Annotated in this window: 48 protein-coding genes and 1 other RNA gene (2 of these 49 running past the window's edge); 31 read left to right on the top strand and 18 right to left on the bottom strand. The window is 62.2% G+C overall.

Annotation, left to right across the window (positions count from 1 at the left end; translation table 11 throughout):
- Positions 1–178, top strand: partial view of a transglycosylase SLT domain-containing protein gene (locus tag AD659_RS10045; RefSeq protein WP_053120708.1) — the final stretch only. 1,751 nt of this gene lie to the left of the window's left edge; only the last 178 of its 1,929 coding nucleotides appear in the window; its start codon lies beyond the left edge, outside the window; it ends in the stop codon at positions 176–178.
- A gap of 209 nt (positions 179–387) precedes the next feature.
- Here the strand turns inward: AD659_RS10045 and AD659_RS10040 are convergent, their stop codons facing one another.
- The gene (locus AD659_RS10040; protein WP_053120707.1) at positions 388–2,160 is read right to left on the bottom strand and encodes an ABC transporter transmembrane domain-containing protein; all 1,773 of its coding nucleotides are present in this window, start codon (positions 2,158–2,160) and stop codon (positions 388–390) included.
- Between the two features lie 258 nt (positions 2,161–2,418).
- Here AD659_RS10040 and AD659_RS10035 point away from each other — a divergent pair, with 258 nt between their 5' ends.
- Positions 2,419–2,598, top strand: a complete 180-nt coding sequence (locus AD659_RS10035; protein WP_053120705.1) for a PA1571 family protein — start codon at positions 2,419–2,421, stop codon at positions 2,596–2,598.
- Positions 2,599–2,805: 207 nt separating this feature from the next.
- Here the strand turns inward: AD659_RS10035 and pdxB are convergent, their stop codons facing one another.
- Entirely contained in the window at positions 2,806–3,948 is a 1,143-nt protein-coding gene (gene pdxB, locus AD659_RS10030; protein WP_053120703.1) for a 4-phosphoerythronate dehydrogenase PdxB, read from the bottom strand.
- 292 nt (positions 3,949–4,240) lie between these two features.
- On the opposite strand from pdxB, the gene AD659_RS10025 reads away from it, so the two are divergent.
- Complete coding sequence (locus AD659_RS10025) at positions 4,241–5,644, top strand: MATE family efflux transporter (RefSeq protein ID WP_053120701.1); 1,404 nt, start codon at positions 4,241–4,243, stop codon at positions 5,642–5,644.
- Here AD659_RS10025 and tusA read toward each other — a convergent pair.
- Together tusA and rlmM are read right to left on the bottom strand one after the other, a co-directional pair.
- Entirely contained in the window at positions 5,641–5,892 is a 252-nt protein-coding gene (gene tusA / locus AD659_RS10020; RefSeq protein WP_003183455.1) for a sulfurtransferase TusA, read from the bottom strand. The two genes, AD659_RS10025 and tusA, sit on opposite strands and share 4 nt — an antisense overlap.
- A 248-nt stretch (positions 5,893–6,140) precedes the next feature.
- Positions 6,141–7,214 carry a 23S rRNA (cytidine(2498)-2'-O)-methyltransferase RlmM gene (rlmM, locus tag AD659_RS10015; protein WP_053120699.1) on the bottom strand — a complete coding sequence of 358 codons (1,074 nt, stop codon included), beginning with the start codon at positions 7,212–7,214 and terminating at the stop codon, positions 6,141–6,143.
- Between the two features lie 172 nt (positions 7,215–7,386).
- Here rlmM and acnA point away from each other — a divergent pair, with 172 nt between their 5' ends.
- From acnA to AD659_RS10000, 3 genes are all read left to right on the top strand, one after another.
- Positions 7,387–10,128, top strand: a complete 2,742-nt coding sequence (gene acnA / locus AD659_RS10010) for an aconitate hydratase AcnA (RefSeq protein ID WP_053120697.1) — start codon at positions 7,387–7,389, stop codon at positions 10,126–10,128.
- Between the two features lie 337 nt (positions 10,129–10,465).
- Positions 10,466–11,254, top strand: coding sequence for a CPBP family intramembrane glutamic endopeptidase (locus AD659_RS10005; RefSeq protein ID WP_053120695.1), 789 nt, complete (start codon positions 10,466–10,468; stop codon positions 11,252–11,254).
- A gap of 77 nt (positions 11,255–11,331) precedes the next feature.
- Positions 11,332–12,897, top strand: a complete 1,566-nt coding sequence (locus AD659_RS10000; RefSeq protein ID WP_053120693.1) for a methyl-accepting chemotaxis protein — start codon at positions 11,332–11,334, stop codon at positions 12,895–12,897.
- Positions 12,898–13,068: 171 nt separating this feature from the next.
- Here the strand turns inward: AD659_RS10000 and AD659_RS09995 are convergent, their stop codons facing one another.
- On the bottom strand, positions 13,069–13,761 hold the full coding sequence (locus AD659_RS09995; protein WP_053120690.1) for an alpha/beta family hydrolase: 693 nt from the start codon (positions 13,759–13,761) through the stop codon (positions 13,069–13,071).
- Between the two features lie 96 nt (positions 13,762–13,857).
- Here AD659_RS09995 and ccoN (AD659_RS09990) point away from each other — a divergent pair, with 96 nt between their 5' ends.
- The 18 genes from ccoN (AD659_RS09990) (at position 13,858) to AD659_RS09905 (ending at position 30,656) form a co-directional block, all read left to right on the top strand.
- Complete coding sequence (gene ccoN, locus AD659_RS09990) at positions 13,858–15,282, top strand: cytochrome-c oxidase, cbb3-type subunit I (RefSeq protein WP_053120688.1); 1,425 nt, start codon at positions 13,858–13,860, stop codon at positions 15,280–15,282.
- Between the two features lie 10 nt (positions 15,283–15,292).
- The gene (ccoO, locus tag AD659_RS09985) at positions 15,293–15,901 is read left to right on the top strand and encodes a cytochrome-c oxidase, cbb3-type subunit II (protein ID WP_053120686.1); all 609 of its coding nucleotides are present in this window, start codon (positions 15,293–15,295) and stop codon (positions 15,899–15,901) included.
- Positions 15,902–15,906: 5 nt separating this feature from the next.
- On the top strand, positions 15,907–16,107 hold the full coding sequence (locus tag AD659_RS09980; protein ID WP_053121358.1) for a cbb3-type cytochrome oxidase subunit 3: 201 nt from the start codon (positions 15,907–15,909) through the stop codon (positions 16,105–16,107).
- Positions 16,104–17,057: a cytochrome-c oxidase, cbb3-type subunit III gene (gene ccoP, locus AD659_RS09975; RefSeq protein ID WP_053120684.1), complete on the top strand. Its 954-nt coding sequence runs from the start codon at positions 16,104–16,106 to the stop codon at positions 17,055–17,057. The genes AD659_RS09980 and ccoP (AD659_RS09975) overlap by 4 nt, the downstream gene beginning before the upstream one ends.
- Positions 17,058–17,538: 481 nt before the next feature.
- Positions 17,539–18,981 carry a cytochrome-c oxidase, cbb3-type subunit I gene (gene ccoN / locus AD659_RS09970; protein WP_053120682.1) on the top strand — a complete coding sequence of 481 codons (1,443 nt, stop codon included), beginning with the start codon at positions 17,539–17,541 and terminating at the stop codon, positions 18,979–18,981.
- On the top strand, positions 18,981–19,589 hold the full coding sequence (gene ccoO / locus AD659_RS09965) for a cytochrome-c oxidase, cbb3-type subunit II (RefSeq protein WP_053120680.1): 609 nt from the start codon (positions 18,981–18,983) through the stop codon (positions 19,587–19,589). The genes ccoN (AD659_RS09970) and ccoO (AD659_RS09965) overlap by 1 nt, the downstream gene beginning before the upstream one ends.
- Positions 19,590–19,595: 6 nt before the next feature.
- Positions 19,596–19,781, top strand: a complete 186-nt coding sequence (locus AD659_RS09960; RefSeq protein ID WP_003183474.1) for a CcoQ/FixQ family Cbb3-type cytochrome c oxidase assembly chaperone — start codon at positions 19,596–19,598, stop codon at positions 19,779–19,781.
- Positions 19,778–20,761 carry a cytochrome-c oxidase, cbb3-type subunit III gene (gene ccoP, locus AD659_RS09955; RefSeq protein ID WP_053120678.1) on the top strand — a complete coding sequence of 328 codons (984 nt, stop codon included), beginning with the start codon at positions 19,778–19,780 and terminating at the stop codon, positions 20,759–20,761. The genes AD659_RS09960 and ccoP (AD659_RS09955) overlap by 4 nt, the downstream gene beginning before the upstream one ends.
- A 152-nt stretch (positions 20,762–20,913) precedes the next feature.
- Positions 20,914–21,168 carry a type II toxin-antitoxin system Phd/YefM family antitoxin gene (locus AD659_RS09950; protein ID WP_053120676.1) on the top strand — a complete coding sequence of 85 codons (255 nt, stop codon included), beginning with the start codon at positions 20,914–20,916 and terminating at the stop codon, positions 21,166–21,168.
- The gene (locus tag AD659_RS09945; protein WP_053120671.1) at positions 21,169–21,579 is read left to right on the top strand and encodes a type II toxin-antitoxin system VapC family toxin; all 411 of its coding nucleotides are present in this window, start codon (positions 21,169–21,171) and stop codon (positions 21,577–21,579) included.
- Between the two features lie 442 nt (positions 21,580–22,021).
- On the top strand, positions 22,022–23,437 hold the full coding sequence (gene ccoG / locus AD659_RS09940; protein ID WP_053120669.1) for a cytochrome c oxidase accessory protein CcoG: 1,416 nt from the start codon (positions 22,022–22,024) through the stop codon (positions 23,435–23,437).
- Positions 23,438–23,448: 11 nt separating this feature from the next.
- Positions 23,449–23,988 carry a FixH family protein gene (locus AD659_RS09935; protein ID WP_053121357.1) on the top strand — a complete coding sequence of 180 codons (540 nt, stop codon included), beginning with the start codon at positions 23,449–23,451 and terminating at the stop codon, positions 23,986–23,988.
- 160 nt (positions 23,989–24,148) lie between these two features.
- Positions 24,149–26,599, top strand: a complete 2,451-nt coding sequence (locus AD659_RS09930; RefSeq protein ID WP_053120667.1) for a heavy metal translocating P-type ATPase — start codon at positions 24,149–24,151, stop codon at positions 26,597–26,599.
- Between the two features lie 25 nt (positions 26,600–26,624).
- Positions 26,625–26,843, top strand: coding sequence for a cbb3-type cytochrome oxidase assembly protein CcoS (ccoS, locus tag AD659_RS09925; protein WP_053120665.1), 219 nt, complete (start codon positions 26,625–26,627; stop codon positions 26,841–26,843).
- Entirely contained in the window at positions 26,836–27,519 is a 684-nt protein-coding gene (locus AD659_RS09920) for a sulfite exporter TauE/SafE family protein (protein ID WP_053120663.1), read from the top strand. Before ccoS ends, AD659_RS09920 begins: the two co-directional genes overlap by 8 nt.
- A 300-nt stretch (positions 27,520–27,819) precedes the next feature.
- On the top strand, positions 27,820–29,202 hold the full coding sequence (hemN, locus tag AD659_RS09915; protein WP_053120661.1) for an oxygen-independent coproporphyrinogen III oxidase: 1,383 nt from the start codon (positions 27,820–27,822) through the stop codon (positions 29,200–29,202).
- A 94-nt stretch (positions 29,203–29,296) separates the two neighbouring features.
- Positions 29,297–30,031, top strand: a complete 735-nt coding sequence (gene fnr / locus AD659_RS09910; RefSeq protein ID WP_053120659.1) for a fumarate/nitrate reduction transcriptional regulator Fnr — start codon at positions 29,297–29,299, stop codon at positions 30,029–30,031.
- 76 nt (positions 30,032–30,107) lie between these two features.
- Positions 30,108–30,656 (top strand): adenine phosphoribosyltransferase, encoded by a 549-nt coding sequence (locus AD659_RS09905; protein ID WP_003199587.1) that lies wholly within the window; start codon positions 30,108–30,110, stop codon positions 30,654–30,656.
- Positions 30,657–30,788: 132 nt separating this feature from the next.
- Here the strand turns inward: AD659_RS09905 and recR are convergent, their stop codons facing one another.
- From recR to dnaX, 4 genes are all read right to left on the bottom strand, one after another.
- Complete coding sequence (gene recR / locus AD659_RS09900) at positions 30,789–31,391, bottom strand: recombination mediator RecR (RefSeq protein WP_003199585.1); 603 nt, start codon at positions 31,389–31,391, stop codon at positions 30,789–30,791.
- 66 nt (positions 31,392–31,457) lie between these two features.
- Positions 31,458–32,492, bottom strand: coding sequence for an NADP-dependent oxidoreductase (locus AD659_RS09895; RefSeq protein WP_053120658.1), 1,035 nt, complete (start codon positions 32,490–32,492; stop codon positions 31,458–31,460).
- Positions 32,493–32,667: 175 nt separating this feature from the next.
- A complete protein-coding gene (locus tag AD659_RS09890; protein WP_003183512.1) occupies positions 32,668–33,006 on the bottom strand; it encodes a YbaB/EbfC family nucleoid-associated protein in 339 nt (112 codons plus the stop codon).
- Positions 33,007–33,070: 64 nt separating this feature from the next.
- Positions 33,071–35,152 (bottom strand): DNA polymerase III subunit gamma/tau, encoded by a 2,082-nt coding sequence (gene dnaX, locus AD659_RS09885; protein WP_053120657.1) that lies wholly within the window; start codon positions 35,150–35,152, stop codon positions 33,071–33,073.
- A gap of 144 nt (positions 35,153–35,296) precedes the next feature.
- Between dnaX and AD659_RS09880 the strand changes: the two genes are divergently transcribed.
- Positions 35,297–36,067, top strand: a complete 771-nt coding sequence (locus tag AD659_RS09880) for a substrate-binding periplasmic protein (protein WP_053120656.1) — start codon at positions 35,297–35,299, stop codon at positions 36,065–36,067.
- Here AD659_RS09880 and AD659_RS09875 read toward each other — a convergent pair.
- Complete coding sequence (locus tag AD659_RS09875) at positions 36,013–37,761, bottom strand: putative bifunctional diguanylate cyclase/phosphodiesterase (protein WP_053120654.1); 1,749 nt, start codon at positions 37,759–37,761, stop codon at positions 36,013–36,015. The genes AD659_RS09880 and AD659_RS09875 overlap by 55 nt on opposite strands.
- 337 nt (positions 37,762–38,098) lie before the next feature.
- Between AD659_RS09875 and AD659_RS09870 the strand changes: the two genes are divergently transcribed.
- Entirely contained in the window at positions 38,099–38,413 is a 315-nt protein-coding gene (locus AD659_RS09870; RefSeq protein WP_053120652.1) for a helix-turn-helix domain-containing protein, read from the top strand.
- Between the two features lie 188 nt (positions 38,414–38,601).
- Here the strand turns inward: AD659_RS09870 and ffs are convergent.
- From ffs to AD659_RS09845, 6 genes are all read right to left on the bottom strand, one after another.
- Positions 38,602–38,698: signal recognition particle sRNA small type (ffs, locus tag AD659_RS29180), an RNA gene on the bottom strand.
- A 316-nt stretch (positions 38,699–39,014) separates the two neighbouring features.
- The gene (locus AD659_RS09865; protein WP_053120650.1) at positions 39,015–40,175 is read right to left on the bottom strand and encodes a zinc-binding metallopeptidase family protein; all 1,161 of its coding nucleotides are present in this window, start codon (positions 40,173–40,175) and stop codon (positions 39,015–39,017) included.
- A gap of 230 nt (positions 40,176–40,405) precedes the next feature.
- Positions 40,406–42,763: an NAD-dependent DNA ligase LigA gene (ligA, locus tag AD659_RS09860; RefSeq protein WP_053120648.1), complete on the bottom strand. Its 2,358-nt coding sequence runs from the start codon at positions 42,761–42,763 to the stop codon at positions 40,406–40,408.
- 195 nt (positions 42,764–42,958) lie between these two features.
- Positions 42,959–43,804, bottom strand: coding sequence for a cell division protein ZipA (zipA, locus tag AD659_RS09855; protein ID WP_053120646.1), 846 nt, complete (start codon positions 43,802–43,804; stop codon positions 42,959–42,961).
- Positions 43,805–44,062: 258 nt separating this feature from the next.
- The gene (gene smc / locus AD659_RS09850) at positions 44,063–47,551 is read right to left on the bottom strand and encodes a chromosome segregation protein SMC (protein ID WP_053120644.1); all 3,489 of its coding nucleotides are present in this window, start codon (positions 47,549–47,551) and stop codon (positions 44,063–44,065) included.
- A 1-nt stretch (position 47,552) separates the two neighbouring features.
- Positions 47,553–48,212 (bottom strand): GntR family transcriptional regulator, encoded by a 660-nt coding sequence (locus AD659_RS09845; RefSeq protein WP_053120642.1) that lies wholly within the window; start codon positions 48,210–48,212, stop codon positions 47,553–47,555.
- Between the two features lie 382 nt (positions 48,213–48,594).
- Here AD659_RS09845 and xdhA point away from each other — a divergent pair, with 382 nt between their 5' ends.
- The 4 genes from xdhA (at position 48,595) to guaD (ending at position 54,725) form a co-directional block, all read left to right on the top strand.
- The gene (gene xdhA, locus AD659_RS09840; protein WP_053120640.1) at positions 48,595–50,049 is read left to right on the top strand and encodes a xanthine dehydrogenase small subunit; all 1,455 of its coding nucleotides are present in this window, start codon (positions 48,595–48,597) and stop codon (positions 50,047–50,049) included.
- Positions 50,042–52,435, top strand: coding sequence for a xanthine dehydrogenase molybdopterin binding subunit (gene xdhB, locus AD659_RS09835; RefSeq protein WP_053120638.1), 2,394 nt, complete (start codon positions 50,042–50,044; stop codon positions 52,433–52,435). Before xdhA ends, xdhB begins: the two co-directional genes overlap by 8 nt.
- A 128-nt stretch (positions 52,436–52,563) precedes the next feature.
- Positions 52,564–53,421 (top strand): xanthine dehydrogenase accessory protein XdhC, encoded by an 858-nt coding sequence (gene xdhC / locus AD659_RS09830; protein WP_053120636.1) that lies wholly within the window; start codon positions 52,564–52,566, stop codon positions 53,419–53,421.
- Positions 53,421–54,725 carry a guanine deaminase gene (guaD, locus tag AD659_RS09825; protein ID WP_053120634.1) on the top strand — a complete coding sequence of 435 codons (1,305 nt, stop codon included), beginning with the start codon at positions 53,421–53,423 and terminating at the stop codon, positions 54,723–54,725. Before xdhC ends, guaD begins: the two co-directional genes overlap by 1 nt.
- A 134-nt stretch (positions 54,726–54,859) precedes the next feature.
- Here guaD and AD659_RS09820 read toward each other — a convergent pair whose 3' ends face one another.
- Entirely contained in the window at positions 54,860–55,624 is a 765-nt protein-coding gene (locus AD659_RS09820) for a GntR family transcriptional regulator (protein ID WP_003183531.1), read from the bottom strand.
- Between the two features lie 368 nt (positions 55,625–55,992).
- Between AD659_RS09820 and AD659_RS09815 the strand changes: the two genes are divergently transcribed.
- Positions 55,993–57,183 (top strand): benzoate/H(+) symporter BenE family transporter, encoded by a 1,191-nt coding sequence (locus AD659_RS09815; protein WP_053120632.1) that lies wholly within the window; start codon positions 55,993–55,995, stop codon positions 57,181–57,183.
- A gap of 153 nt (positions 57,184–57,336) precedes the next feature.
- Here AD659_RS09815 and AD659_RS09810 read toward each other — a convergent pair whose 3' ends face one another.
- Positions 57,337–57,671, bottom strand: partial view of a YggL family protein gene (locus AD659_RS09810; RefSeq protein ID WP_053120629.1) — the 3' portion only. 7 nt of this gene lie beyond the right edge of the window; 335 of the gene's 342 nt are visible here — the last part of the coding sequence; the start codon falls outside the window, past its right edge; it ends in the stop codon at positions 57,337–57,339.

Here is a 57,671-nt window from a genome sequence, read left to right as displayed (position 1 = left end):
CCAGTGGCTGCGCGGCGCCGACCACTTGAGCTTCGACGTCTGGGTCGAAAGCATTCCTTTCGACGAAACCCGCCAATACGTGCAGAACGTGTTGTCTTACTCGGTGATCTACGGCCAGAAACTCAACTCGCCGCAACCGCTGGTGGACTGGCATGAGCGGTATTTCGATGATCAGTGAGTATTAGCGAGGCGCTGTTCCTGAGAAGAAAAAAATGCCCGCATCGAAGGATGCGGGCATTTTTTTTGGTCGGTTACTTGGTCGGTTGCTGGACCTTGTGGGAGCGAGCTTGCTCGCGATGGCGTCGGCACCTTCAACGTGGATGCAAACTGACCCACCGCTATCGCGAGCAAGCTCGCTCCCACAGGGGATTCGTGTGGACGCTGCGCTCAGTCGGCTGCCGACTCCAAGCCAACGTTGAACTGCAACGCCGCCAACCGCGCATACAGCGCATTGCTGGCGACCAGCTCCTGGTGAGTACCTACGGCAACCACCTGGCCCTGGTCCATCACCGCGATCCGGTCGGCATTTTTCACCGTGGCCAAACGGTGGGCAATGACCAGGGTGGTGCGATTTTTCATCAGACTGGGCAAGGCTTGCTGGATCAGGTGTTCGCTTTGCGCGTCCAGGGCACTGGTAGCCTCGTCCAGCAGCAGGATCGGGGCATCCACCAGCAACGCTCGGGCGATGGCCAAGCGTTGGCGCTGGCCGCCGGATAACCCCAGGCCGCCGTCGCCCAAGTGAGTCTGGTAGCCGTCGGGCATTTTCTCGATGAAGTCGTGGGCATGGGCGATCTGCGCAGCCTCGCGCACCTGTTCGGACGTCGCTTGCGGATTGCCGTAGCGGATGTTCTCTTCGACCGTGCCAAAAAACAGCGCGGGGTTTTGGGAAACCAGGGCGAAGTGACGGCGCAGGTCCAGCGGATCGAGATGAGTCAACGGCACGTCGTCGATCAGGATCTGCCCTTGCACCGGATCATAGAAACGCAGCAGTAAATCGTAGACCGTCGACTTGCCCGCACCGGAAGGCCCGACCAGGGCCAGGGTCTCGCCGGCCTTGACGCTCAGGTCGAGACCGTCGACCGCGTAACTGTCCGGCCGGGACGGATAGGAAAACCGCACGCCGTCGAGGCGCAAATCACCGCGAACCCGCTCAGGCAAGGTCACAAGGCCCGAAGCCGGCGGCTGGATGATATTTTCCGAACGCAGCAACTCGGCAATGCGCTCTGCCGCACCGGCCGCCCGTTGCAGCTCGCCGATCACCTCGCTCAGGGTCCCGAAGGCACTGCCGACGATCAGGCTGTAGAACACGAACGCCGCCAGCTCGCCGCCGGAAATCCGCCCGGCGATCACATCCATGCCACCGACCCAGAGCATCACCCCCACCGCCCCCAGCACCAGCACGATCACCAGGGTAATCAGCCAGGCCCGCTGGGCGATGCGCTTGCGCGCGGTGTCGAAAGCCTGCTCCACCGTCACGGAAAAACGCTGTTCGTCCTGGACCTGGTGGTTGTAGGCCTGCACGGTCTTGATCTGGCCGAGGGTTTCGGAGACGTAGCTGCCAACGTCAGCAACACGGTCCTGGCTCTCACGCGACAAGCTGCGCACTCGCCGACCAAAGATCAGGATCGGCGCCAATACCAACGGCAAGGCAATTACCACGATGCTGGTCAGCTTGGGATTGGTGATGAACAGCAGCACGATGCCGCCCACCACCATCAAGGCGTTGCGCAAAAACAACGACAGCGACGAACCGATCACCGATTGCAGCAAGGTCGTGTCAGTGGTCAGCCGTGACTGGATTTCCGAACTGCGGTTGTTTTCGTAGAAGCCTGGGTGCAAGTACACCAGATGGTTGAAGACCTGCCGCCGGATATCGGCTACCACCCGCTCGCCGATCCAGGACACCAGGTAAAAACGCGCAAACGTGCCGATCGCCAGCCCCACCACCAGCACCATGAACAGGCCAATGGACTGATTGAGCAGATGCGGTGAACGGGTCATGAAGCCCTGGTCCACCAGCAAGCGAATGCCTTGGCCCATGGACAAGGTAATGCCGGCAGTGACAATCAAGGCCAGCAAAGCGCCGGCGACTTGTTTGCGATAAGGGGCGATGAAGCCGCTGGCCAGGCGCATGGCACGGCGATGTCGGGAAGAAAGCATCAAAGGCGTCCGATAATGCAGCAGGAAAAGGCCGGCCCCGCGCCGTCGAAACGCAGCGGAACCAAGTTGAATCAGAATGAGTCAGGTTAAATATGACCACTACGACTAGCGGCTAGATGTTATCGGTCTAAAGTCTGGCTGGAAACGCAACTGTGTTTCTGATTGAGTGGTGGTGTCGCCATGAACCTACAAGGAGTGTCATGGCTCGGTCACCTGGCGGCATTAAAGTAGGCACACAACCTGATGAGGAGACAGGCCATGTCCTTGCTACACAGCAGCGACGACAAGATTCAAGTAATCCGCACGCAACCGGACCAGTCTCTGGGCTGCTCGTTCATCGATGAACAAGGGCGCGAAGTACCGATCACCGAAGACATGATCCGCAAAGCCTGCAGCGAGCTGGAAAAACGACTGGTCAAGCCTGCCGAACAAAAGTGATACAGCCCGTCTCGATTGGACCCGACCTTGATGTCGGGTTTTTTATGCCTGCTGATTTTGCAGGCTCTTGTGGTGAGGCTCTTGTGGCGAGGGAGCTTGCTCCCGCTCGGCTGCGAAGCAGTCGTCGCTTTTTGGAATCCAAAAGGCATTAGGGTCGCTTCGCAACCCAGCGGGAGCAAGCTCCCTCGCCACAAGAGCACTCCACGCTCAAGTGGTAGTGGCGCCCAGCGCCGTCACGATCTGTTGCAGGGCCGCTGATTGCCCTTCGATACGCACCTTCAAGCTGTCGATTTCCCGTCGTGGCGGATAATGCTTGCGCAAGGCATCGAACGCGCGGCGTTGCTCGTCGACGGTGCCCACCAGGCTGCGGCGGAAATTCGCGTCGTCGCCACGGGGGTCGTACACGCTCCGGCACAGCGCCGCCAAGGCCCAAGCCGGGTCGGTTTCGGCGTCCAGGGTGACGCCACCCAGCCACGGCCGAGGCAACAGGTCGCTGAGGCTGACTTCAGCCGGCTGTTCCAGGAACGCGCACAAAGCCTGGTAGATCTGGGCCGTGCCACGCTGGCGGCCATCGAGGCTGTAGCCGGCGATGTGCGGCGTGGCGATCACGCATAAGTCGGCCAGGTCCACATCCACGGTAGGCTCTTGTTCCCAGACATCCAGCACCGCCTGCAGGTCTTCACGCTCCAGCAACACCTCGCGCAGCGCGGCGTTATCGATCACCGGGCCGCGGGCCGCATTGATCAGCCAGGTGCCGGGCTTGAGCTGGTTCAAGCGTGCTTCGTCGAACAGGTGCCAGGTCGGTTGCTCGCCGTCGCGGGTCAACGGGGTGTGCAGGCTGATCACATCGCACTGCTCGATGATCTGCTCCAGGCTCACATAATCGCCGCCCTCGGCGGTCTGGCGCGGCGGATCGCAGACCTTCACGGCCCAGCCCAGCCCCTTGAGCACCTCGATCAACCGCCCACCCACCTGGCCCGCGCCGACCACGCCGAAGGTTCGCTGCTCCAGCGCCGCACCTTCGATTTCCGCCAGGGTCATCAGGCTGCCCAGCACGTAGTCCACCACGCCACGGGCGTTGCAGCCAGGTGCACTGGCCCAGCGGATGCCGGCCTCGGCCAGATAGTCCAGGTCCAGGTGATCGGTACCGATGGTACACGTGCCGACGAAGCGTACCTTGCTGCCCTCCAGCAGGGCCCGATTGACCTGGCTGACCGAACGCACCAGCAGCACATCGGCGTGCTCGACCATCGTCCGGTCGATCCCCCGGCCCGGCACCCGGCGGATTTCGCCGAACCCTTGGAAAAACGCATCAAGCAGGGGAATGTTTTCGTCGGCGACGATCAGCATGGCAGAGCTCCTTTGGCGGGAGGGGCAGTGTAGGCGTTCCTCGCCTCGATGGGCCAGCCCATTGCTTCAGTGAACGCGTTTGTGGCGAGGGAGCTTGCTCCCGCTCGGGTGCGAAGCAGCCGCCAGCTTTTTGGGCCTGCTTCGCAGTCCAGCGGGAGCAAGCTTCCTCGCCACAGAAACTGCCCGGGCAAACGTTGACGATTACAAATCCACAACACAGGTTTTTTCCTGACCACTGCGTCAAGGCGTAGAATTCGCCGCCTTGCGCTAATTTTTCTCGGACGCTTCGCCTGTGAATCCTGTCATCGACTCTCCTGCCACCCTCTCCCGCCCGGCCCGGGTTCGCCTGGAATTGAAAACCTTGCTGGCCCTGGCCTTGCCGATCATGGTGGCGCAACTCGCGACCACCGCCATGGGCTTTGTCGACGCGGTGATGGCCGGCCGGGTCGGCCCACGGGACTTGGCGGCAGTGGCCCTGGGCAACTCGATCTGGGTGCCGGTGTTCCTGTTGATGACCGGCACGCTGCTGGCGACCACGCCAAAAGTGGCCCAGCGCTTCGGTGCCAGTACGTTCGATGAAATCGGGCCGTTGGTGCGCCAGGCGCTGTGGCTGGCGTTGGTGGTGGGGTTGCTCGCGACCTTGGCGCTGTTCAGCGCCGAGCCGATCCTGCACATCATGAAGGTCGATCCCGAATTGATTGGCCCGTGCATGGAATACCTGCGGGGCATCGGCACGGGCCTGCCGGCCGTGGCGCTGTATCACGTGCTGCGCTGCTTCAGCGACGGCCTGGGTCGCACGCGACCGGCGATGGTGCTCGGGCTGTGCGGACTGGCGCTGAACATTCCACTCAATTACATCTTCATCTATGGGCACCTGGGGGTACCCGCCATGGGTGGCGTCGGGTGCGGCTGGGCCACGGCCATCGTAATGTGGGTCATGGCCCTGGGCATGGCCGGTTGGGCCCGTTGGGCGCCGGCCTATCAGTCGAGTCGGTTGTTCAGCCGTTTCGACTGGCCGCAATGGACCGTGATCAAGCGCCTGCTGGGCATCGGTCTGCCGATTGGCATCGCGGTGTTCGCCGAGTCGAGTATTTTCGCGGTGATTGCGCTGCTGATCGGCAGCCTCGGTGCCACGGTGGTGGCCGGGCACCAGATCGCGCTGAACTTCAGCTCCCTGGTGTTCATGATTCCCTACTCCCTGGGCATGGCCGTCACAGTACGGGTCGGCCAGGCCCTGGGCCGTCGCCAGCCCCGTGAAGCGCGTTTCGCCGCCGGGGTGGGCATGGGCACGGCACTGGCCTACGCCTGCCTCTCGGCAAGCTTGATGTTCGCACTGCGCGGGCCTATCGCGGCAATCTATACCGCCGACCCGGTGGTGATCGAAGTGGCGTCGATGCTGATCGTCTACGCGGCGCTGTTCCAGTTTTCCGATGCGATCCAGGTCACGGCGGCAGGCGCATTGCGCGGCTACCAGGACACCCGGGTGACGATGATCCTGACCCTGTTCGCCTATTGGGGCATCGGCCTGCCGGTGGGCTACGCCCTGGGCCTGACCGACTGGCTCGGCGCAGCCAGCGGCCCGAGCGGATTGTGGCAAGGCCTGATCGTGGGCTTGAGCTGCGCGGCGCTGATGCTGTCGATCCGCCTGGCACGCAGCGCGCGCAAGCAGATCCGCCTCAGCCGTTCGACGGATTAAGCGAGTTTCTTGCGGATCCAGTAGAGGTAAGTGCCGGCCTCTTCCTGCTGGGCCACCAGTTCGTGGTCCAGGAACACGCAGAACTTGGGGATGTCGCGGCGAGTCGAAGGGTCGGTGGCGATGACTTTCAGCAGGCCACCGGGGGCCAGGTCGCGGATGTGCTGGTGCAGCATCATCACCGGTTCCGGGCAATTGAGGCCCGTGGCATCCAGCGTGCCATCGACCGGCGTGTCGTTCATTTCACTCATGTTCTACTCCTGAAACTGGCCGGCATTGTCGCGCAATGTCGGCGCGCTTAACAGAGGTGCATCACCCCCCTGTGGCGAGGGAGCTTGCTCCCGCTCGGCTGCGCTGTAGGAGCTGTCGAGCGAAGCGAGGCTGCGATCTTTCCATTGGCGCTTGAGTTCCAAGTAAAAAATCAAAAGATCGCAGGCTTCGCCAGCTCCTACACCGCCCAGCGGGAGCAATCTCTGGCCACAAAAGCTCGCTACATGCTTCAGCGGGACTTCGGCTTCTTGGTGTCCAGCCGCCGCAGATGGCACGTCACTTCCTCGCGGTCGTGGTACAGCTGCTTGCAACCGATCTCGACCTTGATACCTCGATCCTTGAAACCCTCGGCGATGCGTTCGAGCAGGCGTTTCACCTCGGCGTAGCGCTGCTTCATCGGCAGTTTGAGGTTGACCACGGCCTCGCGGCAATGCCCTTCGCCAATCCACTCTTCCAGCATCGCCGCGTTGCGCGCGGGCTTTTCGACGATGTCGCAGACCATCCAGTCCACCGGCTGCTTGGGCTTGAACGTGAAGCCGTCCGCCATCAGGTGTTGCACCAGGCCGGTGTCCATCAGGCTTTCAGCCATCGGGCCGTTGTCGATCGCCGTCACCAGCATGCCGCGGTTGACCAGTTGCCAGGTCCAACCGCCCGGCGCGGCGCCGAGATCGACGCCGGTCATGTCACTGTGCAGGCGCTCGTCCCATTGGTCCCGGGGGATGAAATGGTGCCAGGCTTCCTCGAGCTTGAGAGTCGAGCGGCTCGGCGCCTCCCGGGGGAACTTCAGACGGGGGATACCCATCGGCCACATCGCCGAATTATCCGCATCCGCCAGGCCCAGGAACACCTCGCGGCCACTCTTGAAGGTCAGCAGCAGGCGTGGCTTGCGCGGATCGTCCACGAGCTTGCCGGCTCCGCTCAACGCCTTGCGCAGCGGGCCTTCGAATTTCTTGCAGAAATTCGACAGTTCCTTGCCGTCATTGGTATCGACCACCTCCAGCCACAGGCTGCCGCAGGTCGGGAAAGCCGACATGTGGGCCAGGATGACGCTGATACGGTCGGTTTCCGGCAACTCGATGAACGTGCCACGGGCCCACTGGCGCGGAAAAATCAGCTCGGCAAAACGCTGCCCACGCATCAGCCGCTCGGCGCCGTCCTCTTCCGTGCAGACAAATTCGGCGCAGGCACTGGCCGGTTTGGCCTTGGCGTAGCCGGCTACGTTGAGCCGAGCCGCATGTTCGGCGACCTCGGAACAGACCTCGCCTTCGAAGCCCGGCCGGCAGTGCATAAAAAGCGTGTTCATTGAAACTCCGTAGCAAAGCCTGTCACGAAAACCGCCGCATGATAGCGGAGTTCGGAACCGCGAACCTTGCAATAGAGTCCAGTGATTAGTCATACGCTTAAAACAGGGCTAGGTTAAAGGCTCTGTCCGTTCCGTCAGTCCGTAGCCGTGCGGACTCAAAGGAGTGATTTCAATGCCGTCCCTCGATAGCCTGAAAACCCTTAAAACACTGCAAGTCGACGCCAGGACCTACCATTACTTCAGCCTGCCGGACGCCGCCCGAAGCCTGGGCGACCTCGACAAGCTGCCCATGTCCCTGAAGGTGCTGCTGGAAAACCTGCTGCGCTGGGAAGATGAAAAAACCGTCACCGGCACCGACCTCAAGGCCCTGGCCGCTTGGCTCAAGGAGCGTCGCTCCGACCGCGAGATCCAATACCGCCCGGCACGGGTGTTGATGCAGGATTTCACCGGCGTCCCCGCCGTGGTCGATCTGGCCGCCATGCGCGCCGCCGTGGAAAAGGCCGGCGGCGATCCCCAGCGGATCAACCCGTTGTCACCAGTGGACCTGGTGATCGACCATTCGGTGATGGTGGACAAGTTCGCCAGCAGCCAGGCGTTCGAACAGAACGTCGACATCGAAATGCAGCGCAACGGCGAACGCTATGCCTTCCTGCGCTGGGGCCAGAGTGCCTTCGACAACTTCAGCGTGGTACCGCCAGGCACTGGCATCTGTCACCAAGTCAACCTTGAATACCTGGGCCGCACGGTGTGGACCAAAGAAGAGGACGGCCGCACCTACGCCTTCCCGGACACCCTGGTGGGCACCGACTCCCACACCACCATGATCAACGGCCTCGGCGTACTGGGCTGGGGCGTCGGTGGGATCGAGGCGGAAGCGGCCATGCTCGGCCAACCGGTGTCGATGCTGATTCCCGAAGTCGTCGGCTTCAAACTCGTCGGCAAGCTGCGCGAAGGCATCACCGCCACCGACCTGGTGCTGACTGTCACGCAGATGCTGCGCAAGAAAGGCGTGGTGGGCAAATTCGTCGAGTTCTATGGCGACGGCCTGGCCGACCTGCCCCTGGCCGACCGCGCAACCATCGCCAATATGGCTCCGGAATACGGCGCCACCTGCGGATTCTTCCCGGTGGACGACGTGACCCTGGACTATCTGCGCCTGTCCGGGCGTCCGGCGGAAACCGTAAAACTGGTAGAGGCCTATTGCAAGGCCCAGGGCCTGTGGCGCCTGCCCGGCCAGGAACCGGTGTTCACCGACACCCTGGAGCTGGACATGGGCAGCGTCGAGGCCAGTCTCGCCGGGCCCAAACGCCCTCAGGACCGCGTTTCGCTGCCGAATGTCGGCCAGGCCTTCAGCGACTTCCTGGGATTGCAGGTCAAACCCACCAGTAAAGAAGAAGGCCGCCTGGAAAGTGAAGGCGGCGGTGGCGTCGCGGTGGGCAACGCCGATCAGGTGGGCGAAGCCGAGTATGAATACGAAGGCCACACCCATCGCCTGAAAAACGGTGCGGTGGTGATTGCCGCGATCACCTCGTGCACCAACACCTCCAACCCCAGCGTGATGATGGCCGCCGGGCTGCTGGCGAAAAAAGCCGTGGAAAAGGGCCTGGTCCGCAAGCCTTGGGTCAAGAGCTCCCTGGCGCCGGGCTCCAAGGTGGTCACCGACTACTACAAGGCGGCGGGACTGACCGAGTACCTGGACAAACTCGGTTTCGACTTGGTGGGCTATGGTTGCACCACTTGCATCGGCAACTCCGGGCCGTTGCCGGACCCCATCGAAAAAGCCATCCAGAAAGCCGACCTCACCGTGGCCTCCGTCTTGTCGGGCAACCGCAACTTCGAAGGCCGGGTGCATCCACTGGTGAAGACCAACTGGCTGGCTTCGCCGCCATTGGTGGTGGCCTATGCCCTGGCCGGCACGGTGCGCATCGACATCAGCAGCGAGCCGCTGGGCAACGACCGGGACGGCAAGCCGGTGTACCTGCGGGACATCTGGCCCAGCAGCCAGGAAGTGGCCGCCGCCGTGGCCCAGGTCAACACCAGCATGTTCCACAAGGAATACGCCGCCGTGTTTGCCGGTGACGAGCAATGGCAGGCCATCGAGGTGCCGCAAGCGGCGACTTACGTCTGGCAGGACGACTCGACCTACATCCAGCACCCGCCGTTCTTCGACGACATCGGCGGGCCACCACCGGCGGTCAGGAACGTCGAGGGCGCCCGGGTCCTGGCCCTGCTGGGAGACTCGGTGACCACCGACCACATCTCGCCGGCCGGTAACATCAAGGCCGACAGCCCGGCCGGTCGTTACCTGCGCGAACAGGGCGTGGAACCACGGGACTTCAACTCCTACGGCTCCAGACGCGGCAACCATCAGGTGATGATGCGCGGCACCTTCGCCAATATCCGCATCCGCAACGAAATGCTCGACGGCGAAGAAGGCGGCAACACGATCTACATCCCCAGCGGCGAACGCATGTCCATCTACGATGCCGCCATGCTGTACCAGGCCACGGGCACGCCGCTGGTGGTGATCGCCGGCCAGGAATATGGCACCGGCTCGAGCCGGGACTGGGCGGCCAAAGGCACCAACCTGCTAGGGGTCAAGGCGGTGATCGCCGAGAGCTTCGAGCGCATCCATCGCTCCAACCTGGTGGGCATGGGTGTGCTGCCGTTGCAGTTCAAGCTCGACCAGAATCGCAAGAGCCTGAACCTCACGGGCAAGGAAACCCTCGACATCCTGGGGCTTAACGACGTCGAACTGACGCCGCGCATGAACCTGCCCCTGGTCATCACCCGGGAGGATGGCAGCCAGGAGCGAATCGAAGTGCTATGTCGGATCGACACCTTGAATGAAGTGGAATATTTCAAGGCCGGCGGGATCCTTCACTATGTCTTGCGGCAGTTGATTGCCGCTTGAAAAAACCTTTGGATGAAACGATCCTCGTGGCGAGGGAGCTTGCTCCCGCTTGAGTGCGAAGCGCTCACAAAAAGGGGCTGCTACGCAGCCCAGCGGGAGCAAGCTCCCTCGCCACGGGTTTAATCCATCCTAATGAACAGTATTGTTCTTACTAAGCGCTGTTTTTGTATCAGCCCGCCTATAATCCCACCGGCACTCACGGAACAGAGTCCGCCAACTGCTTGCCCCTCCCGCGCATGAACCTGCATGGACACAAATGTGCTCTTTGCGCGACACGGAGGCGTCGAAGACCCGACGGCCGCCCTCGCCCAGAGTTCTCCCGCTAAAAGGATGTTGTATGCCCGCTTTACCCTGGCTTCACCTGGCCCTTCTTTCCACAGGCTATGGCTTGGCGCTGCTCAACGGCCAGTTGGCCTGGACCGCGATCATCTCGGTCGCGCTGTTGCTGTTCGCCGGGTATGCGGTTCGCCAGCAACAGACGCCGGTTGGCCAGTTTCTCGGGCATGCCCTGTTCATTGTCATGGCCCTGGCATTGGCCCTGCACTGGATGCCTGGCTTTTTCAACGGACGGGTAATCGCGCCGCAACGCTTGACCGACGACGCCGTGCCGTTTGCCATGTACCTGAACCAGGACAAACCGCTGATCGGCTTCTGGTTATTGCTGGCCTGCCCCTGGATCGTCGGCCGGCGGTCATTGCGCCTGTCGGTCCAGGCCACAGCGCTGGGTCTGGCGCTGAGCGCGGTGCTGGCCCTCGGCGGGGCCGTGCTGCTGGGCATGGTCGACTGGGCACCGAAATGGCCGGATCACGCCTGGTTATGGGCCTTTAATAATCTTTTATTGGTCACGATCGTGGAGGAAGCGCTGTTTCGTGGCTACATTCAGGGGGGCTTGAGCCGGCGCTTCAAACATTTGGCCCAAGGCGACACCCTGGCGCTGCTCCTGGCCTCGCTGCTGTTCGGCCTGGTGCATGCCGGCGCCGGTTGGCAATGGGTGCTGCTGTCGGGCCTGGCGGGGGTCGGTTATGGCCTGGCGTATCGTTTTGGCGGCCTGGGCGCGGCGATTGCTACACACTTTCTGCTTAACCTGCTTCATTTCGCCCTATTTACCTACCCGATGCTGGCGTGATAGCGACAGGCAAAAATAACTTCAACTAAAACCTGACAACGCCGACAACCTTTCAAAGCCTTGCGGATCTACACACCATGCGTAACAACCAACCCGTCACACAACGCGAAAGGACCTTCCCGGCCCAGCAACGATTGATTTCCACGACCGACACCAAGGGCGTCATCACCTACTGCAACGACGCATTCGTTGAGGTCAGCGGGTATTCCAAGGAAGAACTGATCCATGCGCCGCACAACCTTGTGCGCCATCCCGATGTCCCATCCGCCGTGTTCGCGCACATGTGGGGCACGCTGAAACAAGGCTTGCCATGGATGGGCATCGTCAAGAATCGCTGCAAGAACGGTGACCATTACTGGGTCAACGCCTATGTCACGCCCGTGTTCGAAGGCAATCAGGTGGTCGGCTACGAATCGGTGCGAGTCAAACCCTCCGCCGAGCAGATCGCCCGCGCCGAAGCCCTGTATCAACGCATCAACCAAGGCAAGTCCGCAGTGCCAGGCAGCGACAAATGGGTGCCGATACTGCAGGACTGGCTGCCGTTCATCCTGGTCAGCCAACTGGGCTTCGTCGTCGGAGCGTTTCTGAATTCCTCCTGGGGCTTTGCCCTGGCCGCCCTGCTGTCGGTGCCCTTGGGGCTGATGGGGCTGCAATGGCAGCAACGCGGGATCAAGCGCCTGCTGCGCCTGGCCGAGCAAACCACCTCCGACCCGCTGATCGCGCGGATGTACACCGATAGCCGCGGCGTCCAGGCACGCCTGGAGATGTCGATCCTCAGCCAGCAAGCACGCCTGAAAACCTGCCTGACCCGCCTGCAGGACACCGCCGAACACCTTAACGACCAGGCTCGCCAGTCCAATACCCTGGCCCATGACAGCTCCAGCGGCCTGGAGCGCCAGCGCGTGGAAACCGAACAGGTCGCCACAGCCGTCAACCAGATGGCGGCAACGACCCAGGAAGTCGCCAGCCACGTGCAGCGCACCGCCGATGCCACCCAGGAAGCCAATCGCCTGACCAGTCGCGGCCGCGACATCGCCGGGGAAACCCGCGAAGCCATCGAGCGGCTGTCGGTGGTGGTCGGTGAGACCGGTCAAACCGTGACCCAGTTGGCCAAGGACAGCGACGAGATCGGTGGCGTGGTCGATGTGATCAAAGGCATCGCCGACCAGACCAACCTGCTGGCCCTCAACGCCGCCATCGAAGCGGCCCGTGCCGGCGAGATGGGTCGCGGCTTTGCCGTGGTGGCCGACGAAGTGCGGCAACTGGCCCAACGCACCAGCGAATCCACCGGGCAGATCCACGCCCTGATCGCCAAGCTCCAGCAGACCGCCACCAACGCCGTGCAAACCATGGACGCCGGCCATCGTCAGGCCGAAGAAGGCGTGGCCCGGGTCATGGAAGCGGATCAGGCACTGGTGGGCATCAGCGAAGCGGTGGCGCATATCACGGACATGACCACCCAGATCGCCGCCGCCACCGAGGAGCAAAGTTCGGTGGCCGAGGAAATCAGCCGCAACATCAGCAACATCTCGGAACTGGCCGACCAGACCTCCGGCCAGGCCCACAGCTCGGCGCTGCTCAGCGAAGAACTGACCCGCACGGCCAATACGCAGTATTCGTTGGTGGAGCGGTTTAACCGCTGATAGGTGTCGGCTTGATCAAAAAACCCGGGCAGCGAAAGCTTCCGGGTTTTTTGTTGCCTGATAGACCGCTATCGCGAGCAAGCTCGCTCCCACAGGGGTTGTGGGTCGCTCATTCAAATGCATTCCAATGTGGGAGCGAGCTTGCTCGCGATGAGGCCATGACTGGCAGCATCAGTCTTGAGACACAAACCCGGCCACCGCCTGCGCCGCCGCCTGCAGATGGTGCTCATGACTAAATCCCGAAGCCTTCAACGGCTTCAAATCATGATCCCCCGCCACCAACCACAACAGCTCGATGTTCGGTGACAAGGTGTAGCCCTGCACCGCCTCCCGATTACCCAACGCATCCCGCTCGCCCTGGACGATCAAGGTCCGGGTCTTCAATCCTGCCAGGTGCTCGACCCGCGGTTTCTCCGGCTTGCCCACCGCATAGAACGGATACCCCAGGCACACCAGCGCATCGGCACCCAACTCATCGGCCAGCAAGCTCGCCATGCGTCCGCCCATGGACTTGCCGCCAATGGCCAGCCGCCCAGCGACATAAGGCCGCACCGTGGCGTACACCTCACGCCAGCATTCGAGCAGCTTGGGGGCAGGGTTCGGGGGCCGCTTGCCACCATCCAGGCGCCGCTGGGCCATGTAGGGAAACTCGAAGCGCAATACGTTGACGCCCTGTGCGGCAAGGCGCGCGGCCATTTCCTCCATGAAGCCGCTGTCCATCGGCGCACCGGCACCGTGGGCCAGGATCAGGGTCGCAGGCTCGGCGCCCGCGCCCGGTTGCGCGCCCGTCCACAGCCAGCCGTGTCGCGCCACGCACCGCGCCCATTGATCCCCGTCAATACTGGCCTTGTGCTGTTTGTCCATGCTTGCCTCGCTTTTAGTCTGCCTATAACTCCAGGCGAAGAACGCCGCACTGCCTTGCGCAGGCGCTCACTTCGGCTGAACCGTGGATGGGGAACCATGAACACTTCTATCAGTACCGCCTACAACTACAAGGTGGTCCGCCAATTCGCCATTATGACGGTGGTGTGGGGCATCGTCGGCATGGGGCTCGGGGTTTTTCTCGCGGCCCAATTGGTCTGGCCGCAGCTCAACTTCGATTTGCCCTGGACCAGCTTCGGTCGCCTGCGCCCGTTGCACACCAACGCGGTGATCTTCGCCTTCGGCGGCTGCGCGTTGTTTGCCAGTTCGTTCTACTCGGTGCAACGCACCTGCCAGACCCAGCTGTTTGCGCCGAAAATCGCCGCGTTCTGCTTCTGGGGCTGGCAGTTGGTGATCCTGCTGGCGGCCATCAGCCTGCCGCTGGGCTACACCAGTTCCAAGGAGTACGCCGAACTGGAATGGCCGATCGACATCCTGATCACCATCGTCTGGGTCGCCTACGCCATCGTGTTCTTCGGCACCGTGGCCAAGCGCAACACCAAGCACATCTACGTCGGTAACTGGTTCTTCGGCGGGTTCATCCTGACCGTGGCGATCCTGCACATCGTCAACAATCTGGAACTGCCAGTGAGCTTCACCAAATCCTACTCGGTGTACGCCGGGGCCACGGATGCGATGGTGCAATGGTGGTACGGCCACAACGCCGTAGGCTTTTTCCTCACCGCAGGCTTCCTGGGGATGATGTACTACTTCGTGCCGAAGCAGGCCGAACGTCCGGTGTATTCCTATCGCTTGTCCATCGTCCACTTCTGGGCGCTGATCACCCTGTACATCTGGGCCGGCCCGCACCACTTGCACTACACCGCGCTGCCGGACTGGGCGCAGTCGCTGGGCATGGTGATGTCGCTGATCCTGCTCGCACCGAGCTGGGGCGGCATGATCAACGGCATGATGACCCTGTCAGGTGCCTGGCATAAGTTGCGCAGCGACCCGATCCTGCGCTTCCTGGTGGTGTCCCTGGCGTTCTACGGCATGTCGACCTTCGAAGGTCCGATGATGGCGATCAAGACCGTCAACGCCCTCTCCCACTACACCGACTGGACCATCGGCCACGTGCATGCCGGCGCGCTCGGCTGGGTGGCGATGATTTCCATCGGCGCGCTGTACCACATGATCCCGAAAGTCTTCGGTCGGCCACAGATGCACAGCATCGGCCTGATCAACGCGCACTTCTGGCTCGCGACTATCGGCACCGTGCTCTACATCGCCTCGATGTGGGTCAACGGCATCGCCCAGGGCCTGATGTGGCGTGCGGTGAACGAGGACGGCACCCTCACCTACTCCTTCGTCGAAACCCTGGTGGCCAGCCACCCCGGCTTCGTCGTGCGGCTGGCGGGCGGGGCGATCTTCCTCATCGGCATGCTGCTGATGGCCTACAACACCTGGCGCACCGTGCGGGCCTACCAGCCTGCCGAAGCCGCCGCTGCCGCGCAGATGGCCTGAGGAGTCCGCCATGAAACACGAAACAATCGAAAAAAACGTCGGCCTGCTGATGCTGCTGATGGTTCTGGCCGTGAGCATCGGTGGCCTGACCCAGATCGTGCCGCTGTTCTTCCAGGACGTGACCAACAAGCCGGTGGACGGCATGAAGCCCTACACCGCCCTGCAACTGGAAGGCCGCGACATCTACATCCGTGAAGGCTGCGTCGGCTGCCACTCGCAGATGATCCGTCCGTTCCGCGCCGAGACCGAGCGCTATGGCCACTACTCCGTCGCCGGCGAAAGCGTCTGGGACCACCCGTTCCTGTGGGGCTCCAAGCGCACCGGGCCGGACCTGGCACGGGTCGGCGCACGCTACTCCGATGACTGGCACCGCGCCCACTTGTACAACCCGCGCAACGTCGTGCCGGAGTCGAAAATGCCGGCCTACCCATGGCTGGTAGCCCAGGCGGTGGACAGCAGCCACACCGAAGGCAAGCTGCGCGCCATGCGCACCCTCGGCGTGCCGTACACCGACGACGACATCGCAGGTAGCGTGGCCTCGCTCAAGGGCAAGACCGAGATGGACGCGCTGGTGGCCTACCTGCAAGTGCTCGGCACTGCCATCAAGAGCAAGAGGTGAGCCTGATGTTTTTTGAAATGAGCACTGGAATGATCCGCGGCCTGGGCACCGTCGTGGTGTTCGTGGCTTTCATCGGCCTGACCCTGTGGGTGTTCAGCAGCAAGCGCGGACCGGAGTTCGCCCAGGCGCGCCTGCTACCGTTCGCCGACGAACCGCCCGCCGACCTTACCCCCCAAGACCCTGCAACAAGGAGTACCCGGCCATGACCACCTTCTGGAGTACGTGGATCTGCGTACTGACCATCGGCAGCCTCATCGGCCTGACCTGGCTGCTGATCGGCACCCGCAAGGGCGAGACCAAGGGCAGCGTCGACCAGACCATGGGCCACAGCTTCGACGGCATCGAGGAGTACGACAACCCGCTGCCGCAGTGGTGGTTCCTGCTGTTCGCCGGCACCCTGGTGTTTTCCGTTGGCTATCTGGTCCTCTACCCGGGCCTGGGCAACTGGAAAGGCATCCTGCCCGGCTACGAGAACGGCTGGACCGGCGCCCATGAATGGGAAAAGGAAATGGCCAAGGCCGACGCCAAATTCGGGCCGATCTTCGCCAAATTCGCCGCCATGCCCGTGGAGGACGTGGCCAAGGACCCACAGGCCTTGAAGATGGGCGGTCGCCTGTTCGCCTCCAACTGCTCGGTCTGCCACGGTTCGGACGCCAAGGGTGCCTTCGGCTTCCCGAACCTGGCCGACAGCAACTGGCGCTGGGGCGGCGCTGCCGAGACCATCAAGGCGACCATCATGGGCGGCCGCATGGCGGCGATGCCGGCCTGGGGCGAAGTGTTGGGGGAAGCCGGCGTCAAGAACGTGGCCGCCTATGTGCGCCACGACCTGGCGGGCCTGCCTTTGCCGGCGGACAGCAGTGCCGACCTGCAAGCCGGCCAGCAGGCCTTCAATACCACCTGCGTCGCCTGCCACGGCGCCAACGGCCAGGGCACCGAAGCCATGGGCGCGCCGAACCTGACGCAACCGGCCGGCTTCATCTACGGCACCAGCCTGACCCAGTTGCAGCAGACCATTCGCCATGGTCGCCAAGGCCACATGCCGGCGCAGAATGAGCTGCTGGGCAACGACAAGGTGCAACTGCTAGCGGCTTACGTCTACAGCCTGTCCCAGGGCGTCGGCACCGAGCGCCTGCAAGCGGAACACAAAAGCGAATAAATCCTGACCACACGAACAGCCGCATTCATCGGATGCGGCTGTTCCGTGCCCCTGCGCGACGCATTGTCGCACCCTCCCATAGTCTTTCTTTCGGTTCCCCGGAATCAGGTCTAAGCTTGCCTTTGCGTGCGCTGGCGACTGCCGGTTTCAGGTCGATCCGACCCGATGCGTTCGACAATCCGTTCGTCAAAAAGGCCGCAAAGGCAGGTGAATACCGGCTGTTGCGACAGTTGCCTGGTATCACCCGAACGCCGTGTTCGAACACACCCAGTCACAACCGACCTGACCCCCTCGCCTCTTTCCTTCGTTGCGACATTTTGCCGAGGGCCAATTTTGTCCCTACACCGAACATGGAAAGGCCGCAGAATCAGCGTTGGAAAGCATTGACCCAGGTCATGGCGCGTTGCAATGACCCCCCGCTTTCTCCATACTTGCGACCGATTTTTATCCTAATAAAACACCCAAACCGTGGAACCTTAGAATGAGCACAGCAATCAGTCCGACTGCTTATAACTATAAGGTAGTCCGCCAGTTCGCCATCATGACGGTGGTCTGGGGGATCCTTGGCATGGGGCTCGGTGTCTTCATCGCCTCGCAACTGGTCTGGCCGGAGTTGAACTTCGATCTGCCATGGACGACATTTGGACGCCTGCGCCCGCTGCACACCAACCTGGTGATCTTCGCCTTCGGTGGTTGTGCGTTGTTTGCCACTTCTTACTACGTCGTGCAGCGAACCTGCCAAACGCGACTGATTTCCGACAGCCTCGCCGCCTTCACCTTCTGGGGCTGGCAAGCGGTGATCGTCGGCGCGATCGTGACCTTGCCAATGGGTTTCACGACCACCAAGGAATACGCGGAACTGGAATGGCCCCTGGCTATCCTGCTGGCGATCGTCTGGGTGACCTACGGTTTGGTGTTCTTCGGCACCATCGTCAAGCGCAAGACCAAACACATCTACGTTGGTAACTGGTTCTACGGTGCCTTCATCGTCGTGACCGCCATGCTGCACATCGTCAACCACGCCTCCCTGCCGGTCAGCTTCTTCAAGTCGTATTCGGCCTACTCGGGCGCGACCGACGCGATGATCCAGTGGTGGTACGGCCACAACGCCGTGGGTTTCTTCCTGACCACCGGCTTCCTGGGGATGATGTACTACTTCGTGCCAAAACAGGCCGAGCGTCCGATCTATTCCTATCGCCTGTCCATCGTCCACTTCTGGGCGCTGATCACCCTGTACATCTGGGCCGGTCCGCACCACCTGCACTACACCGCACTGCCGGACTGGGCACAATCCCTGGGCATGGCAATGTCGATCATCCTGCTGGCGCCAAGCTGGGGCGGCATGATCAACGGCATGATGACCCTGTCGGGTGCCTGGCATAAGCTGCGCACCGACCCGATCCTGCGGTTCCTGGTCGTCTCGCTGGCGTTCTACGGCATGTCGACCTTCGAAGGCCCGATGATGGCCATCAAGACCGTCAACTCCCTGAGCCACTACACCGACTGGACCATCGGCCACGTACACGCCGGTGCGCTGGGCTGGGTCGCGATGATTTCCATCGGCGCCATCTACCACATGATCCCGAAACTGTTCGGTCGCGCGCAGATGCACAGCACCGGCCTGATCAACGCGCACTTCTGGCTCGCGACCATCGGCACCGTGCTCTACATCGCCTCGATGTGGGTCAACGGCATCACCCAAGGCCTGATGTGGCGTGCGATCAACGACGACGGCACCCTGACCTACTCGTTCGTCGAGGCGCTGCAAGCCAGCCACCCTGGCTTCATCGTGCGCGCCCTGGGCGGCGCGTTCTTCGCCAGCGGCATGCTGTTCATGGCCTACAACGTGTACCGCACCGTTCGTGCCTCTGACCCGGCTGAAGCTGAAGCCGCCGCCAAGATCGCCGTAGTTGGAGCTCACTGATGAAGCACGAAGCAGTAGAGAAGAATATCGGCCTGCTGGCCTTCTTCATGGTCATCGCCGTGAGCATCGGCGGCCTGACCCAGATCGTTCCGTTGTTCTTCCAGGACGTGACCAACAAGCCGGTCGAAGGCATGAAGCCGCGTACCGCCCTTGAACTGGAAGGCCGCGACATCTACATCGCCAACGGCTGTGTCGGCTGCCACTCGCAGATGATCCGTCCGTTCCGTGCCGAGACCGAACGCTATGGCCACTACTCCGTTGCCGGCGAAAGCGTCTGGGACCACCCGTTCCTGTGGGGTTCCAAGCGTACCGGTCCGGACCTGGCCCGCGTTGGCGGCCGCTACTCCGACGACTGGCAGCGTGCGCACTTGTACAACCCGCGCAACGTCGTGCCTGAGTCGAAAATGCCGGCCTACCCGTTCCTCGTAGAAAACAAGCTCGACGGCAAAGACACCGCCAAGAAAATGGAAGTCCTGCGCGCCTTGGGCGTGCCTTACACCGACGAAGACATCGCCGGTGCCAAGGATGCCGTCAAGGGCAAGACTGAAATGGACGCGCTGGTGGCCTATCTGCAAGGCCTGGGCACCATCATCAAAAGCAAACGGTGATTCTTCATGGATATCGGGATGATTCGCGGCCTGGGCACCGTCGTCGTGATGGTGGCCTTCATCGGTCTGGCCCTGTGGGTGTTCAGCCCCAAGCGCAAGTCGGAGTTTGACGACGCGACCTTGCTGCCGTTCGCGGATGATCCCGAAGCCATCAAGCACGTCGAGCAAGCTTCTAGGAGTAACAAAGAATGACTACATTCTGGAGTCTGTACGTCACAGTCCTCAGCCTGGGAACGATCTTCGCCCTGACCTGGCTGTTGCTGTCGACCCGCAAGGGCCAGCGCAGCGAAGCCACCGAAGAGACGGTTGGCCACTCCTTCGACGGGATCGAGGAGTACGACAACCCACTGCCGAAATGGTGGTTCATGCTGTTCGTGGGCACCATCGTGTTCGCCCTCGGCTACCTGGTGCTCTACCCTGGCCTGGGCAACTGGAAAGGCCTGCTGCCAGGCTATAACTACCTGGACAACGAAAAGCAGACCGCCTTCGCCAATGGCCAGAGCGGCTGGACAGGCGTGCACGAGTGGGAAAAGGAAATGGCGCGCTCGGACGCCAAGTTCGGTCCCATCTTCGCCAAGTTCGCCTCCATGCCGATCGAAGAAGTCGCCAAGGACCCGCAAGCCCTGAAGATGGGTGGCCGCCTGTTCGCCTCCAACTGCTCGGTCTGCCACGGTTCCGACGCCAAAGGGGCCTATGGCTTCCCCAACCTGACCGACGCCGACTGGCGCTGGGGCGGTGAGCCGGAAACCATCAAGACCACCATCATGGGCGGCCGTCACGCCGTGATGCCGGGCTGGGCTGCAGTGGTGGGCGAACAAGGCGTGGCCGACGTGGCTTCCTACTTGGTGACCGGCCTGCACGGCCGCAAGCTGCCGGAAGGCGCCAAGGCCGATCCGGCCAACGGCCAGAAACTGTTCGCGGCCAACTGCGTGGCCTGCCACGGTCCTGCCGGCAAAGGCACGCCCGCCATGGGCGCCCCTGACCTGACGCACCCGGCCGGCTTCATCTACGGTTCGAGTTTCGCTCAACTGCAGCAGACCATCCGCTACGGTCGCCAGGGCCAGATGCCGGCCCAGGCCGACCTGCAAGGCAACGACAAGGTCCACCTGCTGGCCGCCTATGTCTATAGCCTGTCTCACGGTGAAAAGGCTCCGGCCGCTGACGCCCAGTAAGACAAGTAGCTGATACACGAAAGGCCCCGCCAATCCGATTGGCGGGGCCTTTTTGTTACCGACAGAAAAACCTGGGCAAACCCGTTGCGCTTGCGGCCCCTCCATACCAGTAGTAACGTGCCTACATTCAAACTGAAAACGAGGGCACGCCCATGTCCATCACCACCCTCTCCAGCCGTGAATTCAACCACGACACAAGTGGTGCCAAAAAAGCCACCCGTGAAGGGCCGGTGATCATCACCGACCGTGGCAAGCCGGCCCATGTACTGCTAAGCATTGAGGAGTACCAGAAACTGACCGGCCTCGGCACCAGCATTGTCGAGTTGCTGGTCATGCCCGATGCGCCGGACATCGACTTCGAGACCGAGCGCGCCGTCATCACGCCCCGCCCGGTGGACCTTTCCTGAATGTTTCTACTCGATACCAACGTCATTTCCGAACTGCGCAAATCCCAGGCAGACAAGCACGTCCAGGCCTGGGCGCGCAGCGTTCCCGCTCCCAGCCTGTACGTCTCGGCAATTACCGTACTGGAATTGGAAACCGGCGTGCTGCGCTTCGAACGCAAGGACCCGACGCAAGGGAGCCGCTTGCGGGCCTGGCTGGATAATCATGTGCTGCCGGCCTTTGCTGGCAGGATCCTGGCGGTCGACCGCGCCGTCGCACTGCGCTGCGCTCGCCTGCACGTCCCCGACCGCAGCAATGAGTGCGATGCATTGATCGCCGCCACCGCGCTGGTCCATGGCCTGACCGTGGTGACCCGCAACGTGAGTGATTTCCAGAGCAGCGGCGTGGCGGTGCTCAACCCATGGGTTGGCTGATACATATTCGGCAGCCATCATAAGGTGGCCTTTTGTGGCGAGGGAGCTTGCTCCCGCTGGGTGGCGGTGTAGGAGCTGTCGAGTGCAACGAGGCTGCGATCTTGTTCCAGACAATTGAGTCCTGAGCGAAAGATCAAAAGATCGCAGCCTTCGGCAGCTCCTACGCGCAGCCGAGCGGGAGCAAGCTCCCTCGCCACAAAGCGGAGCGGCCTTCAGAGCGCGGTCTTCGTTTCGCCAACGCCATCGACTGTCTATAGTCAATTGATCTGGATCATGACTTGTTACATCCGCTACACCATTCGACCCAGACGCCCAACGCGACCAAAGGTCGCACCCTTGAGCCAGAGCGACAGGCGTATCATTGCGCCACTGCAATACCCTTTCTGACCGAGGTCGGCACGTACTGGCCCCGGCACTTTTCCACTGCCGTGGGATGCAATTGATGAGTAACCAGATTCCGGTACATGACGTTACCCCGCCTGCCAAGGACGCGAACAACAGCGTCGACCTGTACGCCTCTCGGGAAAAAATCTACACCCGCGCCTTCACCGGCCTGTTCCGTAACCTGCGGATGGTTGGCGGAGCGTTCCTGTTCCTGCTGTATTTCGGTACGGTCTGGTTGAATTGGGGCGGCCACCAAGCCGTCTGGTGGAACCTGCCAGAGCGTAAATTCTTTATTTTTGGTGCAACCTTCTGGCCCCAGGACTTCATCCTGCTGTCGGGGATGCTGATCATTGCCGCGTTTGGCCTGTTCTTCATCACGGTCTATGCCGGGCGGGTGTGGTGCGGCTACACCTGCCCACAAAGCGTGTGGACCTGGATCTTCATGTGGTGCGAAAAAGTCACCGAAGGCGACCGCAACCAGCGCATCAAGCTCGACAAGGCCCCCATGGGCGCCAACAAATTCCTGCGCAAGTTCGCCAAGCACAGCCTGTGGCTGCTGATCGGCTTCGTCACCGGCGTGACCTTTGTCGGTTACTTCACGCCGATCCGCGAACTGGTGTTCGAGTTTTTTACCGGCCAGGCCGATGGCTGGTCGTATTTCTGGATCGGCTTCTTCACCCTCGCCACCTACGGCAACGCCGGCTGGCTGCGTGAGCAGGTGTGCATCTACATGTGCCCTTATGCACGCTTCCAGAGCGTGATGTTCGACAAGGACACCTTGATCGTGTCCTACGACCCGCGTCGTGGCGAGAGCCGTGGCCCGCGCAAGAAAGGCGTCGACTACAAGGCCTTGGGCCTTGGGGACTGCATCGACTGCACCATGTGCGTCCAGGTCTGCCCTACCGGCATCGACATCCGTGACGGCCTGCAGATCGAGTGCATCGGCTGCGCGGCCTGCATCGATGCCTGCGACAACATCATGGACAAGATGGATTATCCACGCGGCCTGATCAGCTACACCACCGAACACAACCTCTCGGGGCAGAAAACCCATAAACTGCGCCCACGCCTGATCGGTTATGCGCTGGTGTTGCTGACGATGATCAGCCTGCTGGCGGCAGCGTTCTTCATGCGCTCGCTGGTGGGTTTCGATGTCAGCAAGGACCGCGTGCTGTACCGCGAAAACGCCGAAGGCCGGATCGAGAACGTCTACAGCCTGAAGATCATGAACAAGGACCAACGCGACCATACGTACATCCTGGACGCTGCCGGCCTGCCTGACCTCAAGCTGCAAGGCCGTCGGGAAATCAAGGTCGCGGCCGGCGAGATCTACAGCCAGCCGGTTGAACTGTCCAGCGCACCGGAACAATTGCCATCGAGCACCAACGAGGTGACGTTCATCCTCAAGGACGCCGATGACGAAAGCGTACATGTCGAAGCCAAGAGCCGGTTCATCGGCCCACAAACTCGTTGAGAGAAATGAACATGCCTGCAGCAACCGCCACCAGCCCTTGGTACAAGCACCTCTGGCCGTGGATCATCATTGCGATCCTGAGCTGCTCGGTGACACTGAGCCTGACGATGGTGACCATTGCGGTGAACAACCCCGACAACCTGGTCAATGACAACTATTACGAAGCCGGCAAGGGCATCAACCGCTCGCTGGAGCGCGAATTGCTGGCCCAGACCCTGCAACTGCATGCCAACGTGCAATTGGATGACGTGACCGGCGAAGTGAACCTGCGCCTGAACGGCGACAGCCGTCCCCAGACCCTGGAACTGAGCCTGATCTCGCCAACCCAGCCGGAGAAGGACCGCAAGGTCGTCCTGACCCGCAACGATAGCGAACCGGGGCGCTACGTCGGTCAGTTGACGGACAAGATCGAAGGCCGGCGCTTTGTCGAATTGCTGGGGGTGGAAAACGACAAGACCTGGCGCCTGTTCGAAGAAGAGCAGATCAACCACGACCAGGCCATCCTGCTTGGTGATGAGCCGCTGCAAGGTGCTGAGGACCTGAAAAAATAAGCTGCTCACAGCCCTGTAGGAGCTGCCGAAGGCTGCGATCTTTTTTTTTGATCTTTCGCTTGAGACTCAAGTGCCAGGGGAAAGATCGCAGCCTTCGGCAGCTCCTACAGTTCGTGTACCTCCTTGCAAGCCCACTATGCCAGGCCTTCATGCGATACCCATGACCACTCCACAGCCCTGCTACCACTGCGCCCTGCCCGTCCCCCCGGGCAGTCGCTTCACCGCCGTTGTCCTCGGTGAAACCCGCGAGCTGTGCTGCCCGGGCTGCCAGGCGGTGGCCGAAGCCATTGTCGCCGGTGGCCTGGAAAGTTATTACCAGCATCGCAGTGAAGCGTCGGCCAATCCAGAGACCCTGCCCGTCCAGTTGACCGATGAACTGGCGCTGTATGATCGCCCTGACGTGCAGCAGTCGTTCGTGCGTCATGAGGGCGAATTGGCCGAAACCACCCTGTTGATGGAAGGTATCAGTTGCGCCGCCTGCGGCTGGCTGATCGAAAAACAGCTGCGCAGCCTGCCGGCCGTGGCCGAGGCGCGATTGAACCTGTCCAACCATCGCCTGCATGTGCGCTGGGCCGACGCCCAGTTGCCGCTGAGCACGCTGCTCGCCGAGTTGCGCCAGATCGGCTACGTCGCCCATCCGTACCAGGCCGACCAGGCCTGCGAGCAACTCGCCGCACAAAACCGCCTGGCCCTGCGCCAGTTGGGCGTAGCCGGCCTGTTGTGGTTCCAGGCGATGATGGCAACCATGGCCACCTGGCCGGAATTCAACATCGACCTGAGCCCGGAGATGCACACCATCCTGCGCTGGGTCGCCCTGTTCCTCACCACGCCCATCGTGTTCTATAGCTGCGCGCCATTCTTCAAAGGCGCCATGCGCGACCTGCGCACCCGGCACCTGACCATGGACGTGTCGGTGTCCCTGGCCATTGGCAGCGCCTACATTGCCGGAATCTGGACGTCGATCACGGGTGTCGGCGAGTTGTACTTCGATGCCGTGGGCATGTTCGCCCTGTTCCTGCTGGCCGGCCGCTACCTGGAACGCCGGGCCCGGGAGCGCACGGCGGCCGCCACCGCCCAACTGGTCAATCTGTTGCCGGCCTCGTGCCTGCGCCTGTCGAATGACGGCCAGAGTGAACGCATCCTGCTCAGCGAATTGCGCACCGGCGACCGGGTGTTGGTGCATCCCGGGGCGGTCCTGCCAGCGGATGGCAAGATCCTCGAGGGTCAGTCCAGCATCGACGAATCGCTGCTGACCGGTGAATACCTGCCACAACCTCGGCACGTGGGTGATGCGGTCACCGCGGGCACGCTGAATGTCGAAGGCGCCTTGACCGTCGAGGTGCTGGCCCTCGGACAAGACACTCGGCTGTCGGCGATCGTGCGCCTGCTGGAGCGGGCCCAGGCCGAAAAACCGCGACTGGCGGAAATCGCTGATCGCGCCGCCCAATGGTTCCTGCTGTTCTCCCTGGTCGCCGCGGCGGCCATCGGCCTGTTGTGGTGGCAGCTGGATGCCTCGCGGGCCTTTTGGATCGTATTGGCAATGCTTGTCGCCACCTGCCCCTGCGCGTTGTCCCTCGCCACGCCCACCGCCCTCACCGCCGCCACCGGCACCTTGCACAAACTTGGCCTGCTGCTGACGCGCGGCCATGTGCTGGAGGGCCTGAACCAGATCGACACAGTCATTTTCGACAAGACCGGCACCCTCACCGAAGGCCGCCTGGCGTTGCGCGCCATTCGGCCATTGGCGGGCCTCGACAGCGATCAGTGCCTGGGCTTGGCCGCCGCCCTCGAAAACCGCTCGGAACACCCCATCGCCCGGGCGTTCGGCCGTGCGCCATTGGCTGCCGAGCACGTGCAAAGCACCCCGGGGTTGGGGCTCGAAGGTCTGGTGGCGGAGCAGCGCCTGCGCATCGGCCAGCCCGGTTTTGTTTGCGAACTGAGTGACGCTCCCGTACCGCAGATGCCAGACGAAGCCGGACAATGGCTGTTGCTGGGCGATGAGATCGGACCACTGGCCTGGTTCGTCCTCGATGACCGTTTGCGCGACGATGCCCCGGCCCTGCTGGCCGCCTGCAAGGCGCGGGGCTGGCGGACGCTGCTGCTGTCGGGCGACAGCTCACCGATGGTCGTCAGTGTCGCCGCCGAGCTGGGCATCGATGAGGCCCGGGGCGGCCTGCGCCCGGATGACAAGCTGGCCGTGTTGCAACAGCTGCACCAACAAGGTCGCAAGGTGCTGATGCTCGGCGATGGCGTGAACGACGTACCGGTACTGGCAGCCGCGGACATCAGTGTCGCCATGGGCTCGGCCACCGACCTGGCCAAGACCAGTGCCGACGCGGTGCTACTGTCCAACCGCCTCGAGGCCCTGATCCACGCCTTCAGCCTGGCCCGACGCACCCGCCGGGTGATCGTCGAGAACCTGGTGTGGGCAGGGCTGTACAATGGCCTCATGTTGCCGTTCGCTGCCCTCGGCTGGATCACGCCGGTGTGGGCCGCGGTCGGCATGTCCATCAGTTCGTTGACCGTGGTGTTGAATGCCCTGAGGTTGACCCGCCAACCCAAGGCGCAGGTTTTCGCCGCCACGCCCGATACCCGCCCGCTGCCGGCCTGAGCCGCGCGGGCATGGAGTTCCGACAATGCCAGCTCTTTACGTGATGATCCCGGCCGCGCTGCTGATCGTGGCCGTCGCCGTGTACATTTTCTTCTGGGCCGTGGACAGCGGGCAGTACGACGACCTCGACGGTCCGGCCCACAGCATTCTGTTCGACGACCAGGACCCGAACCACAAGGCGGCGGTGGACGAAGCCAGTGGCGAGGCCCGCAAGCCGGACGACAAGGCCCCGCCCCATGCTTGACCTGGCACCGCTGCTGGTTTCAGCCGTCATCCTTGGCCTGTTGGGCGGCGGCCATTGCCTGGGCATGTGCGGCGGCCTGATGGGCGCCCTGACCCTGGCGATTCCCAAGGAACAGCGCAGCCGCCGTTTTTGGTTACTGCTGGCGTACAACCTGGGGCGGATCCTGAGCTATGCCACCGCCGGGTTGTTGATCGGCCTGGCCGGATGGGCCGTGTCCAACAGCCCGGCGGCGATGATCATGCGGGTATTGGCCGGCTTGCTGTTGATCGCCATGGGCCTGTACCTGGCGGGTTGGTGGAGCGGGCTGACCCGCATCGAAAGCGTGGGGCGTGGCTTGTGGCGGCACATCCAGCCCGTCGCCAACCGCTTGCTGCCGGTGTCGAGCCTGCCCCGGGCCTTGCTGCTCGGCGCCCTGTGGGGCTGGCTGCCGTGCGGGCTGGTCTACAGCACCCTGCTCTGGTCCGCCAGCCAGGGCAATGCCCTGGACAGTGCGCTGCTGATGCTCGCCTTCGGCCTGGGTACCTGGCCGGTGCTGCTCGCCACCGGCCTGGCCGCCGAACGCATCACCGCCCTGCTGCGCAAACGCAGCGTGCGCATGGCCGGCGGGTTGTTGGTGATGGTCTTCGGGATCTGGACACTGCCAGGACCGCATCAGCATTGGCTCATGGGGCATTAATGATGTGTAGGAGCTGGCGAAGCCTGCGATCTTTTGATCTTTGATCTTTGATCTTTGATCTTTTGATCTTTCGCTTGAGACTCAAGTGGCTGGGGAAAGATCGCAGCCTCGTTGCACTCGACAGCTCCTACGCAGCTCCTACGGACGCAGCCGAGCGGGAGCAAGCTCCCTCGCCACGAGTTTTGAGTTGCTTGGACTAACATCATCGACAGCTCCGATGCGCCGTTGACGCAAATCAAAACCGCCCCGCCCCTATCGCCCTAGACTCGCCCTATGCCAGCCTATCCGGGGAACACCCGCATGCTCGACGCCATCCGTTGGGACTCAGACCTGATCCGCCGCTACGACCTGGCGGGACCACGCTACACCTCGTACCCGACTGCGGCGCAGTTCGGCGGCCAGGTGGGCACCTTCGACCTGCTCCATGCCCTGCGTGACAGCCGCAAGGCCCGGCGACCACTGTCGCTGTATGTGCACGTGCCGTTCTGCGCGAACATTTGCTACTACTGCGCCTGCAACAAGGTCATTACCAAGGACCGCGGCCGCGCCCACGCCTATCTGCAGCGCCTGGAACAGGAAATCCAGCTCATCGGCTGCCACCTGGACCCCACCCAGCGCGTCGAACAGTTGCACTTTGGCGGCGGCACCCCGACGTTCCTCAGCCATGACGAACTCCGGCAACTGATGGCCTCGTTGCGCAAGCACCTGAACCTGCTGGACGACGATTCCGGCGACTACGGCATCGAGATCGATCCCCGGGAAGCCGATTGGTCGACCATGGGCCTGTTGCGTGAACTGGGGTTCAATCGGGTCAGCATCGGCCTGCAAGACCTCGACCCGGCGGTGCAACGCGCCGTCAATCGCCTGCAGAGCCTGGAAGAAACCCGCGCCGTGGTCGAGGCTGCCCGGACCTTGCAGTTCCGTTCGATCAACATCGACCTGATCTACGGGCTACCCAAGCAGACCCCGGACAATTTCGCCCGCACCGTCGAGGAAGTCATCCACCTGCAACCGGACCGGCTCTCGGTATTCAACTATGCCCACCTGCCGGAACGCTTCATGCCCCAACGGCGCATCAACAGCCAGGACTTGCCGAACCCGGAGCAGAAACTGGCGATGCTGCAACGCACCATCGAACAACTGACCGCCGCCGGCTACCGCTACGTCGGCATGGACCACTTCGCCCTGCCCGACGACGAGCTGGCCATCGCCCAGGAAGAGGCCACGTTGCAGCGCAACTTCCAGGGCTACACCACCCATGGTCATTGCGACCTGATCGGCCTCGGGGTGTCAGCCATCAGCCAGATCGGTGATCTGTACTGCCAGAACAGCAGCGACCTGAACCATTACCAGAACACCCTCGCCGACGGGCAACTGGCAACCAGTCGCGGACTGATCTGCAATGCCGACGATCGGTTGCGACGCGCGGTGATCCAGCAATTGATCTGCCATTTCCACCTGGCCTTCGCTGACATCGAACAGCGTTTCAATGTCGATTTGCGCAGTTACTTCGCGCCGCTGTGGCCGCAATTACAGGCGATGGCCGAGGATGGACTGATCGAATTGGATGATGTCCACCTCCAGGTACTGCCCGCAGGACGCCTGCTGGTGCGATCTGTGTGTATGGTGTTCGATGCCTATTTGGAGCGGCACAATCGCCAACGCTTCTCCCGCGTCATTTGAGCGCGACAATTTGACGAGGCAAGCGCACTGGCCGGAGTCCCTGAGCTGGGGTACCCTTACGCCTTATGTGTGATTTCCCACAAGGATTTAAGAAATGTCCGAGCCAGTCAAACTGCGCGCCCACAACCAGGCCCATTGCAAGGATTGCAGCCTGGCCCCCCTCTGCCTGCCACTTTCGTTGAATCTGGAGGACATGGACGCGCTGGACGACATCGTCAAACGGGGCCGCCCGTTGAAAAAAGGTGAATTCCTGTTTCGCCAGGGCGACGCGTTCGATTCCGTTTATGCCGTGCGCTCGGGCGCCTTGAAAACCTTCAACTTGAGCGATGGCGGCGAAGAACAGCTCACCGGCTTCCACCTGCCCAGCGAACTGGTGGGCCTGTCCGGCATGGACACCGAGACCCATCCGGTCTCGGCCCAGGCGCTGGAAACCACTTCGGTGTGCGAAATTCCCTTCGATCGCCTGGACGAGCTGGCCATACAGCTGCCACAACTGCGCCGCCAGTTGATGCGGGTCATGAGCCGGGAAATCCGTGACGATCAGCAGATGATGCTGCTGCTCTCGAAAAAAACCGCCGACGAGCGTATCGCCACGTTCCTGGTCAACCTCTCGGCACGCTTCCGTGCCCGCGGGTTCTCGGCCAACCAGTTCCGCCTGAGCATGTCGCGCAACGAAATCGGCAATTACCTGGGCCTGGCGGTGGAAACCGTGTCCCGGGTGTTCACCCGTTTCCAGCAGAACGAGTTGATTGCCGCCGAAGGCAAGGAAATTCACATTCTCGACCCGATCCAGCTCTGCGCCCTGGCTGGCGGCTCGATCGACGGCTGATGAACCTGCGCGGCTGAGGGATTGGCCTGGCCGCGCTATACTGCCGCGTTTGCAGCCCTGCCAGGACACCTCGACGATGGTCTTTGACTCCTTCGACATCAAATCCCTGATCCGCCCAGTGATCGATTTCCCCAAGCCCGGCGTGATCTTTCGCGACATTACCCCCCTGTTCCAATCCCCGACCGCCTTGCGGCTGGTCATGGACAGCTTTGCCCACCGCTATGTCGAGGCTGAGTTCACCCATATTGGCGCGATGGATGCCCGCGGCTTCCTGATCGGCTCGATCCTGGCCTATCAGTTGAACAAGCCGCTGATCCTGTTCCGCAAGCAAGGCAAGCTGCCGGCCGACGTGCTGGCCGAGGGTTACCAGACCGAATACGGCGAAGCCTTCCTCGAAGTACACGCCGACAGCCTGTGCGAGGGTGATTCAGTGGTGATGTTCGATGACCTGATCGCCACCGGCGGCACGCTGATCGCCGCCGCCAACCTGATCCGCCGCATGGGCGCCAAGGTCCACGAAGCCGCGGCGATCATTGATTTGCCGGAACTGCTTGGCTCCCAGCGCCTGGAAGACATGGGAATTCCGACGTTCTGCCTGACGCAGTTCTCGCTCAGCGAAAAATAACCCTCGTAAACAAAGAACAACCCCTGTGGGAGCGAGCCTGCTCGCGATAGCGGTGTGTCAGTCAACATCAATGCTGGCTGACGCAGCGCTATCGCGAGCAGGCTCGCTCCCACCAGGGGGTTAGGGTGACGGCTATAAGGCGATCGGCTTGCGCCCCGCAAACGAGTGCGCCAACGTCCCGCCGTCCACCAATTCCAGCTCCCCACCCAACGGCACGCCGTGGGCGATGCGAGAGGCGATCAGGCCTTTGTTGTTTAGCAACTGGGCGATGTAATGGGCGGTGGCTTCGCCTTCGACCGTAGGGTTCGTGGCGAGGATGACTTCCGTAAACGTGCCCGCCTCTTCGATCCGCGCGATCAACTGTGGAATGCCGATGGCTTCGGGCCCCAAACCGTCGAGCGGGGATAAATGGCCCTTGAGCACGAAATAACGGCCACGGAAACCGGTCTGCTCCACGGCATACACGTCCATCGGCCCTTCCACCACGCAGAGCAGGCTGTCGTCCCGACGCGGATCGGCACATTGCGGGCAGAGGTCGTCTTCGGTGAGGGTGCGGCATAAACGGCAATGCCCCACGCCTTCCATGGCCTGACTCAAGGCCTGGGCCAGGCGGGAACCGCCGCTGCGATCACGCTCGAGCAATTGCAACGCCATGCGCTGGGCAGTTTTCTGACCCACACCCGGCAACGTTCGCAGGGCATCGATCAGTTGGCGAATCAAAGGGCTGAAGCTCATGGAGGAAATGTCCGACATAACAACGAGACGCGGTTTATACCCGCGCCTCCGATTAGCGTCAAATACTCAATCCTGGGCGACCCGCACCACCAACTTGCCGAAGTTGCGCCCTTCCAACAGGCCGATAAACGCCTGTGGCGCATTTTCCAGGCCGTCGACCACGTCCTCGCGGAACTTGACCTTGCCGTCGCGCACCCACGGAGCCATGGCACTGACGAACTCCGGCTGACGATCACCGTAGTCGTCAAACACAATAAACCCCTGGATCCGCACGCGCTTGGTCAGCAAGGTGCGCTGCAGTTGCGGCAAGCGATCCGGACCGCTCGGCGTTTGATGATCGTTGTAGGACGCGATCAGGCCACAGAGCGGGATCCGCGCCTTGGCGTTGAGCAACGGCACGACGGCATCGAAGACCTCGCCGCCGACGTTTTCGTAATAGATGTCGATGCCCTTGTCACAGGCCCGTGCCAGTTCCTCGGCAAAATTCGCGCTCTTGTGGTCGACACAGGCATCAAAGCCCAGCTCGTCGACCACGTACTTGCATTTCTCGCTACCCCCTGCGACCCCGACGACCCGCAGGCCCTTGATCTTCGCCACCTGGCCAACCACCGAGCCCACGGCACCCGAAGCCGCCGCGACCACCAAGGTTTCCCCTGCCTTGGGCTGGCCAATGTCCGTCAGCCCCATGTAAGCGGTCATGCCCGGCATGCCCAACACACCCAGGGCCATCGATGGACTGGGCAGCCCGGAGGGAATGGGCATGACGTTGCGCCCGTCGCTGATGCTGTGGGTTTGCCATCCCGTAGCGCCGACCACCAGATCGCCCTCCTGGAATTTCGGATGCGTCGAACGCTCGACGCGACTGACGGCGCCGCCAGTCATCACTTCGTCGATTTCCACCGGAGCGGCGTAGGAAGGTGCGTCACTCATGCGTCCACGCATGTAGGGGTCCAGGGACAGGAACAAGGTCTTGAGCAGGATCTGCCCTTGCGCCAGGTCCGGTAGCGTCACGTGCTCCAGGCGGAAATTGTCCGGGTTCGGGGCTCCGTGGGGACGCGAGGCCAGGACGATGCGCTGGTTGGTGGTCGATGCTTGTGACATGGAAGCGTCTCCTTGATCGTTGAGTGGCACGTATAGGGAGCAGACCATTGCCGAGGGGGCGGCGTTCGATGTTTGTTCAGTTGGACCGCAGCGACCGCTATATCTGAGACAGAAACAAAAATGCCAGGCGCGATGCCTGGCATTGTGTGTAGCCCATCCCGACCGGGATGGCGAATCAGAACGGCAGTTTCATGCCCGGCGGCAGTTGCATGCCAGCCGTCATGCCAGACATCTTGTCCTGGCTGTTGGCTTCGATCTTGCGCACCGCGTCATTGACGGCGGCGGCGAACAAGGCTTCGAGCATTTCCTTGTCGTCTTCGCTCAGGCCTTCGACCACGCTTGGGTCGATGCTGACGCGCTTGATGTCGTGGCGACCGGTCATGACCACGGTCACCATATCGCCGCCGGACTTGCCGGTGACTTCGGCGTTGGCCAGTTCTTCCTGCATCTTGGCCATTTTTTCCTGCATCTGCTGCGCCTGCTTCATCAGGCCGGCCATGCCACCTTTCATCATGGGAATCACCTCGAAAGTACTTGGATAAACAACGCGCCCGGCCCGTTCGGCCCGGCGCCTTCAGTTATGAGCCCTGGGTGACCGGGGCCTCGACAGGTTCGATAGTATCGTGACGGACCACAGCGCCGAACTGTTGCATCATCTGCTGGATGAATGGATCGCCGTGAATCGATTCCTCGGCCTCGCGCTGACGGTCGGCACGGCGGCGGGACGCGGCTTGGGCCGGGGTCTCCTGCTCGGGCTTGATCAGCTCGATGGTCAACGTCAGGGTACGCTGGTGGTACTGGTTCAGCGCATCGTTGAGGCGACGTTGCTGGGTCGCGTTGAACAATGCGCTGTGGGCCGGATCCAGGTGCAGCAGCCAGTGGTCGCCTTCCACGGCGATCAGCGTGCAGTTGGCGGCGATGCTGCCGGTCATGCCACTGATCGGCAGTTTAGGGAACAGTTCCAGCCATTGCAGGGCCAGCCCGGTGGCCGGCATCGCCGCCGGCTCCGGCTCGGGCTCCGGGGCCGGTTCGGCGGCGTGCTCGCTGGCCAGGTCGTCCAGGTAGCTGTAGGCCGAATCCATGTCCGGCTCGATGTAGTCCTCGTCCAGCGGCGGCTCGTCGTCCAGGTCGATGCCCGGCGTGGCGACATCGACGTCGGCCACCGTCGGCTCGGGCACTGGCGCGGCGACCCACTCCGGCGCATCGGGCACCACGCTGTCCGGCGTCGGCAGCGGCATCGGCGACAACTCAGGCGGCTCGGCGACGGTCTCCAACACCGGCTCGAAGACCGGCTGCTGGACCACTTCCGGCTCGACCGGGTCGTTCCAAGGCAGATCGATGACTTCTTCGATGACGGGCTCAGGCTGCGCCTCGACGACCGGCTCGGGTTCCGGCTCAGGCGTCGGGACGACAGGTGCCGGCGCCGGAGTTGGTTGAGCGACAGGTGCCTGCGCGGCCGGAGCCGAAACCGCTGCCGGCGCAACGACGGGCGCGGCAGCCACTGGCTTGGCGGAATCAGCTGTGGCCTGGCTGATCCCCACTGGCTTTAGCGCTTGCCTCGGCGCGTCCGCCGTGTCGGCTGGCCGGAACGCCAGCATTCGCAGCAGGACCATTTCGAAGCCACCTCGCGGATCCGGCGCCAGGGGCAGGTCACGACGGCCGATCAGGCCCATCTGGTAATAGAACTGCACGTCTTCGGCCGGCAGCGCCTGGGCCAGGGCCAATACGCGATCACGGTCGCCATGGCCGTTGTCGACGCCTTCAGGCAACGCCTGGGCGATGGCGACACGGTGCAGCACGTTGAGAATTTCCGAGAGCACGCCATTCCAGTCCGGGCCCTGCTCGGCCAGGTGACGCACCGCCTCGAGCAGCGCCTTGGCGTCGCCTTCGATCAGCGCATGCAGGACGTCATAGACCTGGCCGTGGTCGAGGGTGCCGAGCATCGCCCGGACATCGGCGGCCATGACCTTGCCTTCGCCGAAAGCAATGGCCTGGTCGGTCAGGCTCATGGCGTCGCGCATCGAACCATCGGCAGCGCGGCCCAGCAGCCACAGCGCATCGTCTTCGAATGGCACGTTCTCGACGCCCAGTACGTGGGTCAGGTGCTCGACCACCCGTTCCGGCGTCATGTTCTTCAGGGAGAACTGCAGGCACCGCGACAGAATCGTTGCAGGAAGTTTCTGCGGATCGGTGGTTGCCAGGATGAACTTGACGTAGGGCGGCGGCTCTTCAAGAGTCTTGAGCAGCGCATTGAAGGAATGGCTGGAGAGCATGTGCACTTCGTCGATCAGGTAGACCTTGAAGCGCCCACGGCTCGGGGCGTACTGCACGTTGTCGAGCAGTTCGCGGGTGTCTTCGACCTTGGTGCGGCTGGCGGCGTCGATCTCGATCAGGTCGACGAAGCGGCCCTCGTCGATTTCACGGCAGACCGAACACTCGCCACAAGGCGTCGAAGTGATGCCGGTTTCGCAGTTCAGGCATTTGGCGATGATCCGCGCGATGGTGGTCTTGCCCACGCCACGGGTCCCGGTGAACAGGTAGGCATGGTGCAGCCGCTGGCTGTCCAAGGCATTGATCAGAGCCTTGAGCACATGGGTCTGGCCGACCATTTCGCGGAACGAGCGCGGACGCCATTTACGTGCAAGAACCTGATAACTCATCGAAAACCGTCGCAACGAAGGAACATAAGCGGCTAATGCTAGCGGAGCAGGGGCGAAATTGCATCCGGTGTGCTCGTCTAATCTGACTAAGCTTGGTTGGGGAGCTCGGTTGTCGACGCGGTTTTACACAGTCAGGGAGAGTTTATGCGCTCAGCCATGGGGGCTTTGCTGTTGTTGGGGACCAGTTGTCTTGCCGAAGAGGCCCCCTTGCGTTTCGCCATTACCGACGGCTGGGCGATGCCCATGGTGCAGATCGAACGAGGCCGTCCGACCCAGGGCATCATTCCCGATATCATGACCAGCCTGGCGACCCGGGTAGGAAGGCCGGCGCAATTCCACGTCCTGTCCCGCGCCCGGCTCGACGGCGCCATGGAACATGGCGAGATCGACATGCGCTGCTATGTCAGCCCCGATTGGGTAAAAAACAATGGCGATTACCTGTGGAGCATCCCGTTGTTTTTCCAGCGCGACCTGCTCGTCGCCCCGATCAGCGCGACGGCGGCGGTCACGCCAGCAACGCTGTCGCACCAAGCCATCGGCACAGTGCTCGGCTATAGCTACCCGACCTTGCAACCCTTGTTCGACACCGGTCAACTGCACCGCGACGATGCCCGCAGCCAGGAACAAGTGCTGGCGAAACTGCTGGCCGGGCGTTATCGCTATGGGGTCACCAACCAATGGGCGCTGGACTGGTTCAATCAACGTCACGCCACAGACCGGCAACTTCATGAGGTGGCTGTCCTGCAGGAACAGCAGTTGAGTTGCTACGTGCGCAACGATGCGGACATTCCCGCACAGCGCATTCTGAGAACACTGCTGAACATGAAGACGTCCGGAGAGATCGACGCGATCATCCAGCTTTACACTGGCCGCAGTGAAGCATCGCGAGCCAGGAGCGAGGCGCCCTCGCCCTGATCGCCGGGCCGCTGTTGCCATTGCGAAGGTGGGATGAACCCCTGCACCCAGGCGGGTATCTGTTCGGGCGGCATGGGCCGGGCGATGAAATAACCTTGTGCCACCTCGCAACCCAGGCTCAATAGCAACTGGCCATGCTCCAGGCTGTCCAGCCCCTCGGCGACCACCTCGCGGCCAAACGCCCGGGCCAGGCCGATCACCGCTTCGGTCAGCGCCAGGTCGTCGCGGTCATCGAGAATGTCGCGAACGAAAGTCTTGTCGATCTTGATGGTTTGCGTGCGCAGGTGCTTGAGGTCATTGAGCGAGCAATAGCCGGTGCCGAAACCGCCCAGGGAAAAACCCACGCCCAACGCCTGGCATGCCTGGAGGCAGGCGCTGACGTGGGCAAGATTCTCCACGGCGACGGACTCGACGATCTGCAGATCCAACAGGTGTGGCGACACCGCCGGATGCCGCTCCAACACCTGCCGCAGCCGCTCGACAAAGTCCGCCCGCTGGAAATGCCGCGCCGAGATATTGATGCTCACCGGCCAGCCCTGCCCCACTTGCTGCCATTGCTGCAACTGGATCAAGACCTGTTCCATGACCCACTCGCCGATCTCGACGATCAGGTCAGTCTCTTCCACCAGGGGCAGGAACTCCCGAGGCGGCACCAGGCCACGTTGCGGATGCTTCCAGCGCAGCAGCGCCTCCAGGCCGACCACAGTGCCATGACGCATATTGACCTTTGGCTGGAAATGCAGCCGCAGTTCGTTATCGGCCAATGCCTGGCGGACCCGCTCGACCGTCTGGTAAGTGGCCCGTACTTCCTTGTCCCGAGACACATCGAACAAGTGGAAACGATTGCGGCCGCTTTGCTTGACCACGTACATCGCCTGGTCGGCGTGACGCAACAAGGTCTCGGCGTCTTCGTTGTCCCACGGGAACAATGTGACGCCAATACTGGCGAAGACCTTGATGTCCTTGCCATCAATGCCATACGGCATGGAGACGGCAATCAACACCCGGTTCAACGCGGCGTGCAGCTCTTCCATCCCGCGCACATGGCGCAACACCAGCACGAACTCGTCCCCGCCCAGCCGCGCCACCACGTCCTCGCCACGCACGATGCTGCGCAGGCGCCTGGCGACCTCCACCAGCAGCCGATCACCGCTGGCATGACCATAGCCGTCATTGACCGCCTTGAAGCCATCGAGGTCGAGCATGCACACCGCCAGGGGCAGGTTCTCCGCGCGGGAAAACTCCAGGGCCTGGTCCAGCAGATCCGACAGATAAGTACGATTCGGCAGCCCGGTCAGCACATCGTGACCGACCCGCCATTGCAGCGAATGCAGCAGGCGACGCTTTTCGCTGACATCGAAGCGAATCGCCAGGTAGCGCTCGATCTGGCCGGTCTCGTCGTCGATCACCGGCACCAGGGTGGTGTCGACCCAGTGCAGCGTGCCGTCCTTGGCCCGGTTGCAGATTTCCCCTTTCCAGACCTGGCCCAGGGCAATGGTGCGCCACATGGCGCTGAAGAACTCGCCAGGGTGCTGGCCGGAATTGAGCAGGCGATGGTTGGCGCCCAGCAACTCATCGCGTCGGTAACCAAAAAGGCTGCAAAATTGATCGTTGACGTAGGTAATGCGCCCGCTCAGATCGGTCTCGGAAAAAATCGCGGCGGCGTCAACGGCCCTGCGGTACTTCTTATCCATCGAAGCAGTCATCCATGAGTCAGGCTCATTTGTCGCGCGCGGTTGCACCGCCTTCAAGACAGGCGAAAATCAACTAGGCTCAAACACTTTGAGAGAAGCAGGAGCGCGGGCCCGGTGGTGCCAAGGGAGGGCTCAGCCCTTGCCTTGTATCGTGACAAGAAACACAAGGCCCGGTCTCTGCACACACCTCAGCTTCGCAAAGCTGGTCACCAAATACCCGCGCCAAAGGCCGATTCTACGAAACACATCACACTTTGCAAAGCAAGGTGATGGATCACGCGGTTGCCTAATGCGAAAATCTATCGTTAAGTTCTTGATTCTAAATGGGAATTAAGCGATGCAAATTTCAAGTTTGGGTCCGGCCATCAGACGCTACCGCAAAGTAGCGGGGCTTACTCAGGCTGAACTTGGCGAAAAAACCGGTTTTGACCCTAAAACCATCAGCCGCTTCGAAACCGGCACCTACACCCCCAGCGTCGAAGCCTTGTTCCTGCTTGCCAATGTGCTGGATGTGCAACTGAAGGCCTTTTTTGCCGACATGGCCGATGAGGACGAACAGCGGGCGTACCTGTTCGGTGTCATACACAAAGCCACCCCGAAGGACCTGGGAAAGCTGATTGCAGCGGTTGACCAGGCCTTGTCCAAGCCTTGATGCAGATGTGAAAGAAAGCCGGGCCCGTCCATGCGAGACAGGCCCGGCTTCACTTTGACGCTCACTTGCGCCCTGTCCAACCAAAACCTGGACAGCAGAAAGCACCGATCGGTACCGATCAGCAAAACAAAAAGAGATTTTTAATTTGGCAAACCTTGCGAATGAAGGCTTGGGCGTTATGGAGGCAACCCCACCAGCCACACCCCGGCACACAATGTTCCCGCTGTGGCTGCTTCCTTCCGGATCTGACCAGGTTCACGGGTAATCGTTGCGGGGGGACCGATGGGGTCACCATAACGACGCCCGCCTGACGGCGAGCCGCGCCATTGTACCTATCTGGCAAGAAGTTACAACCGTTCGCGTCGGATTAAAAACTGAAGATGTTCAAGCACTTGCTGAGGAACTCTGCTTGCCTGCGATAGCGTTGGCACATCCAGGCATGGATGCTGGCTGACCGGCCGCTATCGCGAGCAAGCTCGCTCCCACAAGGGATCTGCGCTTGGACGCCGGAGCAGCGAATACCCTACGCCCCCTGTGGGAGCGAGCTTGCTCGCGAAGGCGTCGGCACATTCGGTATGGATACAGGCTCCTGCCACAGGACCTACAACAGCACCTCATCCGCCCGACCACCCTCCTCCTGAATCACCAGATGGATGAAGTGCAGTTTGGTGATCACCGCCGCCGGTACGACGAATGGGTAGAAATCCGGCTGACCCATGCTGCGGGACAATTCGTTGAGCATACCGGCCAGTTCGATCCAGGCGTTGACGAACGAGAGGAAAGCCGCGCCGCCTGCATGCTCGGCGTCGTACAAGGTCTCGGGCGGAAACGGCTGGTAGTCGAAGTCCATTTCCCGGGCACTCATGCCGAAGCCCAGGGCGGTGTCCACCGCGTCCATCATATGCAGGTAATGGGCCCAGGTTTCCGCCCAGTCTTCCCACGGGTGCATGGTGGCGTAGGCGCTGACGTAGCGGGTTTGCCAATCCAGCGGCGCGCCTTGCTGGTAATGCCGCTCCAGGGCGTCGGCATAACTGGCGCGCTCGTCGCCGAACAGTTCGCGAAAAGCCTCGAGCCAGTGGCTGTTGGCAATCAGCCGGTCCCAGTAGTAGTGCCCCACCTCATGGCGAAAATGCCCGAGCAAGGTGCGATACGGCTCACGCATCTGCTGGCGCACGTATTCACGATGGGCATCGTCCGCCTCTTTGATGTCGAGGGTGATCAGCCCGCTGGCATGGCCGGTCATCGGCGGTTTGCCGTCGGGGTCGACGCCGATGAAGTCGAAAGCCAGGCCGATGTTTTCGTCGACGGTCTTCGGGATGACCGGCAAGCCGAAGGTAATCAATTGCGCGACCAACCGACGCTTGGCGGTCTCGACCTTGCGCCAGCGTTCGGGGTTTTCCGGGATCGACAGATCGGGAATAGTACGGTTCAGGCTACAGGCGATACACAGGGTATCGCGTCCATTGTCCGGCAGCAGCCAATTGCAGGCTGCCGGGGTGTCGAGGTTGGCGCAACGGCGGAACAGTCCGGCTTGCGGGTCGGCATCCAGTGTCCAGGTGTCGGATTGCTCGCCGGGTTGCAAGGACGTCAGTCGGCTCTGCTCGGGCTGATAACCCAGCGCCGCCAGGCAGGCCAGGCATTGGCTGTTGCGAAAGAACAACGACTGGCCGCAGCGGCACGGCCAGACCTTGCTGTTACGTGACCGATCGCCCAGGAACGGCGCGGCGATGCGTGAGCTCAGTTGTTCGAAGAAGCGGTACATGGCGATCTCTCCCTGGAGCCTGCAAGACTAGATCACCTTAGGTTCATGATCGTTCCAAAGCACTGCGTCATAGCGCCGATCAACCGTGGCGAGGGAGCTTGCTCCCGCTCGGCGGCGCAGCCGTCGCAAAACCGGCTAATGCGGTCCACCAGGAGCATTGTGTCGCCCCGATTGTGGCGGCTGCGCCACCCAGCGGGAGCAAGCTCCCTCGCCACAAAAGCCGAGCACCCTCAGAGCGGGATGCCATGCTCAGTCAAGAAATCGACAAAGGCTTGTTCGTCGAGCACTTTAAGCCCCAGCTCGTTGGCCTTGGTCAGTTTCGAGCCTGCCCCCGGTCCAGCCACCACGCAGTGGGTTTTCGCCGACACGGAACCGGCGACCTTCGCCCCCAGGCTCTCCAGCTTGTCCTTGGCGACGTCGCGGCTCATCAGCTCCAGCGAACCGGTCAGCACCCAGGTGTGCCCTGCTTCGGGCAAGCCTTCGACGACCTTCTTCTCGCTCTGCCAGTGCATACCGAAATCGCGCAATTGTTGTTCCGCGGCCTCTGCCTGCTGACGGTTCGCGGCGATGGCGAAGAACTCCCGTACGGCATTGGCCTGCTTTTCCGGCAGTGCCTGGCGCATGTCCAACCAATCGGCGTTCATCACCGCTTCGAGCGAGCCAAATTTGTCTGCCAGCTTCTGCGCCCCGCCCGGCCCCACCGAAGGAATGTGCAGCTTGTCGAGAAAGCCGCCCAGGGTGGTGCTGGCGGAGAACTCGGCGCCCAGTTCGCCTTGGTCCTGGATCTCCAGGCCATGGCGCAGCAGATCCTTGATCACCTGGCAGTTATGCGGGTCTTCGAAGAAGCTGTGGATCTCGTGGGCGACTTCCAGGCCGACGTCGGGCAAGTACGTGAGCACTTGGGGCAACGCTGCCTGTACGCGCTCCAGCGAACCGAGGGAGCGGGCCAGGACCTTGGCGGTCTCCTCGCCGACGTCCGGGATGCCCAGGGCATAGATGAAACGCGCCAGGCTCGGCTGCTTGCTGTCGACGATGGCGGCCAGCAGGTTTTTGCTCGACAGTTCGGCGAAGCCTTCCAGGTCGACCACTTGCTCGAAGGTCAGCGCATACAGGTCGGCAGGCGAACCCACCAGGCCCTCATCCACCAGTTGCTCGACGCTCTTCTCGCCCAGGCCTTCGATGTCCATGGCCCGACGCGAGACGAAATGGATGATCGCCTGCTTGAGCTGCGCGCCACAGGCCAGGCGACCGACGCAGCGGTACACCGCGCCTTCGCTGACAGTTTCGCGGCCCTTGCTGCGCTTGATCAATTGCGTGCGCTCGACGTGGGAGCCGCAGACCGGACACTGCTGGGGTACTTCCACCGCACGGGCGTTTTCCGGACGGCGCTCGGTGACGACCTGTACCACCTGCGGGATCACATCCCCGGCACGGCGGATGATTACCGTGTCGCCGATCATCACGCCCAGGCGCGCCACTTCGTCCATGTTGTGCAACGTGGCGTTGGCCACGGTTACGCCGGCGACTTTCACCGGCTTGAGACGGGCCACCGGAGTCACCGCGCCGGTACGGCCGACCTGGAACTCGACGTCCAGCAACTCGGTGAGCTCTTCGGTGGCGGGAAACTTATGGGCAATGGCCCAGCGCGGTTCCCGGGCACGGAATCCAAGCTCGCGCTGGGAAGCGATGCTGTTGACCTTGAACACCACACCGTCGATCTCGTAGGGCAACGCGTTGCGCCGCTCGCCGATGTCACGGTAGTAGTCCAGGCATTCATCGATGCCGTGGGCGAGCTTCAATTCACGGCTGACGGGCATGCCCCAGGCCTTGAGTTGCTTGAGATTGCCGATGTGGGTGTCGGCGATGTCCGACGTCACCTGGCCAATGCCATAGCAACAGAACTCCAGGGGACGGTTGGCCGTGATCCTCGAATCGAGCTGACGCAGGCTGCCGGCCGCCGCGTTGCGCGGGTTGGCGAAGGTCTTGCCGCCCGCCTCCAATTGCGTGGCGTTGAGACGCTCGAAGCCGGCCTTGGACATGTACACCTCGCCGCGCACTTCCAATAGCGGTGGCCAGCCACTGCCCTGCAGCTTGAGGGGAATGTTGCGCACAGTGCGCACGTTGACACTGATGTCCTCGCCCGTGGTGCCGTCACCGCGGGTGGCGCCGCGCACCAGCATGCCGTCCTGATACAACAGGCTGACCGCCAGGCCATCGAGCTTCGGTTCGCAGCTGTATTCCACCGCCGCGCCGCCGCCCAGCAAGTCGCCCATGGGCAGGTCGAGACCTTCGGTCACCCGCCGGTCGAATTCGCGCATCGTGGTTTCGTCGAAGGCGTTGCCCAGGCTGAGCATCGGGATCTCGTGACGCACCTGGCTGAACGCCGACAGCGCCACGCTGCCGACCCGCTGGGTCGGGGAATCGCTGGTAACCAGTTCCGGGTGCTGCTCTTCCAGGGCCTTGAGTTCGTGGAACAGGCGGTCGTACTCGGCGTCCGGGATGCTCGGTTCATCGAGGACGTGGTAGCGGTAGTTGTGCTGGTCCAGCTCGGTGCGCAGCTCTAGGATACGGGTTTCGACGGCGTTCATGGGTGTTCTCTCATAAAGCAAAAGAGCAGCCTGGGCTGCTCATTTTCTCAATATTTCAATCGCATGGAGCTGTAGGAGCGTAGGAGCTGACGAGTGCAACGAGGCTGCGATCTTTCCCCAGACACTTAAATCCCAAGCGAAAGGTCAAAAGATCGCAGCCTTCGGCAGCTCCTACAGGGTCTGCGATCCTTGGCCTCAGCGCTTCTGGGTCAGTGCCCGGCGCTCGAATTCGACGATGCGCTGGCGGTAGTGCTCGATGGTCTGGGCGGTCAGCACGCTGCGCTGGTCATCCTTCAGTTCGCCATTGAGCTCCTGGGACAGCTTGCGCGCCGCGGCTACCATCACGTCGAAGGCCTGCTTGGGATGACGTGGGCCTGGCAGACCGAGGAAGAAGCTCACCGCCGGGGTACTGAAGTGATCGATGTCGTCGAGGTCGAACACACCGGGCTTGACCGCGTTGGCCATGGAGAACAGCACCTCGCCGTTGCCGGCCATGCTTTCGTGACGGTGGAAAATGTCCATCTCGCCGAAGCGCAGGCCGCTTTCGAGGATGTTCTGCAACAACGCCGGACCCTTGAAGCCGGCCGGGTCGCGGCAGATCACGCTGATCACCAGCACTTCTTCAGCCTGGGCCTGGTCCTTGTCGGCGCTCGGGGCCTTGTTTTCGTCCGGGAAGTCGCCGTCGCGACTGTTGAAGCTCGGCCCGCCATCCAGGTCGAGGTTCAGGTTCAAATCACCCTGGGACGGCTCGCTGTTGCGCTTGCCGCGCTTGGAACCCGACTCCCGTGGTTCACGAGCAGGTGCGCTCATCGACGGCAAGTCGTGTTCGTCCAGTTGCGGTTCCTTGTGGGTGTCCAGCACCCGCGGCGGGCCCAGCAGTTCGGCGCTGTCATCCTCATCGGGCAGGTTCGACAGGCTGCGATCCAGGCGAAACTTCAGTTTCCCCTTGCCGCCGCGCATCCGACGCCAGCCGTCGAAAAGAATACCGGCAATGACAATGATGCCGATGACGATCAGCCACTCGCGCAGACCGATTTCCATGTAATCCCGTGCCTCTATAAAAATGCTGAAAAATAAGGGGCTTAGCTATTTGCAAACCGCTTTAAAACGTGGCGCCAACTCTATGTTCTGAATGGCGTTTTGCCCACGCATACGAAAAATTGACATTAAACTAGCACGACCAAAGATAACTTTACACCGTCTGTCGCATAGGCTTGTGCCCAATCTGTGAATTGAACATCAGCCCCCAGGGTAAAAATTACCTAAAGCGTTCGAAGTGGAAGCCCTACAACGGGTTCTTCAGGCGTCCACCATGGCCATGGCCTCCTCCACATCCACTGCCACCAGTCGCGAACAGCCCGGCTCGTGCATGGTCACCCCCATCAATTGATCGGCCATTTCCATGGCGATCTTGTTGTGGGTGATGTAAATGAACTGCACCGTTTCAGACATCTCCTTCACCAGCCGTGCGTAACGGCCTACGTTGGCGTCGTCCAATGGTGCGTCGACCTCGTCGAGCATGCAGAACGGCGCCGGATTCAATTTGAAAATGGCAAAGACCAGGGCCAGCGCGGTCAGCGCCTTTTCGCCACCGGAGAGCAAATGGATGGTGCTGTTCTTCTTGCCAGGAGGACGCGCCATGATTGTCACCCCTGTATCGAGTAAATCTTCGCCCGTCAGTTCCAAGTAGGCGCTGCCGCCACCGAAAACTTTTGGAAAAAGTGCCTGCAAACCGCCATTGATCTGATCAAAGGTATCCTTGAAGCGGTTGCGGGTTTCCTTGTCGATCTTGCGGATGACGTTTTCCAGGGTCTCCAGCGCTTCCACCAGATCGTCGTTCTGAGCGTCCAGGTAGCGCTTGCGCTCGGACTGCTGCTGGTACTCGTCGATGGCCGCCAGGTTGATGGCCCCCAGGCGCTGGATGCGCTGGGAAATGCGTTCCAGTTCTTCCTCGGCGTCCTTTTCGTTCGCCCCGGCCACCAGGGTGGCGAGCACGCCGTCGAGGTCGTAACCGTCTTCCAGCAACTGGTCCTGCAAGGCTTTGCGCCGCACCGTCAGAGCTTGCCACTCCATGCGCTGCTGTTCCATCTGGCCACGGATCAGCTGGGATTGCTGCTCGGCCTGGCTGCGGCGCTTCTCGGCGTCGCGCAGTTCACGGTCAGCGTCCTCCAGGGCGATCTGCGCCGTCTTGAGCTCTTCGTCGACGCTCATGCGCTTGTCGAGCAACTCTTCGAGCTTGAGGCGCAGCTCTTCCAGCGGCGCTTCGCCCTCCTCCAGATTGAGGCTCAACTGCTCGCGTTTTTCGGTCAGGCGTTCGGACTGCATTTCCAGCCGCTCCAAGGCCTGGCGCGTGGAATCGTGCTGGGCCTTGAGCGAGCCCAGGCGCACCGCCAACTGATGGGCATGATCCTTGTGCTGGCGTGCTTCCTGGCGTACCCGGTCCAGGCGCTCGCGCAAGCTGTCACGCTGGGCCAGCAACAGTTCGCGCTGCTCGGTGTCGAGTGCCATGGCATCGAGGGCATCTTGCAGTTGCAAGCGCGCCTCACCGATCTGTTCGTGTTCCAGCGCCCGCTGCTCGCCCAGTTCGGCGATTTCTTCTTCCAGGCGGGTGCGACGTAGCGCCAGTTGTTCAACCTTGGCCTTGCCGGCCGACAATTGGGCCTTGAGCTCGCCTTGCTGGCGCGCTTCATCCTGCAACAGCCGCCGCAGGTGTTCGCGGCCGTTTTCCTGTTGACGCTGTTGCGCCCGCAGGTTTTGCAACTCGGTTTCCAGGGCTTCGACACTGGCCTCGCGCTCTTCGCGCTCGGCGCCCAGGCGCTGGATTTCCTGGCCGCGGGCGAGCATGCCGCTCTCGGCTTCGCTGGCCCGGCGCACCCGCAGGAAATGCCGGCCAACCCAATACCCGTCACGACTGATCAGGCTTTCGCCGGCCGCCAACTGCCCGCGCAAAGCCAAGGCCTGCTCAAGGCTGTCCACCGGCTTCACCTGCCCCAGCCAAGGCGACAAGTCGACCTGGGCCTCGACCTTGTCCAATAAGCTGCCAGGGATTCGTACCCCATCGCCGGCCGGGCTGAGCAGACGCAGATCGCCTTGAGTGAAGCCCGACAGGTCGAAGCCGCCGAAGTCATCCACCAGCACCGCTTGCAGGTCGGCCCCCAGCACGGTTTCCACCGCCAGCTCCCAACCGGCATCGACCTTCAAGCCCTCGGCCAGTCGCGGACGTTCGGCCAGGTGCTGGTCGCGCAGCCATTCAGCGGTGCCCGTGCCCGGGTTCAGCGCCGCTTGCTGCAAGGCCTCCAGCGAAGCCAGGCGCCCATTGAGCCGCTGCAACTCACCCTGGCCCTGCTGCTGATTCTGCAAGGCCAGTTGCAAGGCCTGGCGCAGTTGTTCAAGGCGTTCGACCTGGGCGTCTTCGCTGGCCTGCAAATCTTCGAGGGTGGCTTCACTGGTCGCCAGTTGCTCGCTCAACTCCAGGATCGCGGCGTCTTCCGGGTCCGCCGCGAGCAAGGCGCGCTCTTCGGACAGGCGACGCTGACGTTCGGCCAGGCGCTCCATGCTGGTTTCCAACTGCTGGATGCGCGACTGCTGGACTTCCGCCTGGCGCCGAGGCTCGGCCGAGGCCAGGTTGAAACTGTCCCACTGCTCTTGCCAGCCATGCATGGTCAGCTCGGCTTCTTCCAGGGCTGCGGCGGCCTCTTCGGCGGCGGCGCTGGTAATCTCCTGCTCCGGCGTCAGCCTGTCCAGCTCCTCGCCGAGGGTCAACAGCAGCGTACGGTCGTGGCCCAGGTGCGATTCGGTTTCCAGGCGCGCCCGCTCGGCTTCCTTCAAGTCATCCTGCAACTGCCGCAGCCGTTGCTGCCCGTGCTGGATACTCTGCTCGACCCGGGCGATGTCACCGCCCACGGAATAGAAGCGCCCTTGCACCAGATTGAAGCGTTCGGACAGGTCATGGTGGCCGTCGCGCAGGCGTTCGATAGCGGCGTCGGCGTTGCGCTGCTCAGCCACCAGGGCCTCGAAGCTGACCTCCTGGTTGCCGATGATCGCCTCACGCTGGCCGACCTGCTCGTTCAACGCCTGCCAGCGCAGGGCCGACAGCTGGGCCTTGAGCTGGCGCTCCTCACCCTTGTATTCCTGGTACTTCTTCGCGGCCTCGGCCTGGCGGTGCAGACGTTCGAGCTGGCGTTCGAGTTCTTCGCGCAGGTCGGTCAGGCGCGCCAGGTTTTCGTGGGTGCGACGAATGCGGTTTTCAGTCTCGCGGCGGCGCTCCTTGTATTTGGAAATGCCGGCGGCTTCTTCGATGAAGTTGCGCAGATCTTCGGGCTTGGCCTCGATCAGCTTGGAGATCATGCCCTGCTCGATGATCGAGTAACTGCGCGGCCCCAGGCCGGTGCCGAGGAAAATATCGGTGATGTCCCGGCGCCGACACTTGGCGCCGTTGAGGAAGTAGCTGTTCTGGCTGTCGCGGGTCACTTTGCGACGAATGGAGATTTCCGCATAGGCCGCGTACTCGCCCACCAGGGTGCCGTCGGAGTTATCGAACACCAGTTCGATGCTGGCCTGGCTCACCGGTTTGCGACTGGTGGAGCCGTTGAAGATGACGTCGGTCATCGACTCGCCACGGAGGTTCTTCGCCGAACTTTCGCCCATCACCCAGCGCACGGCGTCGATGATGTTCGACTTGCCGCAACCGTTGGGTCCGACCACCGCCGCCATGTTACTGGGGAAGTTCACCGTGGTCGGGTCGACGAAGGATTTGAACCCCGCCAACTTGATGCACTTGAGCCGCACGTCAGGCCGCCGTCAGGGCAGAAACCACCAGATCGCAACTGCGCTGGGCGTAGGCCGTGAGCACGATGCGGATCTGCGGCAAATCACGGGCCAGCACGGCGGCGAGCAGGCGCTGGAACAGGTCGAGGAACTCGCTCATTTCCGCCTTGCGTTGTTCCAGGGCCAGGAAATAGGCACGGCTCATGGCTGGCTGCAGGTTCTCGACGGTTTCCTGCAAGTACGGGTTGTTGGCGAAGGGATAGGCGGCGCGCATTACGCTGAAGCTTTCATCGACGAAGGTGCGGATGTCCTGGCGCCCGTAGGCGTCGTTGAGACGCTGCTGGATCGCGACGAACGGCGCCATGTCGGCCTGTTCTTTCCAGCCATGGGCCACGGCGTTGCCCAGCAGGATGTACAGCTCGCTCATCAGCGCGCAGAGGCTGCGCACCTTGTGCTCGGTGAGTTCGGTGACGTGGGCGCCACGGCGCGGCAGGATCGCGATCAAATGGCGTCGCTCCAGGATCAGCAAGGCCTCGCGGACCGAGCCGCGGCTGACGTTGAGCGCCAGCGTGACCTTCTGCTCCTGGATGCGCTCTCCCGGTTTCATTTCGCCGCGAATGATGCGTTCGGCGAGGTGATGGGCGATTTGCTCGGCGAGGCTGTCCGGGGCCTTGAACGTCATGGTTGTCCTTCAAACTCTTCGATCTGCACAAGCGGCGCAGTGTAGCGCACTCGGTACGTCATGGCGCAGGGCCTGCAGCGGGATTTTGGCACGATATAAGCAAAAAAGTTTGAGCCCTCATCCTGAAACAGAACCTGTGGAAGAGCCTGTAGGAGCGAGCTTGCTCGCGATAGCGGTCTGTCAGCTTGCATCCATACTGAATGTACCGCCGTCATCGCGAGCAAGCTCGGCTCCCACAGGGTTCTACAGTGTCCATAGCACGTTGTTTATCGACCAGATGGATTTTCTTGACCCTTAAGTCAGAAAATCGTTGACCGAAAAGTCAGACCTGATAAATTCAGGCCCACGTCGATACAACAATAATGAGTCTGCGAGGCCTTCCGTGATCCAGTTTTTACTCAACCAGGAACTCCGTAGCGAGCACGCCCTGGACCCGAACCTGACCGTGCTCAACTATTTGCGCGAACACGTTGGTAAACCCGGCACCAAGGAAGGCTGCGCCAGCGGCGACTGTGGTGCGTGCACCGTGGTGGTGAGCGAACTGGAAACAGACGCGGATGGCCGCGAACGCATTCGCTACCGCAGCCTCAACTCGTGCCTGACCTTTGTCTCGTCCCTGCACGGCAAGCAACTGATCAGCGTCGAAGACCTCAAGCACCAGGGGCAACTGCACAGCGTCCAGCAGGCGATGGTCGATTGCCACGGTTCGCAATGCGGTTTCTGCACGCCGGGCTTCGTCATGTCGTTGTTCGCCCTGCAAAAGAACAGCGAGCAACCCGACGCTCACCAGGCCCATGAAGCCTTGGCCGGCAACCTCTGCCGTTGCACCGGCTACCGGCCAATCCTGGCCGCCGCCGAGCAGGCCTGCTGCGGCAAGCAGCCCGACCAGTTCGACGCCCGCGAGGCCGAGACCATCGCCCGACTCAAAGCCATCGCTCCGACCGAGACCGGTGAGCTCAACAGCGGCGACAAACGTTGCCTGGTGCCGCTGACCGTGGCCGACTTGGCCGATCTCTACGACGCCTATCCCCAGGCGCGCCTGCTGGCCGGCGGCACGGACCTGGCCCTGGAAGTCACGCAATTTCACCGCTCCCTGCCGGTGATGATCTACGTGGGCAACGTCGCCGAACTCAAGCGCATCGAGCGTTTCGACGATCGCCTGGAGATCGGCGCCGCCACCGCCCTCTCCGATTGCTACGAGGCCCTGGACGCCGAATACCCGGACTTCGGCGAACTGTTGCAACGCTTCGCCTCGCTGCAGATCCGCAACCAGGGCACCCTGGGCGGCAACATCGGCAACGCCTCACCGATTGGCGACTCGCCGCCCCTGCTGATTGCTCTCGGCGCGCAAATCGTGCTGTGCAAGGGCCAGACCCGTCGTACCCTGGCCCTGGAAGACTATTTCATCGACTACCGGGTCACCGCCCGTCAGGAAAGCGAGTTCATCGAAAAGATCATCGTGCCCCGGGCCAGTGCCGAACAGGCGTTCCGTGCCTACAAGGTGTCCAAGCGCCTGGACGACGATATTTCCGCGGTGTGCGCGGCGTTCAACCTGCGCATCGACAATGGCGTGGTCCGTGATGCCCGCGTGGCCTTCGGCGGCATGGCCGCCACACCGAAACGCGCCAAGCATTGTGAAGCCGCATTGATCGGCGCGCCGTGGACCGACAGCACCGTCGAACGCGCCTGCGCCGCCCTGGCCGAGGACTTCACGCCACTGTCGGACTTCCGCGCCAGCAAGGAATACCGCCTGCTCAGCGCCCGCAACCTGTTGCGCAAATACTTCATCGAACTGCAAACGCCGCACATCGAGACTCGGGTGACCGCTTATGTCTAACCATCACGCCGTAGAGAAGACCCAGGCCGAACTGGCCGAGCTGTTCGCCCGCGACCTGACCACCGGCGTGGGCCGCAGCGTCAAGCACGACAGCGCCGCCAAACACGTGTCCGGCGAAGCGCAGTACATCGATGATCGCCTGGAATTCCCCAACCAGTTGCACGTCTATGCCCGGCTGTCAGACCGCGCCCACGCCCGGATCATCCGCATCGATACCGCGCCCTGCTACGCCTTCGAAGGCGTGCGCATCGCCATCACCCATGCAGACATTCCGGGCCTGAAGGACATCGGCCCGCTGCTGCCCGGCGACCCGCTGCTGGCCATCGATGACGTGCAGTTCGTCGGCCAACCGGTGCTGGCCGTGGCCGCCAAGGATCTGGAGACGGCACGCAAGGCGGCCATGGCCGCGATCATCGAATATGAAGACCTGGAACCGGTGCTGGACGTGGTCGAGGCCCTGCGCAAGCGGCACTTCGTGCTCGACAGTCACACCCACCAGCGCGGCGATTCGGCCACGGCGCTGGCGAGCGCCGAGCATCGCATCCAGGGTTCGCTGCACATCGGCGGCCAGGAACACTTTTACCTGGAAACCCAGATTTCCTCGGTGATGCCCACCGAAGACGGCGGCATGATCGTCTACTGTTCGACCCAGAACCCCACCGAAGTGCAGAAACTGGTGGCCGAAGTGCTGGGCGTGTCGATGAACAAAGTCGTGGTGGACATGCGCCGCATGGGCGGTGGGTTCGGTGGCAAGGAAACCCAGGCCGCCAGCCCGGCGTGCCTGTGCGCCGTGATCGCGCACCTCACTGGCCAGCCGACCAAGATGCGCCTGCCCCGCGTCGAAGACATGCTGATGACCGGCAAGCGCCACCCCTTCTACATCGAATACGACGTCGGCTTCGACAGCACCGGCCGCCTGCATGGCATCGCCCTGGAACTGGCCGGCAATTGTGGCTGCTCGCCGGATTTGTCGGCCTCGATCGTCGACCGGGCAATGTTCCATGCTGACAATGCCTACTACTTGGGCGATGCAACCATCAACGGCCACCGCTGCAAGACCAACACCGCGTCGAACACCGCCTACCGGGGTTTCGGCGGCCCCCAAGGCATGGTCGCCATCGAAGAGGTGATGGATGCCATCGCCCGGCACCTGGGGCTCGATCCGCTGGCGGTGCGCAAGGCCAACTACTACGGCAAGACCGAGCGCAACGTCACCCATTACTACCAGACCGTCGAACACAACATGCTCGAGGAAATGACCGCCGAGCTTGAACAAAGCAGCCAGTACGCCGAACGCCGTGAAGCGATCCGCCGCTACAACGCCAACAGTCCGGTCCTGAAGAAAGGCCTGGCGCTGACCCCGGTGAAATTCGGCATTTCGTTCACCGCCAGCTTCCTCAACCAGGCCGGCGCCTTGATCCACGTCTACACCGACGGCAGCATCCACCTCAACCATGGCGGCACGGAAATGGGCCAGGGCCTGAACACCAAGGTCGCCCAAGTGGTGGCCGAGGTGTTCCAGGTAGAAATGGACCGCGTGCAGATCACCGCGACCAATACCGACAAAGTACCGAACACCTCGCCCACCGCCGCTTCCAGTGGCGCCGACCTGAACGGCAAGGCAGCCCAGAATGCCGCCGAAATCATCAAGCGCCGCCTGGTGGAATTTGCCGCGCGGCAGTACAAGGTCAGCGAAGAAGACGTGGCATTTCACAACGGCCATGTGCGGGTGCGCGATCACATCCTGACCTTCGAAGCGCTGGTGCAACAGGCGTATTTCGCCCAGGTCTCGCTGTCGAGCACCGGCTTCTACAAGACCCCGAAAATCTACTACGACCGCAGCCAGGCCCGTGGTCGGCCGTTCTACTACTACGCCTATGGCGCAGCGTGTGCCGAGGTGATCGTCGACACCCTGACCGGCGAGTACAAGATGCTGCGCACCGACATCCTCCACGACGTCGGCGCTTCGCTGAACCCGGCCATCGACATCGGCCAGGTCGAGGGTGGCTTCATCCAGGGCATGGGCTGGCTGACCATGGAAGAACTGGTGTGGAACGACAAGGGCAAGCTGATGACCAATGGCCCGGCCAGCTACAAGATCCCCGCCGTGGCAGACATGCCGCTGGACCTGCGGGTCAGGCTGGTGGAAAACCGCAAGAACCCCGAAGACACGGTGTTCCACTCCAAGGCAGTCGGTGAGCCGCCGTTCATGCTCGGCATCGCCGCGTGGTGCGCCATCAAGGACGCCGTGGCGAGCCTGGGGGATTACCGGCAGCAACCGAACATCGATGCGCCGGCGACGCCGGAGCGGGTGTTGTGGGGGTGTGAGCAGATGCGGGGGGTGAGGGCGGTTAGTGCTGAGAAAATTGAAGCCGAAATCGTCTGACGATCGTTCCCACGCTCTGCGTGGGAATGCAGCCCCCGACGCTCTGCGTCGAAGTTTGAAGAGCGGACGCAGAGCGTCCAAAGATGCATTCCCACGCAGAGCGTGGGAACGAGCAGTCGAGGTGAAATATGTATAACTGGATCAGCGCCCTCGCCGACCTGCAAACCCGCGGCGAACCCTGCGTGCTGGTGACGATCATCGAAGAGCTCGGCTCCACCCCGCGCAACGCCGGTTCGAAGATGGTCATCAGCGCCAGCCAGACGTTCGACACCATCGGTGGTGGACACCTGGAATACAAGGCCATGGAAATCGCCCGGAACATGCTCGCCAGTGGCCAGCAGAACACCCATCTGGAGCGCTTCAGCCTCGGTGCGAGCCTGGGCCAGTGCTGCGGCGGTGTCACCGTGTTGCTGTTCGAACCCATGGGCCAGGTCCAGGCGCAGATCGCCGTGTTCGGTGCCGGCCATGTCGGTCGCGCCTTGGTGCCGCTGCTGGCGAGCCTGCCCTGCAAGGTGCGCTGGATCGACTCACGGGAAGCGGAGTTCCCCGAACACCTGCCCCATGGCGTGCGCAAGATCGTCACCGAAGAGCCACTGGATGAAGTCGACGACTTGCCCGCCGGCAGCTACTGCATCGTCATGACCCACAACCATCAGCTCGACCTGGAACTGAGCGCCGCGATCCTCAAGCGCAACGACTTTGCCTACTTCGGCCTGATCGGCTCGAAGACCAAGCGGGTCAAGTTCGAACATCGCCTGCGTGATCGTGGTTTTGACAGCAGCACGCTGCAACGCATGCGTTGCCCGATGGGCATCGGCGAAGTCAAAGGCAAGTTGCCTGTGGAAATCGCCATCTCCATCGCCGGCGAAATCATCGCCACCTATAACGCGGACTTCGGCCAACACACCTCGCGCGCCGAACCCATTGCCAAGTTGCTGCCGGTTTCGCGCCGCAGCCAGCGTTCATTCATTACCGAGAAATCCTGATGCCCCTGACACGCAAAGCCTACCGCGCCGCCCTGCTCCACAGCCTCGCCGACCCGGCCGAAGTGGGTATCGAGGCGTCCTATGAATATTTCGAAGACGGCCTGCTGGTGGTGGAAAACGGCCAGATCAGCGCCATCGGCCACGCCCATGACCTGTTGCCGACCTTGGCGGCGGATATCGAAATCGCCCATTACCCGGACGCGCTGATCACACCCGGGTTGATCGACACCCACATCCACCTGCCACAGACCGGCATGGTCGGCGCCTATGGCGAGCAATTGCTGGACTGGCTCAACACCTACACCTTCCCCTGCGAAAGCCAGTTCGCCGACCCGGCCCACGCCGAGGCGGTGGCGGATATTTTCGTCAAGGAACTGCTGCGCAACGGCACCACCACCGCGCTGGTGTTCGGCAGCGTGCATCCACAATCGGTGAACGCGTTTTTTGAAGTGGCCCAGAAGCTCGACCTGCGGATGATCGCCGGCAAGGTGATGATGGACCGCAACGCCCCGGACTACCTGACCGACACCGCCGAATCCAGCTACACCGAGAGCAAGACGCTGATCGAGCGCTGGCACGGCAAGGGCCGGCTGCACTACGCCGTGACCCCGCGCTTCGCCCCCACCAGCACCCCGGAACAATTGACCTTGGCCGGTCAGTTGCTGGGGGAATACCCCGACTTGTACATGCAGACTCACATCAGCGAGAACCTGCAGGAAGTGCAGTGGGTCAAGGAGCTGTTCCCGGAGCGCAAAGGTTACCTGGACGTCTACGATCATTACCAACTGCTCGGGGAGCGCTCGGTGTTCGCCCACGGCGTGCACCTGTGCGACGACGAATGCGCGCGCCTGGCCGAGACCGGTTCGGCCATCGCCTTCTGCCCGACCTCGAACTTTTTCCTCGGCAGCGGCCTGTTCAACCTGCCAATGGCCGAGAAGCACAAGGTGAACGTGGGATTGGGCACCGACGTGGGTGGCGGCACCAGTTTTTCGCTGCTGCACACCCTGAACGAAGCCTACAAGGTGATGCAGTTGCAGGGTGCGCGGTTGAGCCCGTTCAAGTCGCTGTACCTGGCCACCCTCGGCGGTGCCCGGGCCTTGCGCCTGGAGGACAGGATCGGGACGTTGCAGCCGGGGACGGACGCGGACTTCCTGGTGCTGGACTACAACGCCACGCCTTTATTGAGTTATCGCCTCAAGCAGGCCAAGGACATTGCCGAACGGTTGTTCGTGTTGATGACGCTGGGGGATGACCGGACGGTGGCGCAGACCTATGCGGCCGGTAAATTGGTGCATCAGCGGTAGATTTCAGCGCCTATGTTGATCGTTCCCACGCTCTGCGTGGGAATGCAGCCCGGGACGCTCTGCGTCCCCAAGAGCCGAACGCGGAGCGTCCGTTGAGGCATGCCCACGCAGAGCGTGGGAACGATCAGGCCAGGTTACAGCTTGGCCGTCGACCGCCCCGGCTTCTTGCTCTGCAGCAGGTGCGAAAACACCGCATGCAAGTCATCCGAGGCACTTTCCTCGTCGAGGTTGAGCTTGCTGTCGATGTGGTCCATGTGATGCATCATGAGGTCCACGGCCAACGTCGCATCGCGGGCCTCGATGGCGTCGATCAACTGGGTGTGTTCGTCGTAGGAACAGTGGGACCGGTTGCCGCTTTCGTATTGGGCGATGATCAGCGACGTCTGGGATACGAGGCTGCGCTGGAAACTGATCAGCGGGGCATTCTTCGCCGCTTCGGCCAGCTTGAGGTGGAACTCGCCCGACAAACGGATACCGGCGCCGCGGTCGCCACGGGAAAAACTGTCGCGCTCATCGCTGACCATTTGCCGCAGCTCAGCCAGTTGTTCGGCCGTGGCGTGCTGCACCGCCAGTTCGGTGATCGCCCTTTCCACCAGGCGCCGGGCCATGAACACCTGGCGCGCCTCTTCGACACTCGGGCTCGCCACCACGGCACCGCGATTGGGCCGCAGCAACACCACACCTTCGTGGGCCAGGCGTGACAGCGCCCGACGGATGATCGTGCGGCTGACCCCGAAAATCTCCCCCAGCGCCTCTTCGCTCAATTTGGTACCGGGCGCCAGGCGTTGTTCGAGGATGGCCTCGAAGATGTGCGCATAGACAATATCGTCCTGGGTTCCGCTGCGGCCGGCTTTACCGGCTCGCGGTTGTTTCTTGAGGGGCTGCAACTGTTCGTTCATGGGCACTCGAGTCGGGAGAACTGCGGCGAATTGACCGTGACTGTAATACGGCACAGCGGGTCGCTGGCAAGTATCGCGTAAAAAACAGCTCGATTGTACACAACCTCTGATGGCAACACGACTGTACGGCTGTTTGCGGGCATGGCTGTATTGCAATCGATGATGGGGTTGAGTTTAGGCTTAAACCTCGGTTTTGTGGCGAGGGTGCTTGCTCCCGCTGGATTGCGAAGCAATCCCCCCGCATTCGCTCAGATCTCCAACAGGCTGCATGACGACCGCTCCGCGGCCGAGCGGGAGCAAGCTCCCTCGCCACAAAAGCAATGGCTCGCCCGAGCCCAGCCAATCTATAACAAGGAACACCGCCCACCATGACCGAAGTCACGACCACGCCACTTCGTCCATTGGCCGATACCTCGCCTTCGGCCATCGTCGCCGGTTTCATCGCCATGATGACTGGCTACACCAGCTCCCTGGTGCTGATGTTCCAGGCCGGGCAGGCGGCGGGGTTGACCAGCGGGCAGATTTCCTCGTGGATCTGGGCGATCTCCGTAGGCATGGCGGTGTGCTCCATCGGGCTGTCGCTGCGCTATCGCACGCCGATCACCATCGCCTGGTCGACACCCGGCGCGGCGCTGCTGATCACCAGCCTGGGCGGTGTGAGTTATGGCGAGGCCATTGGCGCCTATATCACCTGTGCCATCCTGGTGACGATCTGCGGCCTGACCGGCAGTTTCGAACGCCTGGTCAAGCGCATTCCGGCTTCGCTGGCGGCGGCGTTGCTGGCGGGGATCCTGTTCAAGATCGGCAGCGAGATCTTCGTCGCCACCCAGCATCGCACCGGCCTGGTGCTGGGGATGTTTTTCACTTACCTGATCGTCAAGCGCCTGTCACCACGCTACGCGGTGCTGGCGGCGTTGCTAATCGGCACGGCGCTGTCCGGCGTGCTGGGGCTGTTGGACTTCAGCGGCTTTGCCCTGGAAGTCGCGACACCGGTCTGGACCACGCCGCACTTTTCCCTGGCGGCCACCATCAGCATCGGCATTCCGTTGTTCGTGGTGGCGATGACCTCGCAGAACATGCCCGGCATCGCCGTGCTGCGAGCAGATGGTTACCACGTGCCGGCTTCACCATTGATCACCAGCACCGGCATCGCCTCGCTGCTGCTGGCGCCGTTCGGCTCCCATGGCATCAACCTGGCGGCGATCAGCGCAGCCATCTGCACCGGGCCCCACGCCCACGAAGATCGCAACAAACGCTACACGGCAGCGGTGTGGTGCGGGATCTTCTACGGGATTGCCGGGGTGTTCGGCGCGACGCTGGCCGCGTTGTTCGCGGCGCTGCCCAAGGAACTGGTGCTGTCCATCGCGGCCCTGGCGCTGTTCGGATCGATCATCAATGGCTTGAGCATCGCCATGAGCGAAGTGAAGGAGCGGGAAGCGGCGCTGATCACCTTCATGGTCACGGCGTCGGGGCTGACGCTGTTCTCCATCGGTTCGGCGTTCTGGGGGATTGTGGCGGGGGTATTGACCTTGCTCATCCTGAACTGGCGTAGCGCCTGAAGGCATCGCGAGCAAGCTCGCTCCCACATGGGGACTTGTGTCGTTCACATAACCTGTGGGGGCGAGCTTGCTCGCGATAGCGGCCTGACAGACAGCAAAAAATCCAGGCACAAAAAAACCGGCACCTGTAAAGGTTGCCGGCTTTTCGAAACATCAAGCCTTGTTGATCGGCTTTTCCGGATACCAGACGTCCAGCAACGGGCTGACTTCAACGCTGGTCAGCTCAGGACGGGCCTTGAGCCAAGCCTCGACGGCAGCACGCTGTTCTTCGGTGACCGAGCCACGTTTCTGCAGGCAAACCAGACCGTAGTCGTCGCCGCCGACGTAGCCAAGGCCATTGGCTTCCATGGCTTGTTTCAGGAACGCGTCGAGGAAAGCGTCAATAGCCTCATCGGCCAGATCTTCTTTGAAATCCAGGTTCAGTTCGAAACCCAGCTCTTGAAATTCATCCACGCACAGCTTTTTGCGCAGACGCTGGGAACGGTTAG

Origin of the sequence: Pseudomonas thivervalensis (genome assembly GCF_001269655.1) — a bacterium.
Lineage (GTDB): Bacteria > Pseudomonadota > Gammaproteobacteria > Pseudomonadales > Pseudomonadaceae > Aquipseudomonas > Aquipseudomonas thivervalensis.
Note: the sequence above shows the minus strand (reverse complement) of the source record. Positions and strands in the feature narration are given on the sequence as shown.

What these genes read in the sequence shown, in the direction of transcription:
- AD659_RS09950 (WP_053120676.1), top strand. Translation starts at nt 20,914, where the DNA reads ATGTCCATCACCACCCTCTCCAGCCGTGAATTCAACCACGACACAAGT.
- AD659_RS09845 (WP_053120642.1), bottom strand. Translation starts at nt 48,212, where the DNA reads ATGACGTTCAAGGCCCCGGACAGCCTCGCCGAGCAAATCGCCCATCAC.
- fnr (WP_053120659.1), top strand. Translation starts at nt 29,297, where the DNA reads ATGTCCGAGCCAGTCAAACTGCGCGCCCACAACCAGGCCCATTGCAAG.
- xdhC (WP_053120636.1), top strand. Translation starts at nt 52,564, where the DNA reads ATGTATAACTGGATCAGCGCCCTCGCCGACCTGCAAACCCGCGGCGAA.
- ligA (WP_053120648.1), bottom strand. Translation starts at nt 42,763, where the DNA reads ATGAACGCCGTCGAAACCCGTATCCTAGAGCTGCGCACCGAGCTGGAC.
- hemN (WP_053120661.1), top strand. Translation starts at nt 27,820, where the DNA reads ATGCTCGACGCCATCCGTTGGGACTCAGACCTGATCCGCCGCTACGAC.
- guaD (WP_053120634.1), top strand. Translation starts at nt 53,421, where the DNA reads ATGCCCCTGACACGCAAAGCCTACCGCGCCGCCCTGCTCCACAGCCTC.
- AD659_RS09935 (WP_053121357.1), top strand. Translation starts at nt 23,449, where the DNA reads ATGCCTGCAGCAACCGCCACCAGCCCTTGGTACAAGCACCTCTGGCCG.
- AD659_RS09930 (WP_053120667.1), top strand. Translation starts at nt 24,149, where the DNA reads ATGACCACTCCACAGCCCTGCTACCACTGCGCCCTGCCCGTCCCCCCG.
- dnaX (WP_053120657.1), bottom strand. Translation starts at nt 35,152, where the DNA reads ATGAGTTATCAGGTTCTTGCACGTAAATGGCGTCCGCGCTCGTTCCGC.
- AD659_RS09815 (WP_053120632.1), top strand. Translation starts at nt 55,993, where the DNA reads ATGACCGAAGTCACGACCACGCCACTTCGTCCATTGGCCGATACCTCG.
- AD659_RS09820 (WP_003183531.1), bottom strand. Translation starts at nt 55,624, where the DNA reads ATGAACGAACAGTTGCAGCCCCTCAAGAAACAACCGCGAGCCGGTAAA.
- AD659_RS10000 (WP_053120693.1), top strand. Translation starts at nt 11,332, where the DNA reads ATGCGTAACAACCAACCCGTCACACAACGCGAAAGGACCTTCCCGGCC.
- AD659_RS09875 (WP_053120654.1), bottom strand. Translation starts at nt 37,761, where the DNA reads ATGGATAAGAAGTACCGCAGGGCCGTTGACGCCGCCGCGATTTTTTCC.
- AD659_RS09980 (WP_053121358.1), top strand. Translation starts at nt 15,907, where the DNA reads ATGTTTTTTGAAATGAGCACTGGAATGATCCGCGGCCTGGGCACCGTC.
- ccoG (WP_053120669.1), top strand. Translation starts at nt 22,022, where the DNA reads ATGAGTAACCAGATTCCGGTACATGACGTTACCCCGCCTGCCAAGGAC.
- AD659_RS09920 (WP_053120663.1), top strand. Translation starts at nt 26,836, where the DNA reads ATGCTTGACCTGGCACCGCTGCTGGTTTCAGCCGTCATCCTTGGCCTG.
- AD659_RS10040 (WP_053120707.1), bottom strand. Translation starts at nt 2,160, where the DNA reads ATGCTTTCTTCCCGACATCGCCGTGCCATGCGCCTGGCCAGCGGCTTC.
- xdhB (WP_053120638.1), top strand. Translation starts at nt 50,042, where the DNA reads ATGTCTAACCATCACGCCGTAGAGAAGACCCAGGCCGAACTGGCCGAG.
- AD659_RS09895 (WP_053120658.1), bottom strand. Translation starts at nt 32,492, where the DNA reads ATGTCACAAGCATCGACCACCAACCAGCGCATCGTCCTGGCCTCGCGT.
- AD659_RS09865 (WP_053120650.1), bottom strand. Translation starts at nt 40,175, where the DNA reads ATGTACCGCTTCTTCGAACAACTGAGCTCACGCATCGCCGCGCCGTTC.
- ccoP (WP_053120684.1), top strand. Translation starts at nt 16,104, where the DNA reads ATGACCACCTTCTGGAGTACGTGGATCTGCGTACTGACCATCGGCAGC.
- AD659_RS09995 (WP_053120690.1), bottom strand. Translation starts at nt 13,761, where the DNA reads ATGGACAAACAGCACAAGGCCAGTATTGACGGGGATCAATGGGCGCGG.
- AD659_RS09880 (WP_053120656.1), top strand. Translation starts at nt 35,297, where the DNA reads ATGCGCTCAGCCATGGGGGCTTTGCTGTTGTTGGGGACCAGTTGTCTT.
- ccoO (WP_053120680.1), top strand. Translation starts at nt 18,981, where the DNA reads ATGAAGCACGAAGCAGTAGAGAAGAATATCGGCCTGCTGGCCTTCTTC.
- AD659_RS10035 (WP_053120705.1), top strand. Translation starts at nt 2,419, where the DNA reads ATGTCCTTGCTACACAGCAGCGACGACAAGATTCAAGTAATCCGCACG.
- ccoO (WP_053120686.1), top strand. Translation starts at nt 15,293, where the DNA reads ATGAAACACGAAACAATCGAAAAAAACGTCGGCCTGCTGATGCTGCTG.
- recR (WP_003199585.1), bottom strand. Translation starts at nt 31,391, where the DNA reads ATGAGCTTCAGCCCTTTGATTCGCCAACTGATCGATGCCCTGCGAACG.
- ccoP (WP_053120678.1), top strand. Translation starts at nt 19,778, where the DNA reads ATGACTACATTCTGGAGTCTGTACGTCACAGTCCTCAGCCTGGGAACG.
- AD659_RS09960 (WP_003183474.1), top strand. Translation starts at nt 19,596, where the DNA reads ATGGATATCGGGATGATTCGCGGCCTGGGCACCGTCGTCGTGATGGTG.
- AD659_RS10005 (WP_053120695.1), top strand. Translation starts at nt 10,466, where the DNA reads ATGCCCGCTTTACCCTGGCTTCACCTGGCCCTTCTTTCCACAGGCTAT.
- pdxB (WP_053120703.1), bottom strand. Translation starts at nt 3,948, where the DNA reads ATGCTGATCGTCGCCGACGAAAACATTCCCCTGCTTGATGCGTTTTTC.
- zipA (WP_053120646.1), bottom strand. Translation starts at nt 43,804, where the DNA reads ATGGAAATCGGTCTGCGCGAGTGGCTGATCGTCATCGGCATCATTGTC.
- ccoS (WP_053120665.1), top strand. Translation starts at nt 26,625, where the DNA reads ATGCCAGCTCTTTACGTGATGATCCCGGCCGCGCTGCTGATCGTGGCC.
- tusA (WP_003183455.1), bottom strand. Translation starts at nt 5,892, where the DNA reads ATGAGTGAAATGAACGACACGCCGGTCGATGGCACGCTGGATGCCACG.
- acnA (WP_053120697.1), top strand. Translation starts at nt 7,387, where the DNA reads ATGCCGTCCCTCGATAGCCTGAAAACCCTTAAAACACTGCAAGTCGAC.
- AD659_RS09945 (WP_053120671.1), top strand. Translation starts at nt 21,169, where the DNA reads ATGTTTCTACTCGATACCAACGTCATTTCCGAACTGCGCAAATCCCAG.
- AD659_RS09905 (WP_003199587.1), top strand. Translation starts at nt 30,108, where the DNA reads ATGGTCTTTGACTCCTTCGACATCAAATCCCTGATCCGCCCAGTGATC.
- ccoN (WP_053120688.1), top strand. Translation starts at nt 13,858, where the DNA reads ATGAACACTTCTATCAGTACCGCCTACAACTACAAGGTGGTCCGCCAA.
- ccoN (WP_053120682.1), top strand. Translation starts at nt 17,539, where the DNA reads ATGAGCACAGCAATCAGTCCGACTGCTTATAACTATAAGGTAGTCCGC.
- rlmM (WP_053120699.1), bottom strand. Translation starts at nt 7,214, where the DNA reads ATGAACACGCTTTTTATGCACTGCCGGCCGGGCTTCGAAGGCGAGGTC.
- AD659_RS09870 (WP_053120652.1), top strand. Translation starts at nt 38,099, where the DNA reads ATGCAAATTTCAAGTTTGGGTCCGGCCATCAGACGCTACCGCAAAGTA.
- AD659_RS09890 (WP_003183512.1), bottom strand. Translation starts at nt 33,006, where the DNA reads ATGATGAAAGGTGGCATGGCCGGCCTGATGAAGCAGGCGCAGCAGATG.